The sequence below is a fragment of the Pseudoalteromonas sp. SG45-1 genome (assembly GCF_014164135.1).
In the GTDB taxonomy this organism is placed as follows: domain Bacteria; phylum Pseudomonadota; class Gammaproteobacteria; order Enterobacterales; family Alteromonadaceae; genus Pseudoalteromonas; species Pseudoalteromonas distincta.
This window is the reverse complement of the sequence record NZ_JACJEP010000025.1, coordinates 1-56,040: the sequence shown is the minus strand read 5'-3', so window position 1 is coordinate 56,040 and position 56,040 is coordinate 1. Positions and strand designations below refer to the sequence as shown.

At 38.2% G+C, this 56,040-nt stretch carries 49 protein-coding genes, 1 tRNA gene and 1 pseudogene; 27 read left to right on the top strand and 24 right to left on the bottom strand.

Translation table 11 applies throughout. The features are described 5' to 3' along the window. From H5117_RS17060 to H5117_RS17050, 3 genes are all read left to right on the top strand, one after another. Positions 1–910, top strand: a 910-nt coding sequence (locus H5117_RS17060; RefSeq protein WP_182738740.1) for a hypothetical protein, incomplete at its 5' end; no start/stop codon positions are given. Between the two features lie 384 nt (positions 911–1,294). Next, positions 1,295–1,624 carry a hypothetical protein gene (locus H5117_RS17055; protein ID WP_182738739.1) on the top strand — a complete coding sequence of 110 codons (330 nt, stop codon included), beginning with the start codon at positions 1,295–1,297 and terminating at the stop codon, positions 1,622–1,624. A 371-nt stretch (positions 1,625–1,995) separates the two neighbouring features. Then, on the top strand, positions 1,996–2,889 hold the full coding sequence (locus H5117_RS17050; protein ID WP_182738738.1) for an Abi family protein: 894 nt from the start codon (positions 1,996–1,998) through the stop codon (positions 2,887–2,889). A 233-nt stretch (positions 2,890–3,122) separates the two neighbouring features. On the opposite strand, the gene H5117_RS17045 is transcribed toward H5117_RS17050, so the two are convergent. From H5117_RS17045 to H5117_RS17035, 3 genes are all read right to left on the bottom strand, one after another. Beyond that, positions 3,123–4,271, bottom strand: a complete 1,149-nt coding sequence (locus tag H5117_RS17045) for a hypothetical protein (protein WP_182738737.1) — start codon at positions 4,269–4,271, stop codon at positions 3,123–3,125. A gap of 302 nt (positions 4,272–4,573) precedes the next feature. Further along, positions 4,574–4,882, bottom strand: a complete 309-nt coding sequence (locus H5117_RS17040) for a hypothetical protein (protein ID WP_024596321.1) — start codon at positions 4,880–4,882, stop codon at positions 4,574–4,576. 379 nt (positions 4,883–5,261) lie between these two features. Further along, a complete protein-coding gene (locus tag H5117_RS17035) occupies positions 5,262–5,507 on the bottom strand; it encodes a DUF4235 domain-containing protein (RefSeq protein ID WP_182738736.1) in 246 nt (81 codons plus the stop codon). A gap of 349 nt (positions 5,508–5,856) precedes the next feature. Here H5117_RS17035 and H5117_RS17030 point away from each other — a divergent pair, with 349 nt between their 5' ends. The 6 genes from H5117_RS17030 (at position 5,857) to H5117_RS17000 (ending at position 11,450) form a co-directional block, all read left to right on the top strand. Then, the gene (locus H5117_RS17030; RefSeq protein WP_182738735.1) at positions 5,857–7,089 is read left to right on the top strand and encodes a cytochrome C; all 1,233 of its coding nucleotides are present in this window, start codon (positions 5,857–5,859) and stop codon (positions 7,087–7,089) included. Positions 7,090–7,301: 212 nt separating this feature from the next. Beyond that, positions 7,302–7,796: a general stress protein gene (locus H5117_RS17025; protein WP_002958042.1), complete on the top strand. Its 495-nt coding sequence runs from the start codon at positions 7,302–7,304 to the stop codon at positions 7,794–7,796. A gap of 588 nt (positions 7,797–8,384) precedes the next feature. Next, the gene (gene sodC, locus H5117_RS17020; RefSeq protein WP_182738734.1) at positions 8,385–8,954 is read left to right on the top strand and encodes a superoxide dismutase family protein; all 570 of its coding nucleotides are present in this window, start codon (positions 8,385–8,387) and stop codon (positions 8,952–8,954) included. 16 nt (positions 8,955–8,970) lie between these two features. Further along, complete coding sequence (locus H5117_RS17015) at positions 8,971–9,204, top strand: ChaB family protein (RefSeq protein ID WP_182694291.1); 234 nt, start codon at positions 8,971–8,973, stop codon at positions 9,202–9,204. A 232-nt stretch (positions 9,205–9,436) separates the two neighbouring features. Next, positions 9,437–10,051: an ACP phosphodiesterase gene (locus tag H5117_RS17010; RefSeq protein ID WP_182738733.1), complete on the top strand. Its 615-nt coding sequence runs from the start codon at positions 9,437–9,439 to the stop codon at positions 10,049–10,051. Positions 10,052–11,108: 1,057 nt separating this feature from the next. Beyond that, positions 11,109–11,450: a YajD family HNH nuclease gene (locus H5117_RS17000; protein WP_024604747.1), complete on the top strand. Its 342-nt coding sequence runs from the start codon at positions 11,109–11,111 to the stop codon at positions 11,448–11,450. A 3-nt stretch (positions 11,451–11,453) separates the two neighbouring features. On the opposite strand, the gene H5117_RS16995 is transcribed toward H5117_RS17000, so the two are convergent. From H5117_RS16995 to H5117_RS20730, 5 genes are all read right to left on the bottom strand, one after another. Continuing rightward, complete coding sequence (locus H5117_RS16995) at positions 11,454–13,631, bottom strand: response regulator (protein ID WP_182721474.1); 2,178 nt, start codon at positions 13,629–13,631, stop codon at positions 11,454–11,456. Positions 13,632–13,927: 296 nt separating this feature from the next. Further along, positions 13,928–14,605, bottom strand: a complete 678-nt coding sequence (locus tag H5117_RS16990) for a DUF799 domain-containing protein (protein ID WP_165743139.1) — start codon at positions 14,603–14,605, stop codon at positions 13,928–13,930. 1 nt (position 14,606) lies between these two features. Beyond that, on the bottom strand, positions 14,607–14,954 hold the full coding sequence (locus H5117_RS16985; protein ID WP_008165258.1) for a DUF4810 domain-containing protein: 348 nt from the start codon (positions 14,952–14,954) through the stop codon (positions 14,607–14,609). Continuing rightward, positions 14,954–15,634, bottom strand: coding sequence for a CsgG/HfaB family protein (locus H5117_RS16980; protein WP_076923668.1), 681 nt, complete (start codon positions 15,632–15,634; stop codon positions 14,954–14,956). The genes H5117_RS16985 and H5117_RS16980 overlap by 1 nt, the downstream gene beginning before the upstream one ends. A gap of 703 nt (positions 15,635–16,337) precedes the next feature. Further along, a complete protein-coding gene (locus tag H5117_RS20730; protein WP_259395915.1) occupies positions 16,338–16,712 on the bottom strand; it encodes a DUF1223 domain-containing protein in 375 nt (124 codons plus the stop codon). Positions 16,713–17,349: 637 nt separating this feature from the next. Here H5117_RS20730 and H5117_RS16970 point away from each other — a divergent pair. Both H5117_RS16970 and H5117_RS16965 read left to right on the top strand, forming a co-directional pair. Next, complete coding sequence (locus tag H5117_RS16970) at positions 17,350–20,421, top strand: PKD domain-containing protein (RefSeq protein WP_182738732.1); 3,072 nt, start codon at positions 17,350–17,352, stop codon at positions 20,419–20,421. Between the two features lie 316 nt (positions 20,422–20,737). Then, positions 20,738–21,415 (top strand): glutathione S-transferase family protein, encoded by a 678-nt coding sequence (locus tag H5117_RS16965; RefSeq protein WP_182738731.1) that lies wholly within the window; start codon positions 20,738–20,740, stop codon positions 21,413–21,415. 52 nt (positions 21,416–21,467) lie between these two features. On the opposite strand, the pseudogene H5117_RS16960 reads toward H5117_RS16965, so the two are convergent. Then, positions 21,468–21,704, bottom strand: a pseudogene (locus tag H5117_RS16960) (sodium-independent anion transporter); the annotation flags it as partial. Positions 21,705–22,325: 621 nt separating this feature from the next. Between H5117_RS16960 and H5117_RS16955 the strand changes: the two are divergent. Further along, positions 22,326–22,853: a hypothetical protein gene (locus H5117_RS16955; RefSeq protein WP_182693385.1), complete on the top strand. Its 528-nt coding sequence runs from the start codon at positions 22,326–22,328 to the stop codon at positions 22,851–22,853. Positions 22,854–23,156: 303 nt separating this feature from the next. Here the strand turns inward: H5117_RS16955 and H5117_RS16950 are convergent, their stop codons facing one another. The 5 genes from H5117_RS16950 to gss form a co-directional block, all read right to left on the bottom strand. Beyond that, the gene (locus H5117_RS16950; protein ID WP_182738741.1) at positions 23,157–24,875 is read right to left on the bottom strand and encodes a SulP family inorganic anion transporter; all 1,719 of its coding nucleotides are present in this window, start codon (positions 24,873–24,875) and stop codon (positions 23,157–23,159) included. A gap of 156 nt (positions 24,876–25,031) precedes the next feature. Further along, the gene (locus H5117_RS16945) at positions 25,032–27,971 is read right to left on the bottom strand and encodes a TonB-dependent receptor (protein WP_182738730.1); all 2,940 of its coding nucleotides are present in this window, start codon (positions 27,969–27,971) and stop codon (positions 25,032–25,034) included. A 609-nt stretch (positions 27,972–28,580) separates the two neighbouring features. Further along, complete coding sequence (gene dps, locus H5117_RS16940) at positions 28,581–29,105, bottom strand: DNA starvation/stationary phase protection protein Dps (protein ID WP_024595435.1); 525 nt, start codon at positions 29,103–29,105, stop codon at positions 28,581–28,583. A 236-nt stretch (positions 29,106–29,341) separates the two neighbouring features. Next, positions 29,342–29,710, bottom strand: a complete 369-nt coding sequence (locus H5117_RS16935; protein ID WP_024605487.1) for a DUF2237 family protein — start codon at positions 29,708–29,710, stop codon at positions 29,342–29,344. Between the two features lie 135 nt (positions 29,711–29,845). Next, positions 29,846–31,708 carry a bifunctional glutathionylspermidine amidase/synthase gene (gene gss / locus H5117_RS16930; protein ID WP_182738729.1) on the bottom strand — a complete coding sequence of 621 codons (1,863 nt, stop codon included), beginning with the start codon at positions 31,706–31,708 and terminating at the stop codon, positions 29,846–29,848. 299 nt (positions 31,709–32,007) lie between these two features. On the opposite strand from gss, the gene H5117_RS16925 reads away from it, so the two are divergent. From H5117_RS16925 to H5117_RS16910, 4 genes are all read left to right on the top strand, one after another. Continuing rightward, on the top strand, positions 32,008–32,841 hold the full coding sequence (locus H5117_RS16925) for a mechanosensitive ion channel family protein (protein ID WP_182738728.1): 834 nt from the start codon (positions 32,008–32,010) through the stop codon (positions 32,839–32,841). Positions 32,842–33,082: 241 nt separating this feature from the next. Further along, positions 33,083–35,155 (top strand): catalase, encoded by a 2,073-nt coding sequence (locus H5117_RS16920; protein ID WP_182738727.1) that lies wholly within the window; start codon positions 33,083–33,085, stop codon positions 35,153–35,155. A 104-nt stretch (positions 35,156–35,259) separates the two neighbouring features. Continuing rightward, positions 35,260–35,730 (top strand): GFA family protein, encoded by a 471-nt coding sequence (locus tag H5117_RS16915; protein ID WP_182711468.1) that lies wholly within the window; start codon positions 35,260–35,262, stop codon positions 35,728–35,730. A 100-nt stretch (positions 35,731–35,830) separates the two neighbouring features. Further along, entirely contained in the window at positions 35,831–36,304 is a 474-nt protein-coding gene (locus tag H5117_RS16910; RefSeq protein ID WP_182738726.1) for a VOC family protein, read from the top strand. Positions 36,305–36,639: 335 nt separating this feature from the next. Here H5117_RS16910 and H5117_RS16905 read toward each other — a convergent pair whose 3' ends face one another. Beyond that, a complete protein-coding gene (locus H5117_RS16905; protein WP_182738725.1) occupies positions 36,640–38,235 on the bottom strand; it encodes a nicotinate phosphoribosyltransferase in 1,596 nt (531 codons plus the stop codon). A 10-nt stretch (positions 38,236–38,245) separates the two neighbouring features. Further along, positions 38,246–39,100, bottom strand: coding sequence for a ribose-phosphate diphosphokinase (prs, locus tag H5117_RS16900; RefSeq protein ID WP_182696551.1), 855 nt, complete (start codon positions 39,098–39,100; stop codon positions 38,246–38,248). A 186-nt stretch (positions 39,101–39,286) separates the two neighbouring features. Between prs and H5117_RS16895 the strand changes: the two genes are divergently transcribed. Beyond that, on the top strand, positions 39,287–39,985 hold the full coding sequence (locus H5117_RS16895; protein ID WP_182693191.1) for an NUDIX domain-containing protein: 699 nt from the start codon (positions 39,287–39,289) through the stop codon (positions 39,983–39,985). Positions 39,986–40,088: 103 nt separating this feature from the next. Here H5117_RS16895 and H5117_RS16890 read toward each other — a convergent pair whose 3' ends face one another. After that, a complete protein-coding gene (locus H5117_RS16890; protein ID WP_182738724.1) occupies positions 40,089–41,099 on the bottom strand; it encodes an SMI1/KNR4 family protein in 1,011 nt (336 codons plus the stop codon). Between the two features lie 360 nt (positions 41,100–41,459). On the opposite strand from H5117_RS16890, the gene H5117_RS16885 reads away from it, so the two are divergent. The 6 genes from H5117_RS16885 (at position 41,460) to H5117_RS16860 (ending at position 45,809) form a co-directional block, all read left to right on the top strand. Further along, positions 41,460–41,544: transfer RNA gene (locus tag H5117_RS16885), tRNA-Leu, on the top strand. A 140-nt stretch (positions 41,545–41,684) separates the two neighbouring features. After that, a complete protein-coding gene (locus H5117_RS16880) occupies positions 41,685–42,047 on the top strand; it encodes a hypothetical protein (protein ID WP_007581481.1) in 363 nt (120 codons plus the stop codon). A 111-nt stretch (positions 42,048–42,158) separates the two neighbouring features. Next, complete coding sequence (locus H5117_RS16875) at positions 42,159–43,148, top strand: fatty acid desaturase (RefSeq protein WP_182738723.1); 990 nt, start codon at positions 42,159–42,161, stop codon at positions 43,146–43,148. A 401-nt stretch (positions 43,149–43,549) separates the two neighbouring features. Beyond that, complete coding sequence (locus tag H5117_RS16870; RefSeq protein WP_182738722.1) at positions 43,550–44,842, top strand: amidohydrolase; 1,293 nt, start codon at positions 43,550–43,552, stop codon at positions 44,840–44,842. Between the two features lie 234 nt (positions 44,843–45,076). Continuing rightward, positions 45,077–45,490, top strand: a complete 414-nt coding sequence (locus tag H5117_RS16865; RefSeq protein WP_007377055.1) for a GFA family protein — start codon at positions 45,077–45,079, stop codon at positions 45,488–45,490. A 97-nt stretch (positions 45,491–45,587) separates the two neighbouring features. Then, positions 45,588–45,809, top strand: coding sequence for a hypothetical protein (locus tag H5117_RS16860; RefSeq protein WP_154903460.1), 222 nt, complete (start codon positions 45,588–45,590; stop codon positions 45,807–45,809). Here H5117_RS16860 and H5117_RS16855 read toward each other — a convergent pair. Next, positions 45,798–46,994 carry an MFS transporter gene (locus H5117_RS16855; RefSeq protein WP_182738721.1) on the bottom strand — a complete coding sequence of 399 codons (1,197 nt, stop codon included), beginning with the start codon at positions 46,992–46,994 and terminating at the stop codon, positions 45,798–45,800. The genes H5117_RS16860 and H5117_RS16855 overlap by 12 nt on opposite strands. Before the next feature lie 106 nt (positions 46,995–47,100). On the opposite strand from H5117_RS16855, the gene H5117_RS16850 reads away from it, so the two are divergent. Next, positions 47,101–47,895 (top strand): helix-turn-helix domain-containing protein, encoded by a 795-nt coding sequence (locus H5117_RS16850; RefSeq protein ID WP_154903462.1) that lies wholly within the window; start codon positions 47,101–47,103, stop codon positions 47,893–47,895. A 7-nt stretch (positions 47,896–47,902) separates the two neighbouring features. Here the strand turns inward: H5117_RS16850 and H5117_RS16845 are convergent, their stop codons facing one another. The 3 genes from H5117_RS16845 to H5117_RS16835 all read right to left on the bottom strand — a co-directional run bounded on the left by H5117_RS16845 (position 47,903) and on the right by H5117_RS16835 (position 51,413). Then, a complete protein-coding gene (locus H5117_RS16845) occupies positions 47,903–49,963 on the bottom strand; it encodes a TonB-dependent receptor (protein WP_182738720.1) in 2,061 nt (686 codons plus the stop codon). A gap of 74 nt (positions 49,964–50,037) precedes the next feature. Further along, the gene (locus H5117_RS16840; RefSeq protein ID WP_165725609.1) at positions 50,038–50,694 is read right to left on the bottom strand and encodes a YoaK family protein; all 657 of its coding nucleotides are present in this window, start codon (positions 50,692–50,694) and stop codon (positions 50,038–50,040) included. A gap of 29 nt (positions 50,695–50,723) precedes the next feature. Next, positions 50,724–51,413 carry an ABC transporter substrate-binding protein gene (locus tag H5117_RS16835; RefSeq protein ID WP_182732775.1) on the bottom strand — a complete coding sequence of 230 codons (690 nt, stop codon included), beginning with the start codon at positions 51,411–51,413 and terminating at the stop codon, positions 50,724–50,726. 123 nt (positions 51,414–51,536) lie between these two features. On the opposite strand from H5117_RS16835, the gene H5117_RS16830 reads away from it, so the two are divergent. The 3 genes from H5117_RS16830 (at position 51,537) to H5117_RS16820 (ending at position 53,306) form a co-directional block, all read left to right on the top strand. Then, positions 51,537–51,785, top strand: coding sequence for a TIGR03643 family protein (locus tag H5117_RS16830; protein WP_024595124.1), 249 nt, complete (start codon positions 51,537–51,539; stop codon positions 51,783–51,785). 76 nt (positions 51,786–51,861) lie between these two features. Beyond that, positions 51,862–52,200 carry a hypothetical protein gene (locus H5117_RS16825; protein WP_182738719.1) on the top strand — a complete coding sequence of 113 codons (339 nt, stop codon included), beginning with the start codon at positions 51,862–51,864 and terminating at the stop codon, positions 52,198–52,200. Positions 52,201–52,223: 23 nt separating this feature from the next. Then, complete coding sequence (locus H5117_RS16820; RefSeq protein ID WP_182738718.1) at positions 52,224–53,306, top strand: endonuclease/exonuclease/phosphatase family protein; 1,083 nt, start codon at positions 52,224–52,226, stop codon at positions 53,304–53,306. A gap of 153 nt (positions 53,307–53,459) precedes the next feature. Here the strand turns inward: H5117_RS16820 and H5117_RS16815 are convergent, their stop codons facing one another. The 3 genes from H5117_RS16815 to H5117_RS16805 all read right to left on the bottom strand — a co-directional run bounded on the left by H5117_RS16815 (position 53,460) and on the right by H5117_RS16805 (position 55,895). Further along, positions 53,460–54,869: a serine hydrolase domain-containing protein gene (locus H5117_RS16815; RefSeq protein WP_182738717.1), complete on the bottom strand. Its 1,410-nt coding sequence runs from the start codon at positions 54,867–54,869 to the stop codon at positions 53,460–53,462. 125 nt (positions 54,870–54,994) lie between these two features. Further along, positions 54,995–55,342 (bottom strand): hypothetical protein, encoded by a 348-nt coding sequence (locus tag H5117_RS16810; RefSeq protein ID WP_024597877.1) that lies wholly within the window; start codon positions 55,340–55,342, stop codon positions 54,995–54,997. A gap of 127 nt (positions 55,343–55,469) precedes the next feature. Continuing rightward, positions 55,470–55,895 (bottom strand): hypothetical protein, encoded by a 426-nt coding sequence (locus H5117_RS16805; RefSeq protein ID WP_182738716.1) that lies wholly within the window; start codon positions 55,893–55,895, stop codon positions 55,470–55,472. Positions 55,896–56,040 lie beyond the last annotated feature (145 nt).

The window sequence follows — 56,040 nt, the reverse complement described above, 5'->3', positions numbered from 1 at the left end:
TCTAATTTTATTGCTGCAGAATACGATGCGCGTTTTAATTTCGTCATTTTTTCACCCAAATTTGTATGCTTATCAGCATAACATTTCTTTCTTAATGGGTGGCCAAAATCACTGTACCACTACAGCCCTTGATGTAGATAAAAAGCTAAGAGAGCTTGATGAGCATGAAAAAGAAATACTTTCTAAACGTTATGAGCTACTTAGTAACGTCGCTAAGTATAATGGGTTGTATTTAGGTGTTGCTAACAACTCATGGAACTCACATGTTGGGCAAGTTAAAGCGATTTTAAAGGAATTAGAAAAGACATACGTTAATCAATACAATGCGCATGGTAACTTAAATAATCAACAGTTTTTTCATAGACGCAAACTTCTTTTTACTCGCTTAGATACGGCTCTAAGTCGCTTTGCTCAACCTGCCTTGGGCGGAAGTTTAGTGGCGGGTGATATAAGACGAAATTTAGGATTAAGCTCTAAAAGCATGATACATCATTGGCAACAACAAGGAGGGGTGGCTAAAAGTATTCCTGAATTTGCCCAAAACTACAAAACTGTAGCCAATATGGCCAAAAACCTAAAAAGAGTTGGGTATGTTGGAATTGCGCTGACAGGTGTCGAGGCCAGTGCAAATATCATAAAAGCATGCACAGAAGGAAATGAGCAAGCTTGTACCAAGGCCAAGTATGTTGAGACAGGTAAGGCTGGAGGTGCTGTTTTAGGTGGTGCTGGGTTAGGCTATCTTGGAGGCTATTCATTATGTAATGTAGTTTTTGGTTTACCATCCGGAGGAACGAGTCTTTTATGGTGTGGTATTGTTGCGGGCGGAGCAGGCGGTGTTCTAGGTGGCTCTGTTGGAGGTTATTCTGGAGGGGTTGCAGGCGAGTTAATATATGAGGTTGTTGAAAAGTAATGGAGCCTATTAAGTTGTGGTTTTTAACTCTGTTTCTTACATCTGCGGGTCTTTTCTTTTTTATAATATTACCAATTTTAATAGCTATAAAAGATAAAAAAACACGGTTGGTAGAGGATGTTCTAGATGATGGAAATCGGTTTTACTCATTAAATATCATAACTGCTGGTAGCGGAGCATTGCACTACGGTTCTATATTTCTATTCGATTGGTATGCTAGGCGTTATAAGGTAATAGAGGAGAGAGAAAAGGTACCCAAAAATTTGCAGATGTGGTTTAAGCTTTATTATATTTTGTTTATAACATTTAGCCTTATGTTTTTATTAGCATGCTTAATGGCCTACTTTGTTTAGATTAACTGCTTTCTTTTTTGTTGATTAAATAATGGATTTGATATTTTTTGGTGTTGGCTTAAGTGTTATTTTTATCATTCTTTTACCTTTAGCTTTTTATTTAAAAGCAAAAAAGCTCAGAACGGTTGAAGATATTTTAGAGCATGGAAATCGCTACTATTCCCTAAATATTTTTATGGCGCTTCATGGTTTACTTCATTATGGCAGTGTATTTTTATTTGATTGGTATGCAAAATGTTATAATTTATTAAGTGATAGAAATAAGGTGCCAGCTCAAGCCTCGATACTATTTAAAGTGTATTTTGTAATTTTTATGCTTTGCGTACTTTTAATGTTTTTATCTACATTATTTTTTGAATAATGACTTTAGGCTATAGAAAAACCAGAGGGATCACCCATTAGAAAGTTCCGGTCAAGCAGGTAGCTGTTTTTTCTAGATTTTTCATTCAAAACCAAGCGTTCTTATTATTTAAACTCAATTTAAATATGGCTACGCACCTAGTAATGACGTCGATTGGTGTGAATATTGAAAAAAACGCCATATAAATTAATGCCCTTGGCTTTCGCCTGAGTCACTGTTTAGCGCCAGTATCAGCCCAAGCTATAAATATCTTGAAATTATACTTTTAAGCTCTATAATTACACGTAACAACACCCCTCCCGCTACCCGTAAGCTCAGCGCCCTGCGAGGGGTTAATTATTTCTATAGCATGGTAAAAGGATTTAGCCTTCATGCAGTTCCCTAAAGCCCCCATAACATTTGCAAAGCAAGTCGACTTACTTGAAGAGCGTGGGCTAGTAATTAATGATAAAGAAGCAGCAGCCTTTTATCTTAGTCATATCAATTATTACAGACTAGGCACTTATTGGTGGTCGTTTATTGAAGATCATCAAAATCATACTTTTAAGTCTGGTACTACGTTTGAGCAAGTGTTAAATCTGTATTCTTTTGATAGAGAGTTAAGGTTGTTACTACTTGATGCCATTGAGCGAATAGAAGTATCTCTGCGAACTCAGTGGTCATATCATTTAGCAAAAAAGCATGGCTCACATGCACACTTAGATCCTACTGCATTCACTTCTAAATTTAACCATAATGACTTTGTTAGTAATATTTGTGCTGAAATTCAACGAACGTCAGATACAAATATAAAAAAGCAAAATCAGAAATATAATGAAGAAACCCCCGCTATTTGGATTGTTGCTGAAGTAATGAGTTTTGGCTGGCTTTCTAGAAGTTATGATGCAATAGGGCGACGAGCGCTAAAAAATGATATTGCAGATTCATATAAAGTAAAAGAAACAATACTCTCATCTTTTTTACACCACATAACGACGGTACGTAATATCTGTGCCCATCATAGTCGCTTATACAACCGAGATTTTACATTTACCATGAAGCTGCCAACAAATGGCGACAGTGTTTTACTTAATAGCTTTAGCGATACAACTAAACAGTTATACAACACACTCGTTATGTGTGGTTATTTTATGGATTTAATTAGCCCTAACCACCATTGGAAACAAAAGCTAGCTAGCTTAATTGAGGCATATGATATTAAAGTAACCGAAATGGGCTTTCCTGAAAATTGGAAAATGTTACCTATCTGGAATAGCATTAAATAAACTAAGAGCTAATTAAGCCCTCAGTTAACTGTAAAACCAAAGGCACTAAATTTTTATTACACATCAAATATCTAGCTTTTTAGTTTATTGCTCATCGAGTCAATTACTCTGTCTAGACCACGACGAATAAAGTTTAAGAATGCGTTTACCATGTGATTAACCGTGGGAGAGTGCATGAGAATAAAGGGCAATATTATTGCCCTTTATTACGCGCTTAAATTGGTAGTTATAAACTATAGCGCGACTAAGCTTTGCTCTAGCATTGCTTTTATTTGTTTTACTATTTTAGCTTCTGTTTCTGGTTCGAATTGTTGTATACGTGGGGTATGAATATGCCCTGTAGGTATACTTGAATTAAGCGCATCGCGCAGGCGAATACTTCGGTACGATATTTCGTTAGACAAGTAACCACCGCCGCCGCCATTTACCGCAATACTATTTTTAAGCTCGCCGTACGAACCGGCTTTATAGGTTTTTTCAAGGGTGGTGACTTCGTGATTGTCGATAACTTTATAAGGGCCTTTGGCTTGTTGCATGTAACTTACAGGCAAGCTAAATTTTACAAACTCGTTGCCAGGGAGTGGTCGGCCATTAAGCTTTGGTATTACTGGGCTTGTTTGCGTTCCACCATACACAATATTGGCATTATCTGGGGCAGTTACACTGCGACGTTTACCCGGAAAGTGCTCCAAATCAAATTCTGTTCTGCCCATACTTACGGTTACTACCATGTCTACATTATTAAGTGCGTAGTAGGGGGCAAGTAGCGATTCTATTATACCTTGATCGAAGTCTTCGTAGCGTACAGGCACCATAACGGTGTTTATTTCTGCGCTCACGCCGTTGTAATTAATAACTTGGCCGTCGAGTAATAACGCTGCAACACCGGAAGGGTTACTTTGGTTTATGTTTTTATCGAGTAAAAATGGGTCAAAGCCCGTTAGTAATATTTTTTTAGTGCTGCCTGATGAAAAAGCAAGATCGGTGCGGCCTCTGCTGCCGTCCTCAAGCATTGTTAGTAAAGTATTTAGTTGAGCCTGCGTAATTGAAAATTTAGGTGAAGTTGTGCGTATTACTTTACTTGAAAGCAGGCGTGCCCAGTAGAGCTCTCGGTCGTCGTAGTTACTAGTTTTTATTATGTGTTGCTTGGCGTTTTCCCACAGTTCAAAGCTAAAGCTTTGTACTAATGCTTTTGCACTTTTAAAGTCGTTTAATTCTTTAAATTGTTGCTCAAAACTTGATACTTGTGAGGTAAATGCATTTAAAACATTTGGCATTGCCGATTGGGCTTTGTTGATACGCTGTTCTTCAACAGTTAAAGGATTACTTAAAGCAGCGAATGAAGAGGCAATTAAGCTGGTCGCTAATAATACTTTGATCATAATATTCCTAATATAAGGCTATTTTTTATGTGTAATTTACTATCCTATTATTACTAACTTAGGGCAACCGATTAACGTTGAATCGACTGAAATTTGCTTTTGCCGTGCATTAGTATTGTTTAACGGCCAATTAGTATCATCGGCTAATAAAAATCCCTGAGTCAAAAATTGATCTTTATAGGTTCTACTTTAAGTTCTAATAAAAGTAAAAAGCCGTTACAGCAATGCAACGGCTTTTCATTATGGTTTTATGCGCTTCGACGATACGAGCGAAAGGCTTTATAGTCCTTTAAAACCCTCTATTAATCATCTGGCCCTTTTAAGGTAAACACTAAATGTTTACGCATATCCTTTAAAATCACGCCTTTTTTAAGCATTGCGCCGCTTAAGCGTTTTTGCCATTTTAATAAATCTGGCTCTGCGGCTGCTAAGGCTTGCTCGTTTTCAAACTGAAAACACAGCAGTAGTGAACTTGGAAATAAGTGATATTCCACATCAAACCAGCATTGCAGCATGCCTGGGAGCTCAGCGCGGCCTTGCTCTTCTAATTTTTCAGCAGTATTAAGTACAAGCGCTTGCTGTTTTATTTGCACTGCAGAGAGTTTTTTCATTATTAAAATCCAAGTTAGCGGCTAAAAAATGCAGCCGGAATGTGGGCATTATACGCAAGCTTATAGGCAGGCAACAACTTTGAAAGGGAGTTAATGTCCAATAGAGTGTATCTGCTTAAAATTTAGGGTCATGTTGCAAGGCACCTCCAGTTTTTCAACCTATGTAGATCGGATAAGTGGCGCAGCCGCGCCATCCGACTTTTTAAGTTTCATCACTGAACTCCGATTTGGGTATTAATATATTTTTTAGCTCAATAGTTAAGTAACCTTAACCTAAGCTTTTGCCAAGTTGCTTGCGACAACTGGGGAGTGGTTGTCGCAAGGCGCCTTTAGCGTCTCACCACACTTAATACTTATAAGAGGTATTAATTGGGTAGGCTTATTTGGATCGGCGCTTGTCTAGCACATAACGTACGGCCATTCTTGCAACACCCGCACCAATACCTGAGACTACTGCCCATGTAATGGCCTCTTTAAGATCTGTTTCTTCGCTTGGTCTATCTTTTGGGGCTGGTTCGTTGGTAACCTTTTCCCACGATTTTTGTAAAGTTTTCCTTGTTAACATACCTGCAGATGCAGCGGCGAGACCTATACCTATTGTCGTAATTAGTTGTTTATTACTCATAATGTTCTCCTTTTTATAAATAACGGCAGCGTTATTTATGTATAACTCTTTAAGTAAGAATATTAATAACAGCAATTTACGTACCGATAGGCTGAGGCGTTTTTAAATCAGGGCGTTCTTGTTTTATGCAAATTAGTCGTTTAAAACCATACTCACATCACACTTTCACCACATTTACACACAAGCTAAATAACCACTGTAGAGCGTGCGCAACTCTGCTCAAATCTTCTTTTTAGATATTAACTCTGCAATTTAACTTACCTTCTAGGCGGCTTATCGCACTCATTGCTGTACAGATAGTAAACACTTTCACCCTATGCTTTAATATTAAAAAACAAGGGAGGGCGTTATGAGTAAAAATCGATTTTTATTTAATAAATACGTTTTGGTAATGACAGTGTCGGGCACTTTGGCAGTGCCGCTACCAGTGCTGAGCAACGATAAGGGGCCGCTAGTTGAGCAGCTTTGTGCTAGTTGCCATAGTTTAACTAACCTTGAGCGCAGCGCGGGTTATAGCCAGCAGGACTGGCAAACATTAATAAGCTATATGGTTGATGCGGGCGTAGATACCGCGCTTAATAAAGATATAAGTGCTTATTTAGCTGAGCATTATCCTGTTAACACTAAGCGCGAGTCTAAGGTTGTTACCGGCGATTTAAAGCTTAGCTTTAAGTACTGGCAAGTGCCAACGCTTGGGCAGCGCGCTCGCGATCCGGTGCAAGGTAAAAATGGCATTATTTGGTGGGTTGGCCAGTGGGGTAATATTTTAGGCAGGTTAGACCCTCAAACCGGCGATATGAAAGAGTATACACTGCCAAGTGGTACATATGCGCACAGTGTGTCGCTTGATAAAAATCAAACCCCTTGGTTTTTAGGCAATAAAAATGGCACGGTTGGATATTTAGACTTAAAAACCGAAAAATTTAAAGTGTATAAAATGCCAAATAAAAATGCCCGCGACCCGCATACTGGTGTATTTGATGAAGCCGGAATATTTTGGTTTACCCTCCAGCATAGCAATATGATTGGCAAGCTAGACCCTACAACTGGCGATATTCAATTGGCTACTTTACCCACTAAAGGCTCACGGCCATATGGTATTAAGCTTGATTCAAAAGGCACGCCGTGGGTGTCGTGTAATGGTAGTAACTGTTTGGTTAAAGTTGATAAAAATACCATGGAGCTTAGTGAGATAAAACTCCCGGGCGCTAAAACGCATACTAGGCGATTAGCCATTACGCCTGACGATATAGTTTTTTATGTTAACTCTGGTATGGGTAAACTTGGCCGCTATAACCCCAAAAACGGTAAAATAACGCAGTGGGATAATCCCAGTGGTGAAAACAGTCATCCGTATGCAATTGAATATGCCGATAACGCCATTTGGTTTAACGAGTCAGCCAAGCGTCCTGAAACCTTAGTAAGGTTCGACCTTAATACCGAAACTATGCAGAGCTGGCAAATTCCGAGTAAAGAAGGAGTTTACTCTGGCTTAATTAGGCATATGCGCATGGGGAATAATGGGCTGATCATTCATCAAACAGCAACTAACCAATTAGCTGAAATTACGTGGAGTAAGTAATAATTTATTTTATGTTAAAGCTGCGTACTGCTTACTAGTAAGTTTTCTAATATTAGGTAGGAGTTTTTTACAAAGCTTAGCAACTTTTACCTTTTAAATAAGTAAATTGATACAATTGTTTATTTAAGATATTGATTTTTATTCGTTAAATTTGTGGTTTGGGTTTTGCTTGGTAGTAAGTGTATTTTCTTAAATAAAATAAAGGAGTTATTATGAGTACCGTTATTACTGGGTTATTTGAAAGTGCATCACAAGCAACACTCGCAATTTATAGATTAGAAGCTTTAGGTATTAATGAAGCTGACATAAGCATTGTAGCCAACGACTCATACGCAAAGGAAGATTTTGCTGTAGACGAAGGTACAAAAGCCGCTGAAGGTGGCCTTGTAGGCGCGGCTTCAGGTGGTATTCTTGCTGCAATTATTGGCGGTTTTACTGCAGTAGGTACTGTAGCAACAGGTGGTACGGGCTTATTAGTTGCCGGACCATTAGTCGCAGCATTTGCTGCTGGTGGCGCAGGCGCCGCAGTTGGTGGTACTTTAGGTGCTGCAATTGGTGCGTTTATTCCTGAGCACGAAATTAAATATTATGAAGATGCCATTGAAAAGGGCTCTATATTAATTGGTGTTAAGTACGATAGTGACAACAAAAACGCTATTGAAGAAATACTTAACAATGCAGGCGCAAGTAACGTTTCTACGGCTTAATGCTAACTAATTAGTTTCAAAATTAATTAAAAAGGTGAAACTTAGTTTCACCTTTTTTTTCGTTTTTAACGGCGGAGCAATTATAAATATTAACGTAATTTTTTATCATTAAATAAACTCCATATATAAGTAAATTGGTTTTAAACATGCTTTGATTATAGAAAAGACTTATTTAGATAGGCGCTTTTTATTACATGTCGTAAGGCCTCCCTAACAACACCAACTCTCGAGACTACCTCCTATATAATAACGGCCTTTTTAATAGCTACTTTTTAACTTGGCTTGTCTTTTTGGGTTGGATCGTCGGTAATCTTCTTTTATGAGTTTTGTAAAGTTGCCATTCTGTTTGTAAATATGCCTTGGTTTTTGTTTAACTTTTGGGTGAAAGTCAGTTTTTTTAATTAATTAGCTATTTATTTAAAATTAATAAAAATTATAAATTTACTTTTTAATCAATAGATTAAAAATAAATAATACATAAAATCATGTTTACGCGTAGGGCTGGTATAGACATTGAAACTACTTGTTTAATAGTCGCTTAATTTAGCGTTATTGCTTTATTAATTTGATACTAACGAGGAGATGATGATGAATTATTTGCAGTTTGATTCAAACGCTAAAAGACCTTTAACCCGCGTTTTAAAACCAACTTTTGCGATACTACTTACCGGTGTGTTACTACAAAATAGCGCACTGGCAAATGTAAAAGTTCAAATGCACCAAGTAACTAAGTCAGGCCAAGGGCAATTACTAGGCACTATTACACTAACAGAAAATGATCACGGCGTTGTTTTTTCACCAAACTTAAAAGGTTTAACGCCTGGGCAGCATGGCTTTCATGTTCATCAATTTGCTAGTTGTGAACCCAAGAAAAAAGGCGATAAAGTTGTGCCGGGGGGCGCCGCTGGTGGGCATTTCGATCCAAAAGCTAGCGAGCATCATGATGCTCCTTGGGGGGATGGTCATTTAGGCGATTTACCGGCGTTGTATGTAAATGAAAGTGGCCAAGCTAAATCGCCTGTTTTAGCACCAAGGCTCACGCTTGAAAAACTTAAACAACACGCAGTAATGATTCACGAAGGAAGTGATAACTATGCAGATAAGCCAAAGCCATTAGGTGGCGGTGGCAAACGTGTTGCTTGTGGCGTAATTGAGTAAATATAAGGAGAAAGTTATGCCATATCAAAATCGTGATGAATTACCTGAGTCGGTAAAAAGTAACTTACCTAAACATGCTCAAGACATATATCAAGAGGCGTTTAATAGTGCGTGGGATACCTACAAGGACCCAAGCGATAGAAAAAACGACGACGACCGCGAAACCACTGCGCACAAAGTGGCTTGGTCTGCGGTTAAAAATAGCTACAGTAAAAATGATAATGGAAATTGGGTTAAGTCGAGTAACTAGTTTTGATCAAACTAACAAAGCTAAAGCATTAAAAAGCCGCTACAGCATATTGTAGTGGCTTTTTTATAGAGCCCAGTGATTAATCACTTTTCTATTTATCCGTTAAACAATACTTTACGGCATGTTTGAGTAAAATTGGTAAGCAAAACCATAAGTACTGCTTTAAACACGAATGTGAGTTTGGTTTAAATTTGCGTTATTATTTATTTGTATTAGCCAATCAGAGAACACTTTGAATTATTTAGCTCATCTTTATTTAGCGCAGCCCACAGCCGATTCTCACTTTGGGAACCTGTTGGGTGACTTTGGTGGAAAAAGACATGTAAAGCACTTACCAAACACAGTTAAAAATGGCCTCGATAACCATTATTTAGTTGATAAATTTACCGACTCTCACCGCGCAGTTAAACACGCTAAACAATACTTTTCACCCGAGCGTAAACGCTTTGCTGGTGTGGCTATTGATGTGGTGTTTGATCACTTTTTAATTGTGCATTGGCAACGATTTAGCAAGCAACCTTTAAGTGATTTTAAGTACACCAGCTATCAGCTTTTAAATAACCGTATACCTGTTATGCCAGCGCGAATGCAGCATGTTGTAACAAGTATGACTAAAAACGATTGGTTTAAAGAGTACGAAACCGTTGAGGGAGTAGGGCTTGCGCTCGATAACATAGCCAAACGCATTCGTTTTACGAACACTTTTGCGGGCGCGGCTGATGACATAGCACAGAATTACGATGAATTAGAAGCCGTGTTTCTAGCGTTCTTCCCGGAGCTAATTAAGCATGTAAGTGAGTTTGACCTTGAAAGCACCCCAAAAAATGGCATAAAGCGCATTATTTAAAGTTTTCATCAATTGTTAATCTTTTGTGATAAGTTAAGGTGAAAAAAACGCTACTCTAATACAAATTAATTTTTGAGTGTTTTTAATGAATCGCAATTACTTGGCTATTGTGGGCTTTGCTGTTTTAGCGGCATTTCTATCTGGTTCTGTATTAGCTTTTGACTTCGACTTAAAATCGGTACGCACAACTATTTCAAATCCAAATACTAGCCATGCGTTAATATACGACGACTTGGCTGGGAGTAATCAAAAAACACTGTTTTCGTTAGAGCCCATAAATAACCAGCGTGTGGGTGTGTTTTTTGATATTAACGATATTGAAATTGGCTACTCTGCCGACATTTTTGAAGATGACGTTGAAACAAAAACACTAGATATACTGCTCTCGTATAGAAAATTTAAAAATTCTAAAATCACATTCAACTATCAAACGCTTGAAGGGCTGCAAAGCACGGCTAGCAATTTAAGCGGCAATCAAACGGATCAAATTTTCTCGCAAAATACACGTTCAACCAAGTTTGAGTTATCTGGCCAACACAACTTTTATACCTTCAATAATAAAGCGTCTTTGTTTGAGCATTTTTTTCTTAATAGGCCAAAGCTAAGCAGCAAATTTGATTTGTCGTTAAGTGTTGTTGGCGCGTGGTCTTTCAAGCATGTATCTCTTGAGAACAAAGATAATATTGTGTTTCAGGCTGATTTTTTAAATTCACCTGTGCCACAGGTCACTAAGTTAATTTCTAATTCGTATGGGGCGAGTATTGGCTCGCTTTTATCATTTTCGTTACCGCATAATGTTCACGTATTTGCTGAATACAAAGTAGGTAAAGGGCATATTCAAAACACAAACCCTGGGCTGGGGTTAAAAGATTCGGGCGCCGAAAAAGTCGAGGCATTCGGTGGTGGAATTTCTTGGACTTCCGACAATAAAAAACTTATGGTCGTACTACGTGCGTGGGAGCAAACAGGCCGGCATATAGATACTTCTTTGGGTGATTTGTCAGTAATTAAGTTTTTTAGTATTGCTCACCGAAATAGTAAATTTACCAGGAATACTATGAGTAAGAATAACGCAGTACCTCAGGCTTATGTGAAGCAAGAGGAAGGTTACCGAATTAAAGCCTTAAGATTGTACCCTTGGGTATGTGGGCGTTGTGCCCGTGAGTTTGAGTACTCTAATTTACGTGAGTTAACGGTGCATCATATAGATCATAACCACAGTAATAATCCAGAGGATGGCAGTAACTGGGAGTTATTGTGTATTTATTGCCACGACAATGAGCACAATAAATACCACGAACATATTATGTATGGCGGGTCGACTACAGAGCGAAAAGTTGAGGCTGCAACGCATTCTCCATTTGCCGATTTAAAAGCGATGCTTAATAAATCAAAGTAGCTACTATGATTTCAACTGTTTGGATAAAAACAAGGTTGTTACATCAGCTACTTTAATAAGTGACAGTTTATCTGCATGGCTCCATGAAATTTTTGAGCCAACACTTTCACAACAAATAACACCTAGTGGTTTGTTATCAATAAAGTAGATGTAATCAAGCAAGGAGTAAATGTTTGATGGTTCAAAATAAACCTTGGTTAAGTTTTTAGTGATTTCGTGGTTTCTCGCATCTGATGCGTCTAATACTTTATGCTCTAAAATATAGTCAAAGTATGCAGGAAAGTCTTCAGCTTTTAAAACTGCATTACTTACTATCTCATTTTTTTCATCAAGGCAAATTAAGCTATTAATGGCAGTATAGTCGTGATTAAACAACCATAGACTGACTCTGTCGGCATTTGAAATTAACTTTTTTAGCTCATTGCATATCTGTTTTAGCTTACGTTCACTCGTAATGTTTGGGTTACTAACTTTAACTGCTAAATTTTTGAGATTTGAGTTTTTTGGATTATAAACATTGAGCAAGCTATTTAAATGATCTTTATTAAATGGCTTCGTTAAATAGCCATCCATACCAATGTCTAAATAGTGTTCAATATCTGGTTTCATGGTGTTGGCTGTCATGGCAATAATTGGCGTTGTTTTACCTGTTTGTTGCTCTCTAATTATCTTAGTGGCTTGCACTCCATCCATCACTGGCATTTGAATGTCCATAAAAATTAAATCAACATGGTTGGCAAAAAAGTAATCAACGCATTCTTTGCCATTTTCGGTAAATATTACTTTTGCATTATGAGCTTGTAGCATTTTACTTACGACAACTTGATTTACTTTATTGTCTTCGGCAACCAAAATAGTGCACCCTTGTAAATCGGTTATTTCTTTATTTGGTTTTAATAATTCATCGAGTTCTGATGTTTCAAAGCTTTGTTGGTAAGTAAATACAGAACCTTTATCTTCTTTACTCGTGAAGTTTATTTTGCCATTCATTAAATCACTTAGCTTGGTGCAAATGGAGAGGCCAAGGCCCGTGCCCCCGTACTTTCTAGATGTAGATGAATCGGCCTGATGAAACTCTTGAAATAAATTTTGCTGTGCAGCTTTACTAATACCAATACCTGTATCGATTATTTCAAATACAATATTTTGCGTGTTTAAGAGGTTCTCCTTTACAGTGACTTTAAACTCTACCTGGCCTTGTTGTGTAAATTTAATCGCATTTGAGCATAAGTTATTTAAAATTTGAGAAACTCTGACAGGGTCGCCTTTTAGGGTTGTAGCGATATTTTTATCTATAGATGGAATAAATTTTATGCCTTTATCTGTGGCTTGTTTCATTAGTGGATTAATTACATTGTTAATGACTTCGCTCAGGTTAAAGTTAATATTCTCAATATTTAATTTACCCGCTTCAATTTTTGAAAAGTCTAAAATATCATTTACAATATTTGAGAGTATATTCGCGGAGCTTAAAATACTTTTTAGGGCGTTATCTTTTTGTATATTTGAAGTCTCTGCTAGTCCAAACTCAGCTAAATTTAAAATGCCGTGCAGCGGGGTTCTTAGCTCGTGAGACATATTTGCTAAAAATCGACCTTTTAGAGTGTTAGCTGTGTCAGCTTCTTTTTTTAGTTCTTCAAGATTTTTATTATGTATTTGTTGCTGTTTTAATGCAGTGGCCAGCTTTCTGTTGTTTAACCTGAGCTCAAGTTGTGCGATAACTTCTTTGCCAAGTATTTTCAGTGCGTTAATTTGTGTTTGAGTTAGCTTTTTTGGCTGGTCGCTGATAACACATAATGTACCAATCGTGCTGCCACTAGGTGTAACTAGCGGTGTGCCCGCATAAAACCGAATGTTTGGATCGCTGGTTACTAGAGGGTTATCATAAAAACGTTCATCAAGTAGAGCGTTTTGTATTTCAAATACTTGGTCTTGCAGTATTGTATGAGAGCAAAATGCGATATCTCTTTCAGTGGAGTCTACATCGATACCATACTTTGATTTAAACCACTGCCTTTGTGGATCAACTAAGCTTATAAGTGATATGGGGGCTTCACAAATATCAGAAGCAAGTTGAGTTAAATCATCAAATACTTTTTCGGCTTCAGTATCTAATATTTCATACTCGTAAAGGGCCTTTAATCTAGATTCTTCGTCAGCTGGTATTTGTGCTTTTATCATAGTATTGCTCAATATTTATATAGATTCACTATAAGAGTAATTTAGTGATAATGACAACTTTAACATGTAGAACCGGCTAAAAAAAAGACATTGCATTTTGCTACTCTATTATTACTTTTTTGAAATGTTTTTTCTATTGTGACTAATATTGGTTTTTAAACTCGTATTTTAAAATCTGCTCTAAATACTTAAAAGTAACTTTGCTAAGCTTTTTAGTTGAGTAAGCTGTTATTAAAAAGGCCGAATCCCATTTAATGGTTCGGCCTTTTAAAGCTTTAGGTTAATAACAATAAGAGTTATTTTTTCTTTTCGCTTGGTGCTGGTTGGCCATAATTAGGTGAACGAGGTCCATATAATAAGCCGTTGTAAACATCTGAAGAAAGTAAGCGTGTTGAAGTCATTGCTGCGATTTCAAAGCCTTTATCGGTTACCGTTTCAGCAATTTGATTGATTGCTGCAATAACAAGCATACCTACAAGGCCACCACCGCCATTACTTTGTTGTTCAGCTGAAGAGGCTCTTGCTTTGCCTTGCCATAATTGCTCGCCAGTGCGTAAATCAACTAATGAGGCTGATACAGTTACAGCTGTTTCGCTAGAAATTACAACATAGCTAGTGCCGTATTCTTCAATAGTGATGTAAAGCGCAGAGTCTGCACCAAAAATTTCATGTAATTTATTCGCCGGTACTTGGTGTACGTCGCTTGCAACAGTGAGGCCATTACCTTTAAAGGTTTGATCAACTAAAGCAACAGGAAAAACATAAAAACCCGACTCAGCTATAGGCGCGACCATTTGAGTCATCACACTGTATGGTGCAATTACTTCAGGTGTATTATTTAGCGGAGGTAAAATAATAACTGAGTGAGGGTCTGCTTGTTTAAATGCTGTGTAGTCATGTGCTGGTGGAGGTGAAACACAACCAGCGAGTAATGCGACTAATGCGATCGCTGTGTATGATTTTAAATTAAGCATATTAAGCGCCTTTCGCAGATTTTAGAAGGAAGTCGATGTAATGAACTGATTCTGGGAAAAGTGATTTCTCAGTTTCGAAGTGAGTAGTGCCTAATGAAGGGTTACCCGTTTCAAAGTACAGCATACCTAGGTGAGCATGTAGGCCAGGTGCAACATTCTTACTTTTGTTTGCGGCATCGGCAATAATTTGCTCAAGCATACTAATTTGCTCTTCGGCTGTTACGTCATCTGCTTTTAAATAGGCGTATACGGCAGTGCTATAGTCGCCGTAATAGTAAATAGGTTCTTTCGTTGAGTTACAACCCGTTAGGGCTATACAAACAAATGCTAAGGTAATTAGCTTTTTCATTATTTATTGCCCCATTGGCCAGCTTCAAGACCAGTAACTAACTTGTTAACGACTTCGCGAATAGCTAGGTCAAGTACTTTGCCATTTAATGTGGCATCGTATGAAGCTGTGCTACCAAAACCAATAACTTCACGTTCTGATAGGCTGTATTCACCAGCACCTTGCACTGAATAAATAACTTCTGATGTAGTAACATCAACAACATTAAGCGTTACTTTAGCATAAGCAATTTGCGATTTACCTTTACCCAATAAACCAAAAAGCTGGCGATCGCCAATGGCTTTACGGCCAAACTCTGTTACATCACCAGTTACAACAAATTTAGCACCGCTAAGAACTTGTTTTGTACCTGTTAACTTTGCCTCTTCCGCAAGGGCTGCCATATTGTCGCGATCAAGCACACTAAAGCGATTTGTTTGTTGTAAGTGGCTCATTAGTGTTGTTTTTGCTTGGCTACCTAAACGGTCTTGGCCTGATGCAAATATACCATTTTGAAAGCTCGAACGGTTTACAAACTGACCTACGACTAGTTTGCTTTTTGCACCTGAGTAGGTTGTGTTATAGCTAGCAACAGTTGGTGTTTCTATTACTTTTGATGATGTTGTAGCACACCCAGCTAAAGACGAAGCTGTAATTGCAGCGATTACAATTGTTTTAATGTGGCTTTGGTTAATTCGCATAAATTTATGTCCATATAGATAATTGCAGAAGTTTTTATTGATAGGCGCTTGATTTTTATACTTATAAGTCAATTACTTATTTCAAGAGTCCATTCAACTTACTTTATAAACAAAAGTTGATGTAAATACAATGTTATTTATGTTTTATACAGATACACACAATGAAAAAGAATAAATTCTTTGTAATAACAATGCTAATTCATTAGTTTTTAAATTATTGAAAGCCTTTTTCTATAGTTGATATACAAGGAGATTTATTGCGCGCTGAGTTGTTAATTAGTAATTTTATTCAATTAACTGTAATTTTTTAAAACCAATCGGCTGCAACTTGTAGTGGGGAAGGATCGCCTTTTTTAGATACCTAAAACACTAAGGCTTGCTTTGTTGGCGATATTTTTTTAGCGCGAGGCAGGGTTAAGTCAGCTAATGATAATTGCTGCTTGGTCTGCATGTTATTTTGCTCGTAGCCAATAACAACAAAGTCGTGTTTTAACTTATGGCCTGCGTTTTCGCCGCTGTGTATTGGTGTTTCTATGCCAAAGCCTAACAGAGCTACATGGGCTATTAAGTTTTGGTCAGTATTATCTTCGATATTAACAGTATCGTATTCGAGATTAATTTTACTGTTGTTTATAGTCGCTTTTAAATTACCTAAATAACGGGCTTTAGCTACAGGAATAGCTTGTTTATAAAACCAACCTAGTCACCCGTTGCCGTTAACCATAAATCTTGGAGTAGCTACAATCCTACTTTTACCAAGTGCCTTATAAGTGCGTTGTCTGTTACTAAACACAGCAGAGGCAAACGGGTCTTTCCAACCCAAATAATTCCAATAAGTAACATGAAAATTAATAGGGATTAAATCAGTCCATAGTTTCTCATCATCTGTAAACGTTGAAATCCAGCGCTCTGCTGGTGGGCAACTACTGCAACCTTGCGATGTGTAAAGCTCTAAAAAGGTAGTCGGATTAGCTGTACTAGAAATAGTTACTTGCTCAGCAGCTTGGCTTTGAAAGCAAAAAATTATTAACCCAACAAGTGAGATTAAAAATGGATGGGATGGTGCTTTAAAAGGCATGTTACTTCTCGCAAAGGCTGATATTGCATTCAGCCTAAATGATATTTACGAATGTAGTATAACGAAATACTCACAATTAAATCACGTTTTAACTGTGTATTTTATTTAGCTGCTCAATTATTGAAATACTTTACATGATTAAATTTTATTTTTAGGAAATATTATACTTAATTTGATGGTTTGTTAGTTAAAAGCGTCAACCTTTAGTGTGTAAGTGTTTTTTTTATATAGAGGTTATCAAATTTTGAGTTTTTATTTATTTATTGGCAATAAAGGTTGCGATATTTATCAAGGTTATATTTACCTAATAAATATTATGCTAATTAGTTTTTTAGCCTTTTTTATCTAGAAATAAGGGGGGAGTGAGTTGTTTTAGGAAGTATCGCTTCGTTTTATTATTTTAATTAAGTTAATTATTTGTGTTTTATTTTTTTTATTGTTCTGATAAGTGGTACGGTATTGTGTTGCTTAAGTTGCTATCCTGTTGTTTTATTTGGTTTTTAATTGTTGCCTTTAAGTGTCATTTAGTTAAAATAAGGTTTCAGTATAACTTTTTATTGGGTCAAAACACCCGATTTTAGTTTTAAACGGATGTTTGATTTACTAAAAATCAGTAAATTTCAAAAGGATTTATTAAATGAAAAAGACAAAGTGCTTTGCATTGTGTTTAATCGCAACCTCTATTTTAACTGCGTGTGGCAGTGATAAAGACCCATCTAGTACTAGTGAAACACCTAAAGTAGTAGCCAATACAGCACCTTCAGTAAATGCAGGAGCTGACCTTATCGTAGATGAAAATCAATCTATTTCATTTACAGGAACAGCTGAAGACTCAACCGGTACAATAGCAAGCTATGCATGGCAGCAAACCTCTGGGATTGATTTAGAGCTTAGCGGCTTAGATACAAGCACCCTTTCTTTTACAGCGCCAGAAGTAGATGAAGAGCAAGTTGTTGTATTTGAATTAGTTGCTACTGATGATGGTGGTTTGACTGCATCTGACTCTATTTCAATTACTATTAAAAATGTACTAGTAGAACCAACATTGAGCTTAAACGAAAGAGTCACTGTTGAAGAAAATACAGAAGTAGAAATTACAAGCATAGCAGAAGATTCTAATGGCTCAATAGTGTCGTATGCTTGGCAACAAACTGACGGCATTATCATTGAAATTGATAACTTAACCAATGATTCTTTAAAATTTATTGCTCCAGAAGTTGATTTTGATACAACGTTAACTTTTGGCTTAACAGTGACAGATAATGATGGTCAAACAGCTACAAGTAGTGTTTTTGTTGATGTGACTAATGTTGCCGCAAGTGTTATGTCTATACCTGGTGGTAGTGAAAATATTGTTATAGATGGGCAAACCGTTGAGGCAGCGCTGAATGAAGTATTAGTACATTTAAACGATGATGTTACAGAAGCTGAATTAGAAGCTGTTTTTGATGAGATTAGTAATAATGATGCTGGAATCGCAAGTTTTGATGATGCATTAAAAGTATTACAGATAAGAGTTAGAGAAGGCGCTTCTGAAAATAGCTTGATAACAAAAATTGGGGAAATGGGCGGCGTTAGGCATGCAGGTTTAAATACTGTTATAGAGTCAAAAAACTTAAGTCTGATTAGTAATTATAATCATGTAATCAAAAATAAAAACACTGTAATACAATATATTGCAGAGGAAAGCACTGATGAGCCTCTTTTTTCTGGAGATTATTGGGTTAAAGCTGTAGCCGCAGATAAAGCATGGGATGCATTACAAGAACGTACTTTAGCGCCAGTGACATTAGGTGTTGTTGATACCGGTATAGGTGCAGGACAAATTAGCATTGAAAGCTCTCGCTTAACTCGTCTACGCGCACAAGAGAATGGCCAATTTGGTGTTGTTGAAGGTGATGATACAGAAACTGATAGTTCTCATGGGTTGTGGGTATCTAGCTTTATTGCTGGACATAACACGAGTGAAGGCAGTGCAGTGTATGGTGTTGATCACAGTGCCAACTTAATACATACCGATATTTATGTTAAGCGTTGTAAGGATGGATCAACTACTGAAGAGTGTTCATCTGAATCTCCTATTAAAACTTATATAACAGATTTAATAGCAGGAACTAAGGCGACTATAGATAGCGGTGCGAGCATTGTAAATATATCTTGGGGTGATACAAGCACTTGTGCTGACGACTCACAAGTTAGATTAAAAAGTAATAGAAATTGGCGTCTACAACAAACTAACTTAGTGGAATACGCAAAAGAAAAAGATGTATTACTAGTTTATTCGGCTGGTAATAACTGTGAAAAAAATGATGATCAACTTTTAGTTGATATCAATGATATTGCCCAAGATGCTTGGCAAACAAATACATTGATTGTAGCGGCAACAGATGCAGATGATAAAGAAACTGATTTTACACGTATGGGTAACGTCGTAAATATTGCGGCTCCTGGTGATCAAATGGGGTGGGGGAATACTGATGGTAGCTTAGGCGTAGGTACATCATTTTCAGCCGCTTTAGTAACAGGCTCTGCAGGGATTGTGAAAGGAATTAATAGTTCATTAAAAGCAGCGGAGATTAAAGATATTTTAGTTGCTACATCTTCTAATTTAACGCTTTCTGAAGAGTCAAAAGCTCTAGGCACAACGGGTCCTACGCAGTTACTAAATATTCACTCTGCAATACAAACAGCCGATTTAACTGTTGATTCTGTTTTAGAAGTTAAGGCTCCAATTGCTTTATCTAAAGGGGATAAAACTACTTCGCAGTTAAGCTTTACCTTACCTGAAACTACTGTGACAGCAATTGATGTCATGTTTTTAATTGATGTTAGCGGTAGTTATACTGATGATATAGCCAGCTTAAAAGAGCAAGCTGACAATATATTAGAAAACTTATCTGGTCGTGGAATTAATGTTGCTTTTGGGGTTTCTGCCTTCTCAGACTTTCCTATTGATGGATACGGCCATGAATACGATGGTGATGAAGCGTTCTATTTATTACAGTCGGTGACTACAGATATAGATGCCGCAAAAACAGGAATCAATAATTTAACCATTTATTCAGGTAATGATTATCAAGAATCACAGTTAGAAGGTTTGTACCAAGCTGTAACTGGAGCTGGTAGAGATATAGACAACGATGGAAATTATACTAGTTTAGGTGATATTGAACCTATGAATATTGGTTGGCGTGAAGGTGCTTTAAAAGTTATTTTATTAGCGACAGACGCGCCATTTCATGATTCAGATATAGATGAGAATTACCCGGGTGCGGGCAAAACTGAGGTCATCAATGTATTACAAGAAAAAGGTGTGACGGTATTTGGATTGCAAAGCGGCTCAATTGGCTTAGCTACAGATGATTTAGATTCAATTGTGTTAGCTACCAAAGGACAAACATTTTTATTGTCGTATGATAGTAACGAAATTGCAGCGGCTATTTCTTCAGCTCTTGATGAGGCTTTAAAAGAAATCGATCTCTCAATTGAAGTGATTTCAGGAGAGCAGTGGGTTGAAACTATTACCCCTGTATTAATTGAGAACGTTAAACCAAATGAAGAAGTGACCTTTGAAATTAATTTGAAAGGGATTAAAAATGCCTCTCTTGAGGAATTAAATTACGAAGTGATACTTTGGATAAGAGGTGATGGTAGCGCAGTTGTAAGAAGGGTTGTAATTCCTATTACAGTTCCCACTTTAGCTGACTAATTTAGACAAAATTAAATGATTAATAAAGCCGATATTGAGCGTTGCTCAATATCGGCTTTTTATTTAATGGGCCAAATATGAGTAGTGCTAATACTTGCCATACTTTTAGTTTGTTGCTTCTGCAATTGATTTTTAAGCATATTACTTCATACAAAAGTTTATTTTTCTTTAGCATAAGTAATTTTTAAGATTGAAGTATCACGAAATACTCACAATTAAATCACGTTTTAACTGTGTATTTTACTTAGTTAAAACTTAATTTGAACACCCGCTCAAGTTGTGCTTTAATCGTTGCTCAATTATTGAGGAACTTTACATGATTAAATTTTATTTTCACCATACTCCTAACCCAATGAAGGTTGCACTCTTTTTAGAAGAAACAGGCTTACCGTTTGAACTTGTTCCTCTTGATACTTTAAAAGGTGAGCAACATACACCTGAATTTCAAGCAATTAATCCAAACGCTAAAGCGCCAGCAATTGTTGATGGTGAAACACGTGTGTTCGATTCGAATGCTATTTTAATGTACCTTTCTGAAAAGTATGGGAAGCTTGAAGGCAAGGGCGAGGACCGCGCTGAAATGCTGTCGTGGTTAATGTTTATCGCATCTGGTTTAGGTCCGTATTCAGGGCAAAGTGTTCACTTTAGACACATGGCGCCAGAAGGGCTTGATTACGCGGTTAATCGTTATTTACGTGAAGCGCAGCGCCATTACGAAGTACTTGATACTCACCTTGAAGGTCGTGACTTTATAGTGGGTGATACGTATACCATTGCTGATGTATCTGCATGGGGCTGGATTGATAAAGCACCGGTTGTATTAGGTGAAGAGGGTTTAGCACCGTATCCAAATCTTAAGCGTTGGTTTGAAAGCATTGATAGCCGCCCAGCGGTTGCACGTGCACGCGCAATTGGTACTGATATAGCCTTTAAAAAAGAGTTTGATGAAGACGCTAAAAAAGCGTTTTTTCCTTCAAACTACCCAAAAGTATAAAAAGTAATTAGTACTAAACAGCAGATCAGTTAGCTGATCTGCTTATTGTATTTTATTGCTGTGTGAGCGGTTCTTTATTTTCGTCTGACTCAAACAAGCTAACCTCTTGCGTGTGCTGGCTTACGCTATTTCTTTTTAGGGCGATGTATAAATCTGAGTGAATGTATATGCCCTCTGTTCCTGACTTCATACCGGCAATTTCAAACCATGAGAGCAGCTGGCGTTTTCTGCCTGCAAGTTCAAGCCTTATATCGCGCTTTTTAAATATAACGTCGAGGTCGGCAATGATTGGTATTTTCTTTTATGTGATTAAAGTGATTGCTAAATTAACTGGCATGAGGTTGAACACATGGTTCATCCACAGTAATTTAAGCATAGATCCAAAGAAATAAAAAACGGGCCTTCATGAAGTTATAAGTATTCAAATACAAATTATTTAGGCTAACTTAAAGCCATATATCCTCAAACTTGACTCCGAGGGTATGCTATTAATTTAACACCTTGTTGATAGCTAGGCTTATCAACAAGGCGATACTGAATTATTACTTTTTAGTTGCTTCGAGGTTTGAAATATTTTTTGTATATTCTACACGGTGATTTATATGGACATTAATTATTGTAGTGCAGAGTTCGCAACAAAAATAATAAGGTTAGAATAATCGATGAATTTAAATAGGTACTAAAAGTATTAAAAAACAAAGGATAACCCCTCCACCTCTAATTTACACGTAAGCTTATTTACTTTGGGAGTTGAGTTATTACTCGTCAATCAAGTTGGTGTTAGTCTTGCAACTGCTTTTATGATGATAAAGTGAATTTATTAGTCGTATTTTCAATTATCAATAATTTTTATTAATTAGTGTTAGTAGTTTTACTAAACCACTATTTATTTAATGCGGAGATAATAGCCATGAAAGCGAATATAAGCAGTGGAGATAAAGCCACTAAAGTGGGTGGTATTTTTGACAGCGAACATAAAGCTAAAGCAACCTTTGATATTTTAAATAATGACGAGAATTTTGTAAAACAAAGCATAAGGCTAATTCCACCTCACGATCAACATTACGATGAAAAGGTTGAGCCTGAAGATAAAAAAATTGCTAAAACTATGTTGAAATCACACTTAGTATTTGCCGTAGTTGGTCTTGTTGTTGGTGTGATTATTGCCAGTATACTCTTTTTATTAGAGTTTGAATTTTTACAACAACACATCCTAGAAACATATGTTTCGATAGGTATTCTTTGTACTTTTGTTGGTTTACTAATTGCTGGAGCTTTTTCGTTAAGGCCAGATCACGATGATTTGATCAATAATATAAGAGAAGCAACTCGCTCGGGTCTGTGGGCGATTGTTGTACATACCGATTCCCACGAGAAAATGGAAAAAGCAAAAGATCTTATGCAGCCACACGCTGTATCAATATCGACGACTTTATAATGCTAATTGACATAATAATTTAACCAACAAGGTTGTATAGTAGTGTTGTTGGTTAAACCGTATTATAACTTAGCTGCTCTATTGATGTGACTTCAATATCAGAAGCCTGTTAAGAATTGATGTGACTTCAATATCAGAAGCCTGTTAAGAATTTAGTTATTTTAGCCCATTAAATAGCTTATGTAGTGAATTGAAAATAACTTACAGGGCAATCAGGGGGCTTAGCTGTTTAACTAATCATAAAATACAGTTACTCTTTTTTATTTTATTGCCGTTTATAATTTACAACACGGCTAATTCTTCCTAATTGGTATGAGCTTCAAATAAGGCAACTTCGTCGGTAGGCTGGCTTACACTATTTTTTTGTAGCGCAACATATAGATCGGAGTGAATATATATACCTTCTTTTCCTGACTTCATTCCTGCAATATCAAACCACGAAAGTAACTGACGTTTTCTACCTGCAAGCTCAAGCCTTATATCACGCTTTTTAAATATAACGTCGAGATCTGCAAGCATGGCCATTACACTTAAATCTAAATGAGTAAAGCAGGGCACAGCGTCAATTATTACACATTGTGTATCGTCTTTTTGCCTTGCGTATTGCTCAAGTAATCTGCGTTTAAAGTAGCTGGCATTAAAGTAAGTTAAAGGTGAATTAAAGCGATAGATGAACACACCTTGCACTGCTTTTGCTTTATCTGTGGCGTCTAAACTTCTTACTACACCGTTAACATCTACGCCTAATATGTTGTCTGTTGGACGCATAACAGTGCGAATAAATTGAAATAACCCTAGTAATACAGCAAGTGTGATCCCTGGTATAACGCCAATAAATAACACCGCAAGTAAGGTGGCTGAGGCGAGATAAAATGCCTGTTTGTCTTTTCGTTTTAATTGCCAAACAGCTTTTAAATCGAGTAAGTGTACAGAGGCAATAATAAGTACAATACCTAGCGCTGCGCTTGGAATAAATTCAAGTGGGGCTGTTAAAAATACAGCTATGAGCGCAATAATAGCTGCTGCAATTATTGATACTAACTGTGTTTTACCACCTGTTGCATCGTTAACCGCGGTGCGTGAGTCGGCGCCACTGACGGCAAAACCTTGCGAAAGAGCTGACGCTATATTGGCAATACCCAACGCTCTAAATTCTTTGTCGGCGTCTATGTCGTAGCCATTTTTAGCAGCAAAGCTGCGGGCAGTTAGCATCATACTAACAAAGCTCACGATGGCTAAGTTAAGTGCGGGTACCACCAGCTCACGAATAATCCCTAAATCAAAAACAGGGGTATTAAAAACGGGAAGCCCGCCAGTTACGGTACCAATAGTTTTTATATCAAGCTGTTTTAAATCAAAAATCCATACTAAAAGCGCACCAAAAGCAATGGCAAACATAGATGCAGGCCACGTGGGTTTTATGCGTTTCATGGCAAAGTAAACCGCCAATGTGAACAAGGCCATTAACAAGGTGGGAACATGTGTTTGCGCTAGGTACGTGGGTACACCACCTAGGCGTTCAAGTAGGTAGCGCTCGTCAAAGGTAAAACCGAATACTTTAGAAAATTGACCAACAATAATAGTGATGGCTACGCCGTTTAATAAGCCCATTAAAATAGGTTTAGATAAAAAGTCGGCTAATACGCCTAACTTAAATTTACTAGCTATAAAACACCAAAAGCCGGTCATAGCGGTCATGGTGACAACAAGTTGCCAATGTTTAAAGCTGTCACCTGCAGCAAGAGGGGTTACTACGGCTGCAATAACGGCGCAGGTGGCGGCATCAGGGCCAACTATTAGTTGTTTGGAAGTGCCAAAAAGAGCATATAGCATCATTGGCAGTATGCAAGAATATAACCCTACGGCGGCGTTAACACCGGTTAGTTGTGCGTAAGCAATGGCAACAGGTAAAGCTACGGCAGCTACCGATAGCGCCGCTCTTACATCATCAGCAAACCATTGTCGCTCGTAGTGCAGCAATGTATCTAAACCCGGCATAAAATTATATAAACGCGACAGCACTTCAACCTTTCCTGTTAATAGTAGTAACGCTTTGATAGTAAATTTAATATTCAAATAAGTATAGCTAGGTGGGAGTGTTTTTTACGTAATATAAAGCCACTTTTTTATAGGCGTAAAAAAGCCTGCATAAAAGCAGGCTTTAGTTTCTAGGGAAAATTAAAATTTAGCGCGAATACCAAAGCTGTAACGGCGATCCGCTTCAGTGTACTTCCAAGCACCACCTAGTTCAGATAGGTAAATAGAAGGCTCACCCGTTAAGTTGGTCGCATTACCTACTAAGGTCACGTTTTCGTTAATATCCCAGCTTGCAGAGAAGTCTAACTGGCCTCTGTCGTCACGGTAGTTATTACCGTAAACAGTACCTTCTGCTGAAATACTGCCGTCTGAGTTAATATTTTCTACACGTTTCTCGTTTTCAGTATCTAAGAAACTGTCACGGTAGTTATAAGCTAGACGAGTAGAGAAACCTTCGTATTCCCAAAATACTTGTAAGTTATACGTATTTTTAGAAATATCTAATAACGGGTTACCGTTTGGTTGCTCGCTGTCTGCGTATGTGTAGTTTGCGTTAATGCCTAAGCCAGAAAATGCACCAGGTAGGTCTGTAAAGAACTGTTGATAACCAACTTCAAAGCCTTGTACTGAGCCGTTTTCACCGTTTACATTTTTAACAGTATCGATACCCGTTAGTCCTGCGTCACGTAAGCCTGCTACATGGTTAAAGCCATCAGCATCTACTGGGAAGTCAGTTGCATCCGAGTAAACTAGGTTGTCTTGTGAAACACCTGCAACGTCAAGCTGACATACTTGGTTCCATTGAGTTACGTTTTGACCTGTTGAAGTGCTTGATGCAGCTACACAGCTACTTTCGTTACTTAAGAAAGATTCAACATCTTTATAAAATACTGCGAAAGAAATTACGTTACCTTGGTCAAAGTAATGCTCTACAGATAAGTCGTATTGCGTTGCACGATATGGTTCTAAATCAATAGAGCCTTGCGTTGCACCTGTGATGTCGTTATTAACGTCAAATGCAGGGCTTAGTTCGCTAAAGTCAGCGCGGCGCATAACTTTTGCTGCAGCAAAGCGGAATAATGTTTCGTCTGAGTAGTTATACGTTACGTTTAAGCTTGGTAAAAAGTCGCTGTAGTCATTGTCGCCAGTTACTTTTTCGCCATTAAGAAATACGCTTGATTCTAAATCTGTAGTTACATAACGACCACCCACAATTGCAGTGATGTTATCAAAGTCTAAGTAGGCTGATATATACACGGCAGCAGTATCTTCAACTACGTTGCGGTATGCGCTTTCTTGGAACTCTTGGTTATCTGAAAGACTACCTGTTGACGCTAGGTTAGTACCTGCAAGTAACTGCTGAAGCTGAGCGTAAGTATTGGCCAGGTTAGATAAACCGTTGTAGCTTAAAAAGGTTAGTAGGTCGTTTTGTCCCGAATGACCTAATTGGTCAAATGAGTTGTCGTGGCTAACTGTTGTAAAGCTATTTGAAAAAGCAGCGTTGTAGTCATCAACCCATAAAGTGGCTAACGAACCGTCTGAGTCGTTAAATGCATTTTTATAAATGTCTTTAATTTCTACTTTGTATTGCTCATATTCGTAATCGCGGTTAGTAACACGTACACCCGCTTTTACTTTAGATACCCAGCTTAAGCTGCTGAGTGGCTCAAACATTTCAACATCAAAACGAATAGCTGTTTCGTCATTGTCTGTTCTTCTATCTTCACTTTTAAACGTACGAAGTGCTAAGTTTTGTGGGTCAGTAAATGCATTAGGATCTGAATGAATGATGCTTGGTAATTTATTACCGTCTTGAGAAAATGCACCATCATATAAATGATTTGTTAGCTGAGTTCCACCACTTGCTTCAAATGTTGATTTTTCGATTGGGCGAAGTGTAAATTCAGAATCAGGTCTTACGCTTTCTGATGATGCTACCGCAATTTCACCAGAGATTTTGATACTGTCAGTAAGGTTCCACTCTGCACCAAGTGCATTTGAAAACGAGTCAGTTTCACGAAAGTCACTGTATGTTTTAGGAATACCAAATTCGTTTGTTAACGTGTAATTATTTACGCCGTTAGCATCTTGAGTTGTATTTGCATCTGTTGATAGTGAACCTGCGACACCTAAAATAGAGTTACCAGCTTGTTCACCTGAGCGCTTTGTGCCGCTTAAATCAAGATACACCATGCCATTACCAGATTGTGGTGCCCATTGAAGAGATAAATTTACAGCAGTTCGTTTACGCTGCTCTACGTATTGTTCAACACTGTGCTCGTCTCTTACGATAGCGTTGCCACTAGGTGTATTACCTTCTTGGCCATTAATTTCGATATCTTGAGGTTTAACACGGCTAGATGTTTCATCTTGGCGAATTTCGCGATCTTGGAATGAAAACATAGCAATGGCACCAAAGGTACCCATTTCATCAAAGTCCCAGTTGTTACCAATTGAACCACTAAAAATAGGAGCTACATTTTCTGTTTTATCAGCGTATTCGCCATCTAATGAAACTGCGCCAGTTAGTTTATCTAACTCTAATGGGCGAACTGTCTTTAAACTAACTGTTCCGCCTAATGCACCCTCAATCATATCGGCAGTAGGAGACTTAACTACTTCTACTGTTTTTAAGAAGCTTGATGGGTAATCTTGCAAGCTAATGCCGTCACGAGAGTCACCAATAGTAGAGCGACCATTTAATTCAACACGGTTTTGAGGTAAGCCACGAATCGAAACACTGTCACCCACACCAAAATCGGTATTAATAGATACGCCAGTAATACGTTGCAACGCTTCTGCAATATTATTATCTGGTAACTTACCAATGTCTTCAGCAACAATCGCATCTACAATACGTCCGTCAGTACGCTTAAGCATAGCGGCGGCTTTCATACTGCCTAGCATGCCTTTTACTTCAATAACTTCAATGTCTGCAGCTGCCGTTTCTGAAGCTGCGGGAGCCTCTTGCGCTGCAATATTTGAAGAAGCCATTAATAAAAGGGCTGCGGCACTGATTGTTGTAGAGCTACTTCTTTTATGCTTATTAATTAATGTTGAAGTAATTTGATTGAGTTTCATGTATCTCTCCCGTTTGGGTACGACTTGCGTCATTGTGTGTGTGTTGTTACTTGGCTTGGTTAACCAATTTAACTGTTTCTTTCCTGTAGTGTGTCATACAGGTGGTATGGTTGAAATTAATCCAATTCAACTTTATTTACAACCTTTGTTTACCAAAATTTCACAATGTGTATTACAAAAACCTCTTTTATTTTTCTTATATTTAATAAATTTAATGGCTTATAGGATGTTTTTATTTTTTGTATTTTGAATGAATTTTATTGAAGTATCTTTACCAAAGGCATTTTTATATATTATTTGTACTATTTAATACATTTGTTAGTACTATTTTGAAATTTTATGTCGTACTTTTATACGTGTTTAGTTTACTTTTTAAGTGATATTGAATTGGAAGAGCGACCATTAAAAGTTCTAAATGATTTATAAATTTGCGAAATAGTGGAGAGGTTAAAATAATTAAAAATCATTTTGGTAATACCAATTTTCTATTGTTTTTATATTGATTTTGTACTAGCTGGGGTAGGGGCGGTAAGCTAGGTAGCGATAAATAGATTTTTACGCAAAAAAAAGCCCAGCATAACAATGCTGGGCTTTCTTACTTTAGATGTATTAGCTTTGTAATTCGCCTGTAGATGATTCTAAATGTGCTCGTATGAACCACTGAAATTGCTCTAAATCGGCTAGTTGGCTAGTGATCATATCTTCAGAGACCGGATCTAGCTCAGAAAGAGTCTCAATCGCTTTGCGGTGATCGGCATTAACGCCATTATATACTTTATCAAGCGCAGCCAAATGTTCGGTTACTAGGCCTTTGCCTACTGAGTATTCGTCCCAAGTACGGCGATCTACAATTGATTTTGGTGTGCCAACAGGTACTGCACCAAGAGTCGCAATTCGCTCTGCAATTGTATCTGTCATTTCGCGCACAATGTCTACTTGTGGGTCTATCATTTCATGTACGCCAATAAAATTAGGTCCCACTACGTTCCAGTGAATATGCTTTAAAGTTAGTTGTAAGTCTATCAATGCAACCATGCGGTTATCGAGGGTAGCTATTGTTTTTTGGGCTGATTCGTCACTCATACCTGGCGCGGTAAATTTAGTTGTTTTGTTTGATTCGTTATTGTTACTCATAATTTCTCCTACATTAAGTAATGTGTTGCTCATATAATATGTTGCGTTATGAGCATGACTTAAACTTAATGAAGCAACTGTTATGCCGTAAGTTGCTTTATTTGAAAAGTAATTCAAAAACAATTGGTTATATTTTAAATTAAGGTTTCTAAGGCTGCAGAGGAGATTGGGTTTTTGAAAAGCCTGCATATATTTGTAAAATATGCAGACTTCGATTTAGTTACTCTTAGGTGTATTTAAACGTTGGCTATGTATTCGTGCGCTTTTAAAACATCGAGCGGCACTATTTCTAATGATTTTTTATTTGTAGCCTCAAGCACCACTGGTGGCGCAACGTTTGCTGAAATAGCATGAAGCCATCTTACTGCACACAAGCACCATTTATCACCGGCTTTTAAACCTTCGAAATCGTAAAGAGGGTTCGGGCTTATTAAATCGTTACCTTGTGATTTTGAAAATTGTAAAAATTCATCAGTCATAATTGCACACACACTGTGATTGCCAAGATCTGATTCTGGTACATAACAAAACCCTTCACGTGTGTAGCCACCATTACCGCAACATAGTTTTAAGCGTGTGCCGAGTACATTAAATTGATTCGCCATGAAATACCTTAATTTGTGGTGTTTAATAAATTTACTCTAACAGGAGTAACTCGCTTGAGATAGCTATAAAACTTAAAAGAGGGAAGGGCTACACAAACTTAAGCCCGCAGCAAATTGCGGGCTTAGTATTGTTTATTATTTAATACGCAGCGCCATACAATCGCTATGACCGTTTATGATCATGCTTTTATCAACACGCACGCCACCACCAGAGTATTTACCGGCGGCTGTAAAACTACATATTTGTACAAAGTAGTCGTCTACTTTAGGCAGTGCAAATAGTTGTTGGTATATTTGGTCTTGCTCTGCAAAGTGCCCCATTGTTTTTTCTATAACTTGCTGCTGCTCATCAATAAGTTGAATATTAGCGCCACAGCGTCCTACTATTGGTTTAACTACATAACCGGATTGTAATAACTCGTCGTTAAGCTCAAACGCGGTATTAAGTAAATATTTATGATTAGGGAATAAGCTCCACAGTATTGGCAAAATAGCCTTGTTACTTGGAATTAATGTCCACAGCGGTTCAAACACCATGACATTTTTACGCAGTAATACATCGACTAAGCGTGGCGTTTCACCAGCTTTGAATTGTGGTTCAAAGTTATCACCTAATGATTGGTCGGCTTCGCATTCTTCACGAATTTGATCAAGTGCGGTTTCCCACGACCAGGTTTTCCATACGTAACTCAGTTGTGCGCCATCAGTATCTACTATGTTGCCTGACTCATTCCAGCGAAGTGTGCTTAAGCCAATTACTAGCTTACATTCAAAGCCTGCGGCTTCAATAGCTTCTTTCATAAATAATGCGTGGTAATGTTCTTCTGGTTCATCATCTTGCAGAATATGAACAAGACCTTTTACCTCACTTTTTCGCCATGCTTTTACGAGATCTTTAAATAAATTTTGGCCTGCATCTACACCTGTTTTAACACTAAAGTGTTTTGCCCACTTTCCCTGAACTTTGCCGCTTTCCATGTAACACGATGCCGAATCGCAATTGTATTCGTAAACTTTTAAACCTGCTGCTGTTAAGGCAAAGTCAAACCGGCTGGTAATTAATTGGTTTAAGCGGTTATCCCACGATTGGCGAATTTTATTAAGCACAACATCGGGTAAATTAAACTTTTTTAATAACTCAGGGTGCTGCAATACATAGTCGGTTGCATGCATAAATAAGCCATGCAGCTCATTTGTTGCATGCTCAATGCTTTGCTGCGCCGTTTGAGATATTGCAAAGTAATTATGTTGATCCTCATCTACTGATGTAAGTTTATGGCCTTGCATCATTTCTACGTAGGCAGCTTCATCGTCATTCGCAATATTTAACCATGACTTGTTTGCTTGGCCTGTATCTACTGCTTTATGGGCTTCTATAGTAAATAAGTCAGTGTTTAGCTCAAACGTTGGCTCAGCATATTCTGTTTCATCAGTTTGTGTCATCCAACCTAAAATAGTGGCGTCGCTGTAAGAGCACTCAATCCAATAGTCGCCATCTTTAGTTACTTTTGCTTTTAGTTCACGGCACCAGTTTTGATTTGTTGGCCATATTTGATGCCCTACATTTTGCTCAGCAAGACGTATTTTATCTTCATGCACTTCAACAATGACAGCAACATGACCTGTTTCTTCAAACTCGCCGCCTTCTTCCCATATAAGTAAACTACCTACTTGAGGGGGATGTTTAGCACCATTTTTAAACGCGTTTAGTGGCAATCTGTTTTGGCTATTTACATCGCGCACTGAACGCAGCTCAAAAATATCGTAAGCCATGGCTATGTCATCAAAAATATAACCATGATTGAGGTACATCCATCTACGGGCAAATTCAACGCATTGCCATTTATAGCCCATGTAAATACCGTCTAGGTAACTACGATAGGCGCTACGATTAGGATAAATGCTTTCATCAGCCGTATCATAATCAGATGAGTAAACAGCAACATTACCAGGTGCATAACCTAATAAAGTACCAAAATCACTAGCAGAAGATTTCATAAACAAAGATGTTCAAAATAAGGTGTGATAATTTGCTGACTATATGAGCCAAACTGCGTTATAGCAAGATATTACTGGGTATAATCTTTAATTAAATATTGGTGCTAAATAGGGCTTAAAATTATATTTTATTAATCCATAGTTTTAAAAGCAGTAGTTAAGAAATCCCTCCTTCAAAGTGTTTATACATGTAAAACTGAACCTATATTCGTACTTTAGTTAATTTTTTGTTAAAGCATTGCGATTGGTATAGCAAAACTAGCTAAAATTAGTTAAAAGTTTTTAAAACAGGAAAAATAATGGAAGACATAATAAACAACATTGATATTAATCAATATTTACCCGCTGCAATTACGTGGGCAACCAACATATTACTAGCAATTGCAATTTTACTTGCAGGCTTATGGTTAGCGGGCAAAGTACGCAATTTAATTATTGGCTTGTGTCATAAATACACTCATCTTGACGATACGCTTTTTCGCTTTTTAGGCAGCATGGCTCGCTACATCATATTAGCGTTCGTTATTATTGCTGTGTTAAATCGCTTTGGTGTACAAACAGCCTCTATTATTGCTTTACTCGGTGCTGCGGGACTTGCTATAGGCTTGGCGTTACAAGGTGCAATGTCGAACCTTGCCGCAGGCGTTATGTTGCTAATATTTAGACCTTATAAAGTGAATGACTTTATTGAGGCTGCAGGGCGTTTTGGTAAAGTAACAGAAGTAGATATGTTTACTACTATTTTACAAACGTTCGATAACCAACAGGTTATTATACCAAATAGTCAAATTTGGGGCGCGCAAATTATAAACCATTCACATCATCCAATTCGTGGTGTGGATATGCATTTTGGTGTTGCTTACGGTGAAGATACAACGGCTGTACGTAAAGTTATAGATGGGGTACTTGCAGCGCACCCACATATACTAAAAGATCCAGCGCCTTTTGTTGAAGTAGAAACACTTAACAACAGCTCAGTAGACTTTTTAGTAAGGCCATTTTGTAAGGGCGAGCATTACTTTGAAATTTTATACACAGTGCCGGAGCTTATTAAAAAAGCCCTTGATGAAAACAATATAGAAATTCCATTCCCGCATCGTAAAGTTATTTTAGTTAACGAGAATAAAGATTAACTAAATTTAAAAATGCATAAACCTAAGAGCACTTTTAAGTGCTCTTTTTTGTGTGAAAAAGTTACATACCTGTGTAACTTTTTCTTTTATAAATCATCTCAAATACTACATTGTTATCTGTACAGCCCTTTTTTACTAGGTTGGATGGCTGGTCTTTATTTTGCATTTGCATAGTCGCTTTTAGCTTTAAAGCTCATAAAAACTATTGACCCATTAAATCAAACTGTATGAAGGACTAAACATGGCTGAATCATTTAAATACTCAGGTAATAAAGGGCATGGCGGCGAATTGCATCAAAAAGCGTCGGATGAACACCCTACCATGACCACCGCGCAGGGCTGCCCTGTAAGTGACGATCAAAACTCATTACGTGCGGGCAAACGTGGCCCCGGATTATTAGAAGATCACATAATGCGCGAGAAGATCTTTCACTTTGATCATGAACGCATTCCTGAGCGTGTAGTGCACGCTAGAGGCTATGGTGCACACGGATATTTTGAAACTTACGACACGCTTGAAGATTTAACCTGTGCAGATATTTTTCAGCGAAAAGGTGAAAAAACGCCTGTGTTTACTCGCTTCTCTACGGTTGCAGGTAATAAAGGATCACCAGATTTAGCACGTGATGTACGCGGTTTTGCGGTAAAATTTTATACCCAAGAAGGAAACTGGGATTTAGTGGGTAACAATATACCGGTATTCTTTATTCAGGATGCAATGAAGTTTCCTGATTTAATTCATAGCGCTAAAGCCGAGCCTGATCGTGGTTTTCCGCAGGCGCAAACAGCACATGATAACTTTTGGGACTTTGTGAGTTTGTCACCTGAGTCAATGCACATGGTTATGTGGGCAATGTCTGATAGAGCTATTCCACGCTCTTTACGCTTTATGGAAGGTTTTGGTGTTCATACCTTTAAATTTATTAATGCCAAAGGTGATGAGAAATTTGTTAAATTTCATTGGAAACCAAAAGGCGGAATGCAATCTGTAGTATGGAACGAAGCACTTAAGCTAAACGGCGCGGACCCTGATTTTCATCGCAGAGACATGTGGGAATCTATTGGCAACGGCGACTTCCCTGAGTGGGAACTAGGTGTACAGGTGTTTGATCAGCAATTTGCTGATGAATTTGAATTTGATGTTTTTGATGCCACCAAGCTTATACCTGAAGAGCAAGTACCAGTGCAAATTGTTGGTCGTATGGTGCTTGACCGTGTTGTAGACAACTTTTTTGCAGAAACAGAGCAAGTAGCATTTTGTACTCAAAACATTGTACCGGGGCTCGACTTTACACCTGACCCGCTACTGCAAGGTCGTAACTTTTCATACTTAGATACTCAAACCAAGCGTTTAGGTGGTCCTAACTTTACGCATATTCCGGTCAATGCGCCTAAATGCCCAATGCGTCATTTTCAGCAAGATGGCCACATGGCAATGCACAATCCAAAAGGGCGTGTTAATTATGAGCCAAACTCATGGAGCGGCGACGAAAACAACCCGCGCGAATGCCCAGTACATGGCTTTAAAAGCTCAAAGGAACCTGAAGTAAGTGGCGGTGATAAACTGCGTTATCGCTCAGAAACATTCAGCGATCATTACAGTCAAGCTCGTCAATTTTATTTAAGTCAAACAGAGGTAGAGCAGGCGCATATTCAATCTGCGTACGTGTTTGAGCTGTCTAAAGTTGAGCATTTTCCAATACGAGAACGTTTGGTATCGCACTTGGTAAATATTGACGAAACCCTCGCAAATAAAGTTGCCGAAGGTCTTGGCTTGCAAGAAATGCCAGATCCGGCAGAAGCTGCTATGCCAACACGTAAAGACTTACCTGTATCTGATGCGTTAAGTATTTTGAAAAATGCGCCCAACACCTTCAAAGGCCGTAAATTAGGTATTTTAGTAAGTGATGGCTTTAATGCAGAAATTTTCAATTCGGTTACCAATGCACTTAAAAGTGAAGGTGCAAACTTTGAAATTATTGCCCCGCAAGTTGGCGGTGCTAAATGCAGTAAAGGTAAGCACTTTAAAGCTGATCAGGTTATTAATGGTGGTCCATCGGTTTTATACGATGCGGTACTTGTACTCACCACCGAAGATGGAGCTAAAAAACTAGCTGCCATAGCAGAAGCTAAAGACTTTGTAAGTGATGCGTATGCACATATGAAATTTATAGGCTTTATAAATGAGGCTAAGCCTTTATTTAAAGCGGCAGGCCTTGATGGAAAAGCAGATGATGGTTGGATAGATTTAGAGGCACATTCAGCCGATAAATTTATAAATACATTGCGTAATTTAAGATATTGGGAGCGTTAGTAAGCTCAATAATTAAAAAACCACAGCATGTAATTGTTGTGGTTTTTTTTAGCTCAACTAGTTAAGGTATTAGTTCAAGCCAACAATAAAAAATTGGATATATTATGAAGCTTAATGGCGCTTGTCACTGTGGCAAAGTGGTATTTACGGTCAACTCAAAACACCCTTATCCTTACAATTTATGTTACTGCTCTATATGCCGTAAAACCGCAGGGAGCGGCGGGTTTGTTATTAATTTAAACGCGCAATACAGCACGCTTGAGGTTACAGGGCGTGAACACATAACTATTTATCATGCAAAAACAGGCGATAAAATCAGCCCTGCAGAGCGTCATTTTTGTAAGCATTGTAGTGCTAACTTGTGGTTATACGATGCACGTTGGCCTGAGCAAGTTCATCCCTTTGCTGGTGCAATAGATAGTGAGTTACCCATACCGCCAGAGCGCACTCATTTAATGCTTGGTAGTAAAGCAAATTGGGTAAATGCGCCCATTAATGAAGGTGACAAGCAGTTTGAAGAATACCCTGATGAAAGTATAGCTGCTTGGCATAAGCGTTTAAACCTCGAAAAGTAACGCAATTTTTTGTATGAGCTAAGCTTAAATTTAGGGGCAATTAAACGCATATTTAGTTAATTAAATATTAAAAATCACAGCGTAAGTAAAGGAGAATATTATGGCAGTCTCAGCAATACCAAAAGGGTTTCATTCAGTTACACCTTATTTAATTATGAATGACGCACAAAAAGCGATAGATTTTTATTGTGATGCATTTAGTGCTGAACATGTAATGCAGATGCCTTTACCTGATGGTGGAATAGCCCATGCAGAAATAATAATTGGTGATTCGCATATTATGCTTTCAGATAATGGTTCTGAAGAGCATTTAAAAAACCCAAAAGAACTCGGTGGTACAGCGCTAAGCCTTATGCTTTATGTTGAAGATGTTGATATCGTGTTTAAAAAAGCAATTGAGCTTGGTGCAACAGAAATAAGACCCGTACATGATCAGTTTTATGGTGATAGGACCGGCACACTACAAGACCCATTTGGTCATATATGGATCATTGGTACACATAAAGAAGATGTTAGTGACGAAGAGTTAAATAATCGAATTGGGAATATAACAAATCAAGAGCAAGACGCATAATTAGCGCGTGTTAACCTTTCGAGGTTAAATTTACGGCAGCGTGTTGGTGTTAACAAAGGTAAATAGTAGTAGGTCATACTGGAGTTAGTTGTTTAGTTACTTTTTACAAACTTGCGATAGCAACTTATAAATTTCAAACGTGCAGTGCCCGAAAGACTCTGCTAAAGGGCAATTAAATTGTCGTTAGATTGAATGATTTTCAATCTTCAAAGGCCAGCACGGTCTGATGATCTTGTATCTATTACAAATTAAAAAGCCGTAGTATTACTACAGCGGCTTTTAAATTAGTGGGTCCGTAATAAATTTTCAAGGCATCAACTTAATACGAATAAGCCCTAAATTTGTTTATCTATTAAGTTTCTTATTTCACTAAGGGTGGTTTCTTTAACTATTTTACCGTCTTCAAATACGACTTCTAATAACCCTTTTGCCTCTTCTTGTTCAGTTACATCATCAAATAAGGTGAGCTCGTTATTTACTCTGTCTATTTTTAAGAGCCCTTTTGCCGACTTTTTCTTTGAGTCAGTTTTTGGGTCTTTAAAAATAGCCAAACGTTCACCAGCTTTAACTACGCTAGTTGCTTTTACAGCAGAGCCATGCGTATCACGTGTTACGTATTGGTAGCTGTAAGAGCCAATACCAAGCACTACTTTTGATGCAAACCCTTTATCCATGAGGCGTTGTAAAATTTGGCGCTGACGGATTAGTGTTATTGCGTCGCCGTAAATAGCGCCAATATGATCATCAAGCAGTTTATAACCTTTTGATGTTGTTGTACCGCCAAATATATCCCATAGGCATTCTATAAGTCCTTTAACTTCACATTCCATCAGTTCAATGGTGTTGTTATCTTCAAGTCCATAATATTGACCGTTAAAGCGATATGCCTCAAAGCCATTTAGAATAGCCTCTTTTTCAGCCTCTTTTTGTGTTTCAAATAACTCTTTGTAATCAGATACCGGTGAAACTTTGTAGCCCGTTAATACTTTAACAGGGTCGCCTGAGTCAGGGCGTATAACTAGGGTGCCATCGCGCGCCATTATTTCGCTTTTTAACTGAGGCAAGTAGTCAGTAACAAGTGTCCAAAAATCCCATGTGTCAGATACAACACTTAAAATCCCTTTTGGTGATTGCTCTTTCATTAAGTACTTAAAAAACTCTATTTCACCTTCCATAATCCATGAGCAGGTAACCGAGTGTTCAGTTGCATCAACAGAGCAGCCAACTAGCTCTTTATCTACATTTGCTCCGTAATATTTTTCTGCAAATAAAACAGCGGGAATGGTATCTGTGCCTACCAGCCCTGATGCTAGATGGCCAAAGCCACTCATTGCCGCAGCGTGTTTGCCAAACATACCTCTAAAGCTAAAGTCATGCCCTTGAAACGGCACAAATTCCATAGGCATTCCTGTTTTTTGTGCAAATTCTTTGAATACTTTTAAATATGCAACAGAAGTTGTAGTACTGGTTTGTATTGGCCAGTTTTCACAGCTCAATACTGTTTCAATCATATTTGTTAACCATTGAAAGCCAGCTTTAGTATTTACTATCGTCATAGGAGGTACTAAATAAGGGACTAGCGTTCCTTCCGGTAATGCTTTAATTTTTAATGGCAAGTAACCTAAATCGTGTAAGTCTTCTAAATACTTTACATCAACTGTATAGCCAAGCATTGAGCTCATAATACGTTTGTGATTAGCAACTGCGGTTTCTTTATCAGCTTTAAAAAACTCACTCCATTCTTCTAAAAGATAACTTTTAATAAAGTATTGAAGGCCAACAAACGCAACTTTATCGTTATTTTCTATATTGCTAAGTTTTCCGCTTCTTGATGTGAAGTTTGCATAAACCTCACTTACGTCAGGATGATAAGCGCGGCTATGGAATTCTTTATAAACATCTTTTTGCATACTTGCAGCTGTAATAGTCATGGTGTTTTCCTTACATCTCAATTATTTGTAAACTAATAGTGTTACTATTTTTAAACTCATTAGCCGGTTTAAACGAATCTGTTGTATAAATACGGTCTATCAGGCCCTCAAAAACATCAAGCCCCTTTGAAAAAATACCGTGAGTAATAAAAAGAGAAATTTCAACCGCGCCATTACTTTTTAGTACCTTGGCAAGTTCGATAAAGGTTCTTCCGCCGTCACAAATATCATCGGCAATAAGCACGCTTTTACCTTTAACATCGCCAATAATTTCGGTTTTAATTATTTCGCCTGTTTTTAAGTTTCTCACTTTTTGAGCTTGTATAACCTCAGGTACGCCATTGAACTTTTCTGAAATTTTAATGGTTTTTTTACTTGCTCCCGCATCTGGAGAGATGAGTGTTAATTCGCCTTGCAAGAGTCTTTGGCTTAGCTCTTCAGAGCGCTCAAGTAATGAAATTTGTTCAACATTGGTTACCTTATTAATTAAAGCTGGGGATACATCGCTATGGGCATCCCAAATAGTAACCTTTGAAAAATTTAAGCTATTAATAAAGTTAGCCATAACAGCAGCGCCTAAAGCTTCTCCTTCAACGCAAACACGGTCTTGGCGTGCATAAGGAAAGTAGGGAATAACAAGTTCGATAGGCGTGCTGTCATTTGTTAATCTTTTTAACGCATCTACAGCAATCATTAATCTAACCATTTTTGAAGAGGTGGTTAGTCGTTCAAAAATCTCTATTTTTATAGAGCCTGAAAAATTAGCGGCGTTAAATCTGATATGCTCTTCACCACCAGAAAAAGTGAAATTTTCATAATCAACTAACGATTTACTTCCTGTTGAGTCATAGCTAAATACTTTCATTTTTTGTCCTTTTAATGTTTGTGTCCTAGCGACACAATTAAATTATCAAATGTTCCTATAGTAATCAAGTTATTTTTTAAACTAACTAGCTGAACTTGTGTATTGTCTGTAATTTTACTGTAGGTTGAAATTGAGATGTGTTTAATCTATTGTGTCACTAAGACATTAACCTTGCATGGGTATGCAATGACTAATCATTACGATATTACCGAATACAAAAACCCATTATTTACAGTCGACAGTGTGTTATTTACTGTTAAGAATGACGCTCTAAAAGTACTGATGGTTAAGCGAGCGAACGAACCTTTTTCTGGTCGATGGGGACTACCAGGTGGGTTTGTCGACGTAGATATTGACGATAGCGTGAGTATGACTGCGCTTAGAAAACTTAAAGAAAAAACCAGTGTAGCGCCTCAATATTTAGAGCAGTTACAAACATATTCTGGCATTAATCGAGATCCGAGAGGGTTTAGTGTCACTTTGGTGTACTTTGCATTAATTGCAGAGGCGCAAGTATCAACCCACATAGAAACAGTTGATGATGCGAAGTGGATTGATGTTGAACAAGTTAATGATTTACCAGTGGCTTTTGATCACAAGTATATTATTGAACAAGCTAAAGCGCGTTTAAAACAAAAAGCGTTGTACTCAATGGCGCCGGTTTATTGTTTGCCAGAGCATTTTACCGTAGGGCAATTTAAGTCAGTCATTGAAACCATTATAGGTAAACCTGTTCAGCGTAAAAGTATAATTAGACGTATTGAAGCTGCTGACATGTTTGAAACACTGGGTGAAAAAGTTAAATCTGGCGGGCGCTTAGCGCAGTTATATAAAGTAAAAGCCGGTGTTGATATTGTAAACTTTGAACGTAATTTAAGTGTCTAGTAAATTAAATAAACGCTCTTAAAGTAATCATAAGAGCGCTTTTTTACTTCAGGTAAGTGCTATTAAAGTAAGTTCTTAAGCTATTGAAGTTATTCAGATGAAGTTATTCAGAGCTATCTGCAGTAATAAAGCCTTTTAGAAACTCACTTAACGTTTCAGCCTCGTAAATGGCACTTTGTTCATCTGCGCCAAATGATATTACTTGACCTGATGTGCCTTTGGTATTTGGTGCAAAATCCAATGCTATAAAATTCCCTCCTCCCAGATTAAAAAATGGCACCCAATAAGGGGTAAAATACATAGGTAAGGTTTTTACATTGTTTTCACTATCGGTGTCGCATAACTCTTCTTGAGTCCATTCATTATAAATAGACTGCCAGTCGCGCCACTCTTTTAAAATGCGTTGAGCATCCATAAATGCTGTATTTTCGACACCATTATGTAGTGTCAAAAACGATTTTAGTATAGCTGGGAATGCAAAGCCGGCTTCGTTTTCAAATTCAGCATAAATAGCGTCGTTGTTTTTGGGCTCAATAACATTGAGGTTATTTTGTTTTACCAACGCTTTAAAATATTGTTCAATTAGTTCAAAGTTATCAGATGCATTAAGCTCAATAAATGGCGTTAAAAAGTCCGCTTTTTCTTTGGTTAACTTTTCAGCAATAAAGCTGTTTGGAACTTGGCTACAAATAAACTCTCCCATACCTTTATGAGTGAGTTCTTTTTCGTTGTTAAAAAGGGAGCGACTTGAGCTGCTATTACTTGTAAACGTATATACTTTAGGTGTTGAGGCATCGTCATTAATTGAGCTAAACCACTGATTAAATAGAGGCGTTGCTTCTACTTGCATGGTTAAAATTTTTTTGTCCTGTAAAAAAGCAATACCATACGCTTTTTCTGACGTTGGATCTGGGGTAATAATGAGTAACTTTAACGTACTCTTTGCTGTTAGATTATATATTTCTTTAAAAATAGCTTCGCTAAAAATATCCATAGCATCAAAGCCATCTAAATTTTCAAACCCTGGCAGTGTATTTATTTTTATTAAATCAAAGTTAAAATCAACCCAATTATTTTCTTTTAAATTTTCAGTGTAAGTTATTATGTTTTTCATTTTATAAAGTCCATTTTAAAGGTGACACACTCACCGCTACATTACATATTTTTTGTCATGAAACAGGGGGGAGTGAAGAATAGTTATTGGAGGTAACAACGTTTATCTAAAAAACCTAGATATTTTAACATTGTATTTAGGGTTTATTTAGTCCTGGGCTTTAAATAGTTATACATTCTTTCAAATGTTAATGGTTGCCTAATTGTTAAGCGGTTGATCACGCTAATGTCATAAAACGCTTGCCGCTAACCCTATTGTTTGTATAATGCTTGGCATAGAGACGAAGGCACATAAATAATCCTTAGCTCTAAAGTGGTTTTTCTTTATCTTCTCGTGTTTAGAAGGTTAAAGAAAAATGACGCCAGCGTGATGAAATTGGTAGACATGGGGGATTCAAAATCCCCTTCCGAAAGGAGTGGCGGTTCGAGTCCGCCCGCTGGTACCACTTTTTATAACCCCAACCAAATTGGTTGGGGTTTTTTTATGCCTAAGATTAATGGTCATAGTTATATTTTTAGGTATCAAGCTACTAAATTTAGAAGTCGCCCAAGAGTTGGGTAGTAAATATGAAGCAAAGGAAGAGTAATGAAAAAAGTAATTGGTTTGTTGGTTGGTGCAATGGCTTTATCTGGTTGTACTCACCGTATTGGTGATTTTACAATTGCCTCTACAAAAAATATGAATCATACAAATAGCAATCACAAAGTTGATTATGACACACGTGTGGTTGGTAAGGATGTTAAACATACTGTTTTAATTTTCCCAACAGGAATATCTAACATGAAAGAGGCTATGGATAATGCTATCGAGCAAACGCCTTCGGCGGTGGGTCTTTCAAATGTTACCGTTAAAGTTGTGCAGTGGTATATCCCATTAATTTATGGACAGTCTTACTTTGAAGTTGAAGGTAATCCAATCTATGAGGTGGATAATACGAAAACTAAGTAGTTTTTAGTTTTAAATAGCTGCCAACGGTAGCTATTTAACTATCAATTTCTAACATGCATTTGATTAAGGTATGATAGTAATTAATAGATTACTCTAAAATAAATAATAATCATGACCCAATTAACTGCCAAACAGAACATTCAATCGATTGTTAAAGCAATTAAGGCAGAGGAAGCATTACTTCGTCAAAAATACCCATTACTTGCACATCAAAATACCTTAGGGTTAGTTATTTTATTGCTATCGCTTAGCGCATTAATTGGTGTTGGTGCTTTATATTATTTAGCCCTAATACCTGCTTGGGTATGTATAGTACTTGCGGCTATTGCTGCGTCTATTTCCCATGAGTTAGAGCACGACCTTATACATAAACAATACTTTAGTAACCAGCCTTTCATGCATAACTTTATGATGTTAGCAGTATGGTTAATGCGGCCAAATACTATTAGCCCATGGTACCGACGTAAAATGCATTTACACCATCACAAAACCTCAGGCACACAACAAGACCTAGAAGAACGCTTGGTGGGAAACGGTATTAAAAATCCATTTTTACGTGCGCTAGTTATTGTAGATGGGTTATTAGGGTTAGTTATTTCTACTAAACGTTTTAGAAAAGAAATTAATGGCTTTAGTTTTTCGAGTGTTTTTAATGCGGGATTTCCGATAGCGACTGCGTATTTTGCTGTTTTATATAGCGTTATTATATTTCATATCGTTGATTTATTTATACCACTTTCGCTAAATTCACCTAATTGGTTGTTAAGTACAATGGATGTGTTTGAATTTTTAATGGTTGTGCTCATTGTGCCTAATATTATTCGTTCAAGCTCGCTTAATTTTGTTACCTCAAGCATGCATTACTATGGCGGCGTTAATAATATGCTTGAACAAACTCATGTCCTAACGAGTCGTTTATTTATGCCGTTTCACTTGTTTTGTTTTAACTTTGGTAAAACGCATACCATTCATCATTTTGTGCCAAATCAGCCGTTTTATTTACGCCAAATGCTAAGTAAAAAAATACTTAGAGTAATGGCGCAGCACAACGTGCGCTTTAATGATTTTGACAGCATTAAAAATGCGAATGCATATAAATAATTACCCCCAACATAAGGGGAGGTTCTACATTGCTATTCTTATTTTATAGTTTGAATAGCGATTATGTACCAAGCCCATTACCCGTGAATTTACTCTATCCATCGCAACGTTTATTAAGCCCAACTGTCCGCGCTTTGGTGGACTATTTAGTGCCATTTTTAAATCAACAAAAGCAAAAGTGGTAGGCTTAATTAGCGCTAAAACTTTAAACTAAAAATAGATAAAACCAGTGAAAAGTGAAGTGGCCCTTCATAGTTGAGCATCTAGCTTAAATGGGATTGATTATTGTAGAGCCTTCAGTAATAGTGGTTATAGAGCAAACTAATTATGTTCTCAATAATACATAAGGGCTCGTGCTCATCAATATTATAAAACCAATAAATATAATAAGGACAAACAGGATGAAAAAATCACTAATTTCAATAGCGTTGGGCTTTGCTGCCCTTAGTGCGTTTAATGCCAATGCAAACATTGATCAGCAAGTTAAAAAGATAGAGCAACAGGTTATTGATTGGCGACGTGATTTTCATCAAAACCCTGAGCTTGGAAATCGCGAAACCCGCACAGCAGGTATTGTCGCTAAGCACTTAAAGTCGCTGGGTATGGAAGTACAAACAGGGATTGCTTATACAGGTGTTGTGGGGCTATTAAAAGGTGCAAAGCCAGGCCCGACAGTAATGCTACGCGCAGATATGGACGCGCTGCCAGTTACTGAAAAAGCAGATGTTGATTTTAAATCAACTAGAACCACTAATTACCGTGGTGTAGATGTAGGTATAATGCATGCTTGTGGGCACGACACGCACGTGGCCATGCTAATGGGCGCTGCACAAGTGCTTGCAAACATGAAAGATGAGCTACACGGTAATATTATGTTTGTATTTCAGCCTGCAGAAGAAGGCGCACCAGAGGGGGAAGAGGGGGGCGCTGAGTTAATGCTTAAAGAAGGCATATTTAAACAATACAAACCAGAAGCTGCTTTTGGGTTACACATAACATCTAGTTTGCACAGCGGTAAAATTGGTTATCGAAGTGGCCCAGCTATGGCCAGTGCAGACCGATTTGAAATAACAGTACATGGCAAGCAGGCACACGGCTCTGCACCGTGGACTGGGGTTGACCCCATTGCCGCAGCTGCGCAAATAGTAACAGGCGTAAATCATATTGTTAGTCGCCAAATCAACATTACCAAAGAGCCTGCTATTGTCTCGTTTGGTAAGATAGCGGGTGGGGTGCGTAATAATATTATTCCTGAAGAAGTCGAAATGGTAGGCACAATTCGTAACTTTGATATGGATAACCGAGCACAAATATTTGAAAAAATAAAAACCACAGCCACGCACATTGCTAAATCGTCAGGTGCTACTGCAGAGGTACACATTCACGAAGGTTATCCGGTAACGATTAATAACCCAAAGTTAACTGCGCAAATGTTACCTAGCCTTAAAAAAGCAGCAGGTAATGAAAACGTAGTTGAAATGGGAAAAATAACCGGCGCAGAAGACTTTTCGTTTTACGCATTAGAAGTGCCGAGTGTATTTGTATTTTTAGGCGGCACACCAAGTGAGCAAGATTTAAATACAGTGGCTAGTAATCACTCACCTTATTTTTATGCCGACGAATCATCGTTTAAAGTAGGCACTAAGGCGCTTAGCCTGTTAGCTGTTGATTATTTAAACGCACATAAAAGATAGCTTAAACACACCACGTTACGCTATTAGCTTAACGTGGTATTGCTGTTTTATTTAAAACATCGCATCATGTTTGTAGCACTTGCTCAATTTTGAAAAAATCACTCTCAAAAATTAAAAACCTAACCGAATATACAAATGAACCGGCGAGCAATTTTTTATATTTTAAAAATAATGAATCGATATTGCCGGTCTTATATCTCGATTCAATCTTCATAAGCATTAAGGATTTAAATAATGGAAATTACTGGAAGCTGTTACTGTGGTGAAATTAAATACCAAGCAAAGTCTCAAAATAACAACGCACTTGTTTGCCATTGTAGCGATTGCCAACGTATGTCGAGCGGCCCATTTAGAGCAGTCATAATTGCAGAGCCAAATTCGGTAGTATTTACCCAAGGTGAGCCAAAAGAGTTTGTTAAAACAGCGCAAAGTGGTAACAAGCGTGCGCAAGGTTTTTGTGGCACATGTGGTACAACACTTTATGCAACTAACGAAGCTAAAGCTGACCGTGTATATGGCTTGCGTATTGGTGCGGTTGATCAGCGTGATCAGTTTACGCCAACAGCACAAATTTGGGCTAAATCAACATTGAGCTGGTTGAGCGGCTTACACGAAGTACCTGCGTTTGATACAACCCCACAAAACTAGTTATTTGGGGTTATCAGTATTACTTTTTTAGTAAGCGGTTTGAAATTTATTTAACCAAATGACTGTCTACTTATAAGTCAGTCATTTGGAGAATAATATGTGTAGTTCACCTAAAAGCAGCCGAGCAGTGAAAAAAACAGCCATTAGTTTTAATGATGAGCTTACTCAAGAGCAGCGCTTGCGTTTTACTGCAAAAGCTAATTTAGCACAAGAGCGCCGTGAACAGCGCGAAGTAACGAATAAACGCTATGAGCAAAAGCACGCGAGTAGTAAACCTTCGTCTGGTTTATTTTCGTGGTTACAGCAGCTAGTTAGCTGATTTAGCTAAAGTGGTGTTTTTACCACTGCCCAAACCACATAAAGCACACAGTACTCCGGCAATAGCGCACAACCACAATGGCGCACTCCAACTGTCTGTTGTAGTGTGTAATGCACCAGCTAGCATAGGACCAATAGCCGCGAGCAAATAACCTACGCTTTGCGACATACCTGAAAGCGACGCTGCTTGTTGCGAATCGTCAGTTCGTAAACTAATAAACGACAGCCCCAATATAAAACATGCCCCAGAGCAAAAGCCCAGCATTAGGGTCCAAACAAAAGCAAAGCTAGGCATGTAAAGCAGCCCCAATGCACTGAGTGCACTCAACATGGCTAAAATAAAGCTAAGCGCGCTTTGATCTTTTAATTTGGCAAGTAACGGAATTAATATTAAACCCGGTAATGCAGTCGCTATTTGAAAAGCACCATGATAAGCACCTGCTTGGGTAGCTGAGTGACCAGTTTCGGTTAATATGCTTGGTAACCACGTAATAATTATATAATTTAAAAACGAGTTTAAGCCCAGCAGTAGGGTAATTTGCCATGCTAGTAAATAACGCCATACACTTTTTGACGTGTCGGTGTGTTGAGCAATACTCGCGGGTTTTGTGTGCTTACTTAATTGCGACATCCATACAATAATACTCGCCAAAGTAATAAGAGCTGATGAGCCCAGCGCAAGTTGCCATCCTAATCCGTTTAACTGACTAAGCGGAAATACCAAAGTAGAAAACCCACCCGATACCACGCCCATAGTAAGCACGTAGGCTGAGGTCATTAACGCAACCTTTGCAGGGAAGTCGCGCTTAATTAAACTTGGTAATAATACGTTTGCGATGGCAATGCCCACACCAATAATAGCGGTGCCTACAAAAAGCATGGCTGAGGTATTTATTACCCGCGCTGCAACCCCTGCAAGTATAAATAACAAAGCCACAAACAAGGTGCGCTCTAACCCTTGCTTTTTAGCAAGAGTTGCCGCCATTGGCGATGCAACCGCAAAGGCTATGAGTGGCAGTGTTGTTAAAAAACCAGCTTGCGATGCGCTAAGCCCAAAGTGATTAATAATTTGTTCAAGCACAGGTGCAATACCTGTAAATGTGGCGCGTAAATTTGCGGCAATAAGTAATATGCCAAGCACAAGTAATATGCCAGCAAAGCGTGATTTAGGTGTGTTATTTAACAAAAGGGAAGACCATTAAAGCTAATACTTAATGGGCGCTAGTATAAAGGCTTAGTAAAAACTATAATTTAGAGATAATGACATTAAATAACTAAAAACAGACAAAACTATGTTTGATGCAATTGGTTGGGACGACATTAAAAATTTTGAAACTATGGCGCAGCCCATAATAGCCAAAATAGAGCATGCCCATGCAAGTCACGAAATACCACTACATACCCATCCAAAAGGGCAATTAATTTTAGCGCTGCATGGGTATGTAACGTGTGAAGTATCGGCCAAAATGTGGATGGTGCCCACGCACAGTGCAATTTGGATCCCAGCACAAAAGGTGCATAGCAATAGGGCGTCTGATAACGCGCAGCTTTGTCATTTATTTATTGATAGTAGTAAAAACGGTATGCCGCTAAATACCTGTACGTTAGCTATTACGCCGTTGGTTAAAGAGCTAATGTGTGAGTTGGCTGGGCATAATCAGCACTATACTTTAAATAGTAAAACAGCGCGTTTAGCGCAGGTGTTATTTGATCAACTTATTGATATGCCCGTACAACCACTGGATTTTGTATTATCTAAAAACGAGGTAATTCAAACCATGAGCGATCAGCTTATAAACAAGCCAAACAACCGAAAAACACTACCACAATGGGCTAAGCAGTTTGCATTAACTGAGCGCACATTAGCGCGGTTAATTAAAAAAGAAACCGGTATGACATTTGGAAAATGGCGTACGCAATTGCATATAATTACAGCCTTAAAAGCGCTTTCTGATAAGCAAAGTGTGCAGCAGGTGTCGGAGTTATTAGGGTATGAGTCGGTGAGTGCATTTATTACTATGTTTAAAAAGGTAATGAAAAAGTCGCCCATGAAATACATGAGCGATTTAAATCAGCTTAGCCTTTAAATAAGCATTACCACGTATAAGTTGCCGAAAACATCGCGTTACGAGGCCTACCCGGGAAGTATCTGTCGCCGGTAAAACTGGTGTAATCGGCGCGCTCTGCATAGGCCTCATCAGTTAAGTTAATAATACGAGCAAGTAGCTCAAGATTACTAGTAACTTGCCACTGTGCGCGTAGGCTTAAAACATCATGCCCTTGGTATTTATTTAAGTTTTCTGGGTCGGTGTAGTAGTTACCAACGCGGTGCCACTGCAAAGCAAATTGCGCGTTGTTTAATGCCTGCCATGTTAAATCGAGATTAGCAATATTACGCGGCGCGGTATCTATGTCGTTGCCGTTTATATTTAAACCGTTAAGTATTTGGTTGTTAGTGTAAGTATGCTTTGCGTGAGTGCCAGCAAAGTTAAGCGCAAGCGACTTAGTGAGCTGGTAGTCAAGCTCAAGCTCAATACCACGATGGCGAGAGCTGCCATTATTTACCGTAAAAAAGTCACTATCGCGGTAAATCGTATTGTGTTTACTCATAGCGTAAAGTGACACGCCATAACGTAGTTTTTCGTAAATCCCTTTAATACCAAGCTCTGCGTTATTTGCTATTTCGGCGCTTAAATTTGCAGTAGTTTGCTCGCGTTGTAATTGGTATAGCTCAGCCGCTTGTGGCGCTCTGTAACCGCGAGAAAAGTTTGCATAAAGCGTGTTATTTTTATTGTACTGATAACTAACCCCAAGCTTTGGCGATAGATTACTAAAACTATTTTTAGCACTCGCTGGGCGGCTGTATCGGCAGCCACCAAAGTCGCATTCTGTACCATCGTCTTTTGTTCTACCTGCTAGCATATTATTGGTGTAGTCGTACTGCATATGCTCGTAGCGAACACCGGCAGTAAGTAACCACTTATTTAATTGCCAATCAACCGATGCAAAAGGGGCATAAAGTGTGGCGTTTACATCGTAATCGTAATGCTTACCTTGTGGCACTGTAGCCACTAAAAATGCAGAGCCTTGAGTGGGCTCGTTTTGGCTTTGAGTAAAATCGGCTTGCGTGTATTCGCCATCAAGCCCTAGGTTTACTTTTACATTACGTTGTAAATTATATTGATAAAGCGATTGTACGCCAAAACCTGTTTGGCTGTTTTTTTCAAGCGGTGTGCCGGGTAAAAAGTGCTTAAAAAAGTCCATGCTTTGGTCACGAAAATATAACGTAGTAGAGAGCACATCATTGTTATTTAATTGCCATGTTGCATTGCTCCATGCTCTAAATGCGCGTGCTTTTCTAAATGCGTCTGGGTCAAAGTTTTTTTGCGCGAGGTCTTCGTTTTTATAGCTTTCAAAGCCTGTAATAAATCCAGCCGTTTGCTGATCAAGATTTGTATAAGTAAGGCCTGAGGAAAGTAATAAATTATTATTTGAATAGCGATGGCGAATATTTACTTTTTGTTGCTCTACGCTTTCGTCGTCGCGGTAACCGCTATCGTCGGTAACACTTGCGTTAATGCCGATACCGCTGTTGCCGTAATCTTGCCCTGCGCGTAATTTGTAGCGAGTATAACCGTACGAGCCATAATCTAAACCAACTAAGCCACCGCCTTGTGTGGTGTCGGGCGTTATTACATTAATAACACCATGCACAGCGTTTGAGCCATAAAGTGCAGAGCCAGGGCCTTTTAGTACTTCAATGCGCTGCGCCATTTCGCTGTGCGCCTCAAATAGCTCGTTTATGTTACAAAACCCAGCGGCTCTCAGTGGTATGCCATCCTCCAAAGTCAATATGCCACCACAAGCGCCAGCGCCCGAAAGTACGGGGGAGCGAAGTGCGGGTAAATATTCTTGGCCATTTCCGCGTTGAATATTAGCTCCTGCTACACGTTGCAGGGCTTCTTCAATATGGGTAGGCGCTATGCTATTTAGCTGCGCTTCGCTGAGTGTACTTATTGATAAAGGCATTGGGGTCGATAGCGCTTCAATACGTGATGCCGTAGTTGTTATGGTTTCTATTGCATCGTCGTTTTGATTATTGGCAAACGCAGTGTGGCTAAAGGGTAATATCAGCGGCAAAAAATAAGGTTTCATACATTCCTTGAAAGTAATCTATATTGCATTGCCTCTATAATATGCGGTTTTAATATGCATTTAAACTTGTTGCGTTAAAGCGTACGTAACCTATAAACCCGATACGTAATTGATAAAACAAAACAAGCCACAGCAGGAAATACCAAAGCCAGCACTAAGTAATGCTTAAATAAAACGTAGCCGGTTATACCGCCTAGTAAAAAGCCTGCAATAATGAGTAAAAACATAACGCCTTTACGGGTATCAAATTGCTCACCTTTAAGCGCTTTACCTAGCATTAAACCAAGGTCAGTAAAAATACCGGTTAAATGTGTCGTACGTATAACAGCACCACTGTAATTAGTTGCTAGCGCATTTTGTAACCCACACGCAGCAGACGTTAAAACAATGCCGTAAACGAATGTGTTTTTGAGTAAATAAGCACTCGCAAGCAGTAGCAATCCTTCAATAAAAAGCAAAGTGTCGTAATGACGACCAAGTTTTAATGAGCCACCAGAGAGCAAAAAGCCCGACAGTGCCGAACCCAACATAAAGCTAACAATTATTGAAAGTAACAATAAGGCAGTACTGGGATTAGTTATTGCTTTAATACCAAGTAAAGTAACAGAGCCAGATACATGCGAAATAGCCTGGTGCTCAAATCCTAATAAGCCTACAGCGTTTACTATGCCCGCTATAAATGCGAGCGTAAACGCGCCATATTCAACCCACTTTGGTAGTTTTGTAAACATTGGTTATCTCTTAACGTGTACAGTGTTAATTATTGAGTTTGTGCTTTAAAGCGCTTTATTTGCTCATCAACTAATTTTGTATCTATTACGCCACGCTTAAAAGCAATGTAAGTAGGAAACGTAAACTCATTGAACTGCCTAGCGTATACGTTTTGATATTCCTTTGAGTACCACAAACCTGCTTGATAGTTAGTTATTGCGTATTCAACGCGTTTTTTTTCTAGCAGCTCAAAAGTGTCTTTAGTTGAAAGTGAGCGAAGTAGATTACTCTCATCAAGTTTATACTTTTTAGCAATAACCTCAGGCACAGCAACACCGCGTAGCATTGCTATTGGGGTATTTGATAAATCGTCAGTGAGCAGTTTATCTTTGTTTAAAGCAAATAAACCATACTTAGTAGTATGCAAGGGCACGCTTGTAAAATCTAAATACTTTGCTCGTTCCTCTGTATTGGCCAAAGAGAAATAGCAGTCGTAGTAGCCCAGCGCCATTTCTTTTTTAACGCGCGCCCATGGAAGATGAATTACGTCAATCTTAAGATTCAAATTACGCTCAATAAAGGTTAAGTATTCAATATCTAAACCTGTGAACGTATCGCTTTTCTCATCAAATATAGTAAAAGGCGGGTAGTGAGTTGTTACGCAGCGCAAAGTCTTACTTGGCGCTGCAAGCAATAATGAAGGTAAAGTTAAAGCTAAAAACAGAAATATTGCGCGCATAAATAAAAATTCGATATCTTTTAAAATACATAAATTGAACGCCAATTATACAGTTACTGAGCTTAATTGCATTGATCTAAGTATTTTTACCTAGCGTATAAGTTAAATTTTGTGAGATATACCATGTTTAACGCAGAGCAGCAGTCACGCATTATCGAAATGGCGTGGGAAGATAGAACCCCTTTTGAGGCAATAGAGCAGTTATACGGATTAAAATACCCGCAGCTGGTGGTATTTATGCGCGAACATATTTCAAAAGGCAGTTTTAAAGTGTGGCGTAAACGCCATGCTGGTCGTAAAACAAAACACTTAAAATTACGCGATCCCGCTATTATGCGAAGCCACTGTAAAACACAATATAAACAACGTTAAATAAGTGTAAGTTGTTTCATATGATGTTCAGCCGTGTTTGTTAACCTTTAGCTATAAATTACGCTAGAGATTATTTATGAGAGCACTAATAGCATTGGCTTTATGTTCAATAAGCGCAGACGCAAAACCGCATAAAGATAAGCATGGTCATAAACACGGCCATAATAAGCATCATTCACATAAACACAACGACAATGACTACCAAGAGGCTAAGCAGTTAATTCGCGCAGGTTGGACGCCACCAGGGCTAAGTAAAAGCTACCACAGAGGCGACTATTTAGATCGTGATTTATATAAACGAGGTAGAGTGATTGAACGCTCTAGAGATAATGGTACAGTGAGTATAGAAATAGACCGTACAGTTATCCATATGGTGCACGACACCCGAGAAATACTTTCAATTTTAAGTCGCTAAATTAACTTTATAAGGATATTAAAATGCTTATTGCGCTGGCTATAATTATTGGATTTTTTTTACTGGTTACCTTGTTGCCTATGTCGTACAGCCAGCATTACTTAGTGCGTAGCTGCGACTTTGTGCGCTTGCAAGTATTTTATATTGCCAGTTTTGTAGCCGTTACATCGCTGTTTTTATTATGGCAAAGTAGCGCAATAGGCTACGTGTTTATAGCCTTAACCTCATTACTTATAATGATTTTACAAGGTAAATGGATTTACCCGTATACGTGGCTTGCTAAAAAAGAAGTGCAAAGCGCACCAAAGCATATAGACCACAGCGTACGAATTATGTCGGCAAATGTACTGATGTCGAACCATAAAAGCGAGCAGCTAATTAGCCTTGTAGATGAGCACCAACCCGACCTACTTATTACGCTTGAGAGCGATAGCTGGTGGGAAAATAAATTATCAGTCATTAAAAAAAATTACCCATATTACATAGAATGCCCTAAAGATAATCGTTATGGCATGCACTTATACAGCAAGTTTAAAATACTCGATGCACAAATATGTGAGCTAATAGAAGAAGATATTCCCTCAATTCATATTTTGTTTGAAAACGATGAAGGCCTGCAAATGCAAGGGCACTTTATTCACCCCGCACCACCAAGCCCGACCGAAGAAGACTCATCACGTCCGCGCGACTCAGAGCTAATAATGGTGGCTAAAGCACTTAAAAACCCAACACGACCTACCATAGTTGCCGGTGATTTAAACGACGTAGCATGGTCGCGTAGCACCCGTTTGTTTATGCAAATAAGTGGCTTTTTAGACCCTCGAAAAGGCCGTGGTTTTTATAACACCTTTCATGCAAGTTACTTTTTTATGCGTTGGCCGCTCGATCACTTATTTCACAGCGAAGGCTTTAAAGTAAAGCGTATTAAGCGCTTAGCTAAGTATGGCTCTGATCACTTTGCACTCCTTACTGAGCTTTCTTACGAAAACGCTAATCAGCAATCATTGGAAGATAAATCCGATGAGCTTAAGCAAGAAGAAATTCAAGAGCTTGCTATGACTAAAGCTGATAAGCGAAAGGTGCCGAGGTTTGAGGAAAAGTTATAGCTATTAGGCAGTGTAGGTCGGATAAGCGAAGCGCCATCCGACACAGTAAAATACCTTGCCAGTTATAATCATTATTTATGTTGTCGAGTGGTAGGAGAGTGCCAATTGCAAACAGTGGTAACGCAAAGCTAAGAGGCTGGCAATAGCCTGTCCTTACTTGAGCGTATTGTTATGACCGTAATTATCACTCACGTAATCACTTTTAAAACTACCATCAATAGTTAAAGATTTGCTAAAAGTACTTTTCGCAGCCTCGCTATCTCCTTTCGATAAATAGGCGAATGCCAAACTGTCGTAGGCCTGCGGTGCATTGGGAAACAATGAAACTAAATATTCGAACATATCAAATGCCTCGGTCCATGATTTTGTATTAAGTAGTTCCATTCCTACTTCATTAATTGTTCTGCCGATGAATCGACTGTAACCATTGTTGTTATAAACCTGTTTGAAGTGTTTATAGAATTGTTGTTTTCCATTTGATTGGTAGTACTTAAAGGCAAAGTTTTTTTCCAATTGTCTAATTGGTTGATACTCACCATTTTTGATGTAAGAGTGTATTCGACCAGAAATGCGTTCGGCAACTAAGTGATCAGTGTTTGCCAGAACAACTATTTCATAGCTAGTGTCCAAATCTACTTCCGCGGCTGCACTGACGCCCAGACCACCTCCATATGCGCCCCAATGGGAGCCGTCCATTGCAAATAAATGGCGATTAATCGCGTCTGAGTTCTTTAATAACTTATTGCTATAGAATAACGCTCGATAAAATCGTTGCACATCCACAACAGTCGATTCAATGCCGCCATCGGGACTAGGGTGTTCAATAATACCGACCTTCCTCAAATTGCCATTGTACTGGAATGTATATCGGACTGACTGATATTCATGAGAATTAACCGGCCTGAAGGTCGTTGAAGACATCTCAACCCGATTGAAGATATTGTTTTTGAGTAGTTCTTCGAAAGGCTTTCCAGTTACTTTCTCAAGAATCACTCCTAATACCACATACCCATAATTTGAATATTTTCGATCAGTCCCAGGTGTATATAAAAGGGGGCTTTTTATCAATATCTTTATTTTCTTGTTTAGAGTATCAAATGCAAGTTGATTCTGACGATATTCAGCCACAAAGATATCAGCAAAGCCTGCACTATGATTTAGTAGGTGCTCAATCGTGATTTTATCAGCATCGGGTTGTTTGAACCCCAACTCGAAGCTAACTAGTTTATCACTTAACTTTAACTTGCCAGCCTCAACCTGTTGCAAGATCATGACCTTGGTAAAGTCTTTCATGATGGAGCCAAGATTAAAGCGACTTTGAATGCTGTTCTTTATTTTTTCTTCGACATTCTGAAAGCCATAAGATGACGCAAACTCCACCTCATTATCTTTAGTTATCAGTAATGCGCCGGAAAACCAGCCCATCTGCTGGTATTGCATGGCGATGCTGTCTGCAATCGTTGCGAGACTAATAGATTTATCTTGCTTTATATCCTCACTGTCCAAAGCCAGTGAAGAACTGGCAAAGAATAAAAGAAAGATTAAAACTAAATTTCGAACCATTTGGCGGAATCCTTTCTGTCATAACGCTTTGCTAAGGGGCAATTGACTGTTGGCTAAACTTGCGCGAAGCGCCAAGCCAACTGTTAATTGTCCCAGTGAGTTTACGAACGAACTTGAGCAACTTGTTATAAGCCATTAGTTGCCACTCTTTGCCCGCAATGGATACAAACAATTGAACCAGAAAACCAGCGCCAAACAACTTTATCCCAGCTACCACTTGATGCTGGATGAGGCTTTTTAAAACCTTGAACAGTTAAACATTTATCGCAATGTGGGCAACGGTTAAAAAATGCCAAAACAATATGAATTAAAACTGTGCAAAAGAATGCCCCAAACAAATAAACTAAATGACTAGCACTAGCGTTAGGTTCAGAAAACATTTTCCCATAAGCCAGAGATACAAAGAAAACTATTAAAAGTGTCCACGCTGCAAACACGCTTAACACATCAAGTTTTCCAATTATCGATTTCATCACCGAACTTCCTTTGGCTTATAACTTTTAAATAAGGGGCGCAGGCATGTGGGCTAAAATCCGAACGAAGTGAGCAGCCCACATGTTTGTGTCCCAGCCCGCGCAGCGGGCGAACTTAATTTTTTTGTTATACGTTTGATTGAACAAAAAACTGCCTCATGCCAGTGCTATAGAACACATAGTACGCCCAAACAGCTATTATTGCCCCACCTATCACAACCCCAGTAAAAGAATAAAAAGACATGAAGGCAATAATAGCTGCCCAGTATAAAAAAGTACCAACGCGGCCAGCCCAGTGTTTATTCACTGAAGCAAAGCAAATTGCAATGATTAGTATGCTAAATAACAGAAAGCCGGGGGCCATACCTGTTAACCAAAATTCTTGGTAAGTAAGGCTGCGGCCATTCAACGAATACTCTCCGTTTGGCCAAGGCCAGAAAGCAAAAAGCAGCATCAGTGAATATGTAATTGAGTTGAGCATATGCTGAAACCGGAATAACTTTGGCATCCCTTTCGTTTCTTTGAATACTCTCATGAATTTATTAAAAATCATCCTTGATGCCTGTTCGACGTATAACACTTTAGTATTTATGCGACACGCAGTTTGTGTTGCATAATCGCTTGTTGGACTGAGGCGCTACCTGCTCGGTGTGTCAGAGTTGGTGTTGTTTATGCTATGGGAATTTGCTTTTTAGAGG

Bases quoted from the DNA above. Each gene is read 5' to 3' on its own strand.
- H5117_RS17055 (WP_182738739.1), top strand. From the start codon at position 1,295: ATGGATTTGATATTTTTTGGTGTTGGCTTAAGTGTTATTTTTATCATT.
- H5117_RS17050 (WP_182738738.1), top strand. From the start codon at position 1,996: ATGCAGTTCCCTAAAGCCCCCATAACATTTGCAAAGCAAGTCGACTTA.
- H5117_RS17045 (WP_182738737.1), bottom strand. From the start codon at position 4,271: ATGATCAAAGTATTATTAGCGACCAGCTTAATTGCCTCTTCATTCGCT.
- H5117_RS17040 (WP_024596321.1), bottom strand. From the start codon at position 4,882: ATGAAAAAACTCTCTGCAGTGCAAATAAAACAGCAAGCGCTTGTACTT.
- H5117_RS17035 (WP_182738736.1), bottom strand. From the start codon at position 5,507: ATGAGTAATAAACAACTAATTACGACAATAGGTATAGGTCTCGCCGCT.
- H5117_RS17030 (WP_182738735.1), top strand. From the start codon at position 5,857: ATGAGTAAAAATCGATTTTTATTTAATAAATACGTTTTGGTAATGACA.
- H5117_RS17025 (WP_002958042.1), top strand. From the start codon at position 7,302: ATGAGTACCGTTATTACTGGGTTATTTGAAAGTGCATCACAAGCAACA.
- sodC (WP_182738734.1), top strand. From the start codon at position 8,385: ATGAATTATTTGCAGTTTGATTCAAACGCTAAAAGACCTTTAACCCGC.
- H5117_RS17015 (WP_182694291.1), top strand. From the start codon at position 8,971: ATGCCATATCAAAATCGTGATGAATTACCTGAGTCGGTAAAAAGTAAC.
- H5117_RS17000 (WP_024604747.1), top strand. From the start codon at position 11,109: ATGAGTAAGAATAACGCAGTACCTCAGGCTTATGTGAAGCAAGAGGAA.
- H5117_RS16995 (WP_182721474.1), bottom strand. From the start codon at position 13,631: ATGATAAAAGCACAAATACCAGCTGACGAAGAATCTAGATTAAAGGCC.
- H5117_RS16990 (WP_165743139.1), bottom strand. From the start codon at position 14,605: ATGCTTAATTTAAAATCATACACAGCGATCGCATTAGTCGCATTACTC.
- H5117_RS16985 (WP_008165258.1), bottom strand. From the start codon at position 14,954: ATGAAAAAGCTAATTACCTTAGCATTTGTTTGTATAGCCCTAACGGGT.
- H5117_RS16980 (WP_076923668.1), bottom strand. From the start codon at position 15,634: ATGCGAATTAACCAAAGCCACATTAAAACAATTGTAATCGCTGCAATT.
- H5117_RS20730 (WP_259395915.1), bottom strand. From the start codon at position 16,712: ATGCCTTTTAAAGCACCATCCCATCCATTTTTAATCTCACTTGTTGGG.
- H5117_RS16970 (WP_182738732.1), top strand. From the start codon at position 17,350: ATGAAAAAGACAAAGTGCTTTGCATTGTGTTTAATCGCAACCTCTATT.
- H5117_RS16965 (WP_182738731.1), top strand. From the start codon at position 20,738: ATGATTAAATTTTATTTTCACCATACTCCTAACCCAATGAAGGTTGCA.
- H5117_RS16955 (WP_182693385.1), top strand. From the start codon at position 22,326: ATGAAAGCGAATATAAGCAGTGGAGATAAAGCCACTAAAGTGGGTGGT.
- H5117_RS16945 (WP_182738730.1), bottom strand. From the start codon at position 27,971: ATGAAACTCAATCAAATTACTTCAACATTAATTAATAAGCATAAAAGA.
- dps (WP_024595435.1), bottom strand. From the start codon at position 29,105: ATGAGTAACAATAACGAATCAAACAAAACAACTAAATTTACCGCGCCA.
- H5117_RS16935 (WP_024605487.1), bottom strand. From the start codon at position 29,710: ATGGCGAATCAATTTAATGTACTCGGCACACGCTTAAAACTATGTTGC.
- gss (WP_182738729.1), bottom strand. From the start codon at position 31,708: ATGAAATCTTCTGCTAGTGATTTTGGTACTTTATTAGGTTATGCACCT.
- H5117_RS16925 (WP_182738728.1), top strand. From the start codon at position 32,008: ATGGAAGACATAATAAACAACATTGATATTAATCAATATTTACCCGCT.
- H5117_RS16920 (WP_182738727.1), top strand. From the start codon at position 33,083: ATGGCTGAATCATTTAAATACTCAGGTAATAAAGGGCATGGCGGCGAA.
- H5117_RS16915 (WP_182711468.1), top strand. From the start codon at position 35,260: ATGAAGCTTAATGGCGCTTGTCACTGTGGCAAAGTGGTATTTACGGTC.
- H5117_RS16910 (WP_182738726.1), top strand. From the start codon at position 35,831: ATGGCAGTCTCAGCAATACCAAAAGGGTTTCATTCAGTTACACCTTAT.
- H5117_RS16905 (WP_182738725.1), bottom strand. From the start codon at position 38,235: ATGACTATTACAGCTGCAAGTATGCAAAAAGATGTTTATAAAGAATTC.
- prs (WP_182696551.1), bottom strand. From the start codon at position 39,100: ATGAAAGTATTTAGCTATGACTCAACAGGAAGTAAATCGTTAGTTGAT.
- H5117_RS16895 (WP_182693191.1), top strand. From the start codon at position 39,287: ATGACTAATCATTACGATATTACCGAATACAAAAACCCATTATTTACA.
- H5117_RS16890 (WP_182738724.1), bottom strand. From the start codon at position 41,099: ATGAAAAACATAATAACTTACACTGAAAATTTAAAAGAAAATAATTGG.
- H5117_RS16880 (WP_007581481.1), top strand. From the start codon at position 41,685: ATGAAAAAAGTAATTGGTTTGTTGGTTGGTGCAATGGCTTTATCTGGT.
- H5117_RS16875 (WP_182738723.1), top strand. From the start codon at position 42,159: ATGACCCAATTAACTGCCAAACAGAACATTCAATCGATTGTTAAAGCA.
- H5117_RS16870 (WP_182738722.1), top strand. From the start codon at position 43,550: ATGAAAAAATCACTAATTTCAATAGCGTTGGGCTTTGCTGCCCTTAGT.
- H5117_RS16865 (WP_007377055.1), top strand. From the start codon at position 45,077: ATGGAAATTACTGGAAGCTGTTACTGTGGTGAAATTAAATACCAAGCA.
- H5117_RS16860 (WP_154903460.1), top strand. From the start codon at position 45,588: ATGTGTAGTTCACCTAAAAGCAGCCGAGCAGTGAAAAAAACAGCCATT.
- H5117_RS16850 (WP_154903462.1), top strand. From the start codon at position 47,101: ATGTTTGATGCAATTGGTTGGGACGACATTAAAAATTTTGAAACTATG.
- H5117_RS16845 (WP_182738720.1), bottom strand. From the start codon at position 49,963: ATGAAACCTTATTTTTTGCCGCTGATATTACCCTTTAGCCACACTGCG.
- H5117_RS16840 (WP_165725609.1), bottom strand. From the start codon at position 50,694: ATGTTTACAAAACTACCAAAGTGGGTTGAATATGGCGCGTTTACGCTC.
- H5117_RS16835 (WP_182732775.1), bottom strand. From the start codon at position 51,413: ATGCGCGCAATATTTCTGTTTTTAGCTTTAACTTTACCTTCATTATTG.
- H5117_RS16830 (WP_024595124.1), top strand. From the start codon at position 51,537: ATGTTTAACGCAGAGCAGCAGTCACGCATTATCGAAATGGCGTGGGAA.
- H5117_RS16825 (WP_182738719.1), top strand. From the start codon at position 51,862: ATGAGAGCACTAATAGCATTGGCTTTATGTTCAATAAGCGCAGACGCA.
- H5117_RS16820 (WP_182738718.1), top strand. From the start codon at position 52,224: ATGCTTATTGCGCTGGCTATAATTATTGGATTTTTTTTACTGGTTACC.
- H5117_RS16815 (WP_182738717.1), bottom strand. From the start codon at position 54,869: ATGGTTCGAAATTTAGTTTTAATCTTTCTTTTATTCTTTGCCAGTTCT.
- H5117_RS16810 (WP_024597877.1), bottom strand. From the start codon at position 55,342: ATGAAATCGATAATTGGAAAACTTGATGTGTTAAGCGTGTTTGCAGCG.
- H5117_RS16805 (WP_182738716.1), bottom strand. From the start codon at position 55,895: ATGATTTTTAATAAATTCATGAGAGTATTCAAAGAAACGAAAGGGATG.